51 protein-coding genes (2 of these 51 cut by a window edge) are annotated in these 57671 nt (G+C 44.3%); 26 read left to right on the forward strand and 25 right to left on the reverse strand.

The features are described from left to right. The 5 genes from R7E51_RS02970 to cobT all read right to left on the reverse strand — a co-directional run. Positions 1-1481 carry the 5' portion of a M3 family oligoendopeptidase gene (locus R7E51_RS02970; RefSeq protein WP_206957318.1) on the reverse strand. 316 nt of this gene lie to the left of the window's left edge, so 1481 of the gene's 1797 nt are visible here — the first part of the coding sequence; its start codon is at positions 1479-1481; the stop codon falls past the left edge of the window. A 128-nt stretch (positions 1482-1609) separates the two neighbouring features. Continuing rightward, positions 1610-2224, reverse strand: a complete 615-nt coding sequence (gene cobC, locus R7E51_RS02975; protein WP_206957320.1) for an alpha-ribazole phosphatase — start codon at positions 2222-2224, stop codon at positions 1610-1612. An 11-nt stretch (positions 2225-2235) separates the two neighbouring features. Beyond that, positions 2236-2769, reverse strand: a complete 534-nt coding sequence (cobU, locus tag R7E51_RS02980; protein WP_206957323.1) for a bifunctional adenosylcobinamide kinase/adenosylcobinamide-phosphate guanylyltransferase — start codon at positions 2767-2769, stop codon at positions 2236-2238. Then, entirely contained in the window at positions 2766-3572 is an 807-nt protein-coding gene (locus tag R7E51_RS02985) for an adenosylcobinamide-GDP ribazoletransferase (protein WP_115385892.1), read from the reverse strand. Before R7E51_RS02985 ends, cobU begins: the two co-directional genes overlap by 4 nt. Continuing rightward, positions 3572-4615 (reverse strand): nicotinate-nucleotide--dimethylbenzimidazole phosphoribosyltransferase, encoded by a 1044-nt coding sequence (gene cobT, locus R7E51_RS02990; RefSeq protein ID WP_206957324.1) that lies wholly within the window; start codon positions 4613-4615, stop codon positions 3572-3574. Before cobT ends, R7E51_RS02985 begins: the two co-directional genes overlap by 1 nt. Positions 4616-4864: 249 nt before the next feature. Between cobT and R7E51_RS02995 the strand changes: the two genes are divergently transcribed. From R7E51_RS02995 to purT, 7 genes are all read left to right on the forward strand, one after another. Next, positions 4865-5554, forward strand: a complete 690-nt coding sequence (locus R7E51_RS02995) for an NAD(P)H-binding protein (RefSeq protein WP_053350419.1) — start codon at positions 4865-4867, stop codon at positions 5552-5554. A 200-nt stretch (positions 5555-5754) separates the two neighbouring features. Continuing rightward, the gene (locus R7E51_RS03000; protein WP_206957326.1) at positions 5755-7128 is read left to right on the forward strand and encodes an L-cystine transporter; all 1374 of its coding nucleotides are present in this window, start codon (positions 5755-5757) and stop codon (positions 7126-7128) included. A gap of 157 nt (positions 7129-7285) precedes the next feature. Beyond that, positions 7286-8707, forward strand: coding sequence for an exodeoxyribonuclease I (gene sbcB / locus R7E51_RS03005; protein ID WP_085569561.1), 1422 nt, complete (start codon positions 7286-7288; stop codon positions 8705-8707). 55 nt (positions 8708-8762) lie between these two features. Further along, entirely contained in the window at positions 8763-9137 is a 375-nt protein-coding gene (locus R7E51_RS03010; RefSeq protein ID WP_005377887.1) for a CidA/LrgA family protein, read from the forward strand. Position 9138: 1 nt separating this feature from the next. Beyond that, positions 9139-9816 carry an LrgB family protein gene (locus tag R7E51_RS03015; protein ID WP_005385454.1) on the forward strand — a complete coding sequence of 226 codons (678 nt, stop codon included), beginning with the start codon at positions 9139-9141 and terminating at the stop codon, positions 9814-9816. Between the two features lie 430 nt (positions 9817-10246). After that, positions 10247-11134, forward strand: coding sequence for a cytidine deaminase (gene cdd, locus R7E51_RS03020; protein WP_005377892.1), 888 nt, complete (start codon positions 10247-10249; stop codon positions 11132-11134). 143 nt (positions 11135-11277) lie between these two features. Further along, positions 11278-12453 carry a formate-dependent phosphoribosylglycinamide formyltransferase gene (purT, locus tag R7E51_RS03025; RefSeq protein WP_025766819.1) on the forward strand — a complete coding sequence of 392 codons (1176 nt, stop codon included), beginning with the start codon at positions 11278-11280 and terminating at the stop codon, positions 12451-12453. A gap of 72 nt (positions 12454-12525) precedes the next feature. On the opposite strand, the gene R7E51_RS03030 is transcribed toward purT, so the two are convergent. Then, the gene (locus R7E51_RS03030) at positions 12526-13176 is read right to left on the reverse strand and encodes a thiopurine S-methyltransferase (protein WP_021707633.1); all 651 of its coding nucleotides are present in this window, start codon (positions 13174-13176) and stop codon (positions 12526-12528) included. A gap of 315 nt (positions 13177-13491) precedes the next feature. Here R7E51_RS03030 and R7E51_RS03035 point away from each other — a divergent pair, with 315 nt between their 5' ends. After that, positions 13492-14271 carry a phosphoribosylglycinamide formyltransferase gene (locus tag R7E51_RS03035; RefSeq protein WP_017821825.1) on the forward strand — a complete coding sequence of 260 codons (780 nt, stop codon included), beginning with the start codon at positions 13492-13494 and terminating at the stop codon, positions 14269-14271. 121 nt (positions 14272-14392) lie between these two features. Here the strand turns inward: R7E51_RS03035 and ihfA are convergent, their stop codons facing one another. Then, entirely contained in the window at positions 14393-14689 is a 297-nt protein-coding gene (gene ihfA / locus R7E51_RS03040; RefSeq protein ID WP_005377899.1) for an integration host factor subunit alpha, read from the reverse strand. 534 nt (positions 14690-15223) lie between these two features. Between ihfA and R7E51_RS03045 the strand changes: the two genes are divergently transcribed. Then, the gene (locus R7E51_RS03045) at positions 15224-16105 is read left to right on the forward strand and encodes an AEC family transporter (protein ID WP_005377901.1); all 882 of its coding nucleotides are present in this window, start codon (positions 15224-15226) and stop codon (positions 16103-16105) included. 213 nt (positions 16106-16318) lie between these two features. On the opposite strand, the gene pheT is transcribed toward R7E51_RS03045, so the two are convergent. The 6 genes from pheT to R7E51_RS03075 all read right to left on the reverse strand — a co-directional run bounded on the left by pheT (position 16319) and on the right by R7E51_RS03075 (position 25330). Further along, the gene (pheT, locus tag R7E51_RS03050; protein WP_017821824.1) at positions 16319-18724 is read right to left on the reverse strand and encodes a phenylalanine--tRNA ligase subunit beta; all 2406 of its coding nucleotides are present in this window, start codon (positions 18722-18724) and stop codon (positions 16319-16321) included. Between the two features lie 18 nt (positions 18725-18742). Continuing rightward, positions 18743-19726, reverse strand: a complete 984-nt coding sequence (pheS, locus tag R7E51_RS03055; protein ID WP_005385470.1) for a phenylalanine--tRNA ligase subunit alpha — start codon at positions 19724-19726, stop codon at positions 18743-18745. Between the two features lie 191 nt (positions 19727-19917). Beyond that, a complete protein-coding gene (locus R7E51_RS03060; RefSeq protein ID WP_017821823.1) occupies positions 19918-21093 on the reverse strand; it encodes a hypothetical protein in 1176 nt (391 codons plus the stop codon). Between the two features lie 10 nt (positions 21094-21103). Then, positions 21104-21895, reverse strand: coding sequence for an outer membrane lipoprotein-sorting protein (locus R7E51_RS03065; RefSeq protein ID WP_017821822.1), 792 nt, complete (start codon positions 21893-21895; stop codon positions 21104-21106). 18 nt (positions 21896-21913) lie between these two features. Next, the gene (locus R7E51_RS03070; RefSeq protein ID WP_017821821.1) at positions 21914-24292 is read right to left on the reverse strand and encodes an efflux RND transporter permease subunit; all 2379 of its coding nucleotides are present in this window, start codon (positions 24290-24292) and stop codon (positions 21914-21916) included. Positions 24293-24541: 249 nt separating this feature from the next. Continuing rightward, positions 24542-25330: a TetR/AcrR family transcriptional regulator gene (locus R7E51_RS03075; RefSeq protein WP_005377913.1), complete on the reverse strand. Its 789-nt coding sequence runs from the start codon at positions 25328-25330 to the stop codon at positions 24542-24544. Between the two features lie 270 nt (positions 25331-25600). Between R7E51_RS03075 and R7E51_RS03080 the strand changes: the two genes are divergently transcribed. After that, positions 25601-25786: a hypothetical protein gene (locus R7E51_RS03080; protein ID WP_017821820.1), complete on the forward strand. Its 186-nt coding sequence runs from the start codon at positions 25601-25603 to the stop codon at positions 25784-25786. Here the strand turns inward: R7E51_RS03080 and R7E51_RS03085 are convergent. The 6 genes from R7E51_RS03085 to thrS form a co-directional block, all read right to left on the reverse strand. Continuing rightward, a complete protein-coding gene (locus R7E51_RS03085) occupies positions 25779-26588 on the reverse strand; it encodes a helix-turn-helix domain-containing protein (RefSeq protein WP_005377917.1) in 810 nt (269 codons plus the stop codon). The two genes, R7E51_RS03080 and R7E51_RS03085, sit on opposite strands and share 8 nt — an antisense overlap. Positions 26589-26954: 366 nt before the next feature. Continuing rightward, the gene (locus tag R7E51_RS03090) at positions 26955-27272 is read right to left on the reverse strand and encodes a heavy metal-binding domain-containing protein (RefSeq protein ID WP_005377919.1); all 318 of its coding nucleotides are present in this window, start codon (positions 27270-27272) and stop codon (positions 26955-26957) included. Between the two features lie 189 nt (positions 27273-27461). Further along, complete coding sequence (gene rplT, locus R7E51_RS03095; protein ID WP_004727974.1) at positions 27462-27815, reverse strand: 50S ribosomal protein L20; 354 nt, start codon at positions 27813-27815, stop codon at positions 27462-27464. Between the two features lie 40 nt (positions 27816-27855). After that, positions 27856-28050 carry a 50S ribosomal protein L35 gene (rpmI, locus tag R7E51_RS03100; protein ID WP_005377932.1) on the reverse strand — a complete coding sequence of 65 codons (195 nt, stop codon included), beginning with the start codon at positions 28048-28050 and terminating at the stop codon, positions 27856-27858. A gap of 121 nt (positions 28051-28171) precedes the next feature. Further along, complete coding sequence (gene infC, locus R7E51_RS03105; protein WP_080276913.1) at positions 28172-28723, reverse strand: translation initiation factor IF-3; 552 nt, start codon at positions 28721-28723, stop codon at positions 28172-28174. A 3-nt stretch (positions 28724-28726) separates the two neighbouring features. Then, a complete protein-coding gene (thrS, locus tag R7E51_RS03110) occupies positions 28727-30655 on the reverse strand; it encodes a threonine--tRNA ligase (protein WP_005395892.1) in 1929 nt (642 codons plus the stop codon). Between the two features lie 403 nt (positions 30656-31058). On the opposite strand from thrS, the gene R7E51_RS03115 reads away from it, so the two are divergent. Then, on the forward strand, positions 31059-32036 hold the full coding sequence (locus R7E51_RS03115) for a DUF3187 family protein (protein ID WP_054576442.1): 978 nt from the start codon (positions 31059-31061) through the stop codon (positions 32034-32036). A gap of 6 nt (positions 32037-32042) precedes the next feature. On the opposite strand, the gene R7E51_RS03120 is transcribed toward R7E51_RS03115, so the two are convergent. Continuing rightward, positions 32043-32786 (reverse strand): sporulation protein, encoded by a 744-nt coding sequence (locus tag R7E51_RS03120; RefSeq protein WP_206957328.1) that lies wholly within the window; start codon positions 32784-32786, stop codon positions 32043-32045. A 248-nt stretch (positions 32787-33034) separates the two neighbouring features. Between R7E51_RS03120 and hutC the strand changes: the two genes are divergently transcribed. From hutC to R7E51_RS03150, 6 genes are all read left to right on the forward strand, one after another. Next, positions 33035-33742, forward strand: coding sequence for a histidine utilization repressor (gene hutC, locus R7E51_RS03125; RefSeq protein WP_017634851.1), 708 nt, complete (start codon positions 33035-33037; stop codon positions 33740-33742). 129 nt (positions 33743-33871) lie between these two features. Further along, positions 33872-35122, forward strand: coding sequence for an imidazolonepropionase (gene hutI / locus R7E51_RS03130; RefSeq protein ID WP_054577915.1), 1251 nt, complete (start codon positions 33872-33874; stop codon positions 35120-35122). A gap of 1 nt (position 35123) precedes the next feature. Continuing rightward, positions 35124-36134, forward strand: a complete 1011-nt coding sequence (gene hutG, locus R7E51_RS03135; RefSeq protein ID WP_206957330.1) for a formimidoylglutamase — start codon at positions 35124-35126, stop codon at positions 36132-36134. Positions 36135-36207: 73 nt separating this feature from the next. After that, the gene (hutU, locus tag R7E51_RS03140; protein ID WP_025998636.1) at positions 36208-37905 is read left to right on the forward strand and encodes a urocanate hydratase; all 1698 of its coding nucleotides are present in this window, start codon (positions 36208-36210) and stop codon (positions 37903-37905) included. Positions 37906-37916: 11 nt separating this feature from the next. Then, positions 37917-39452 (forward strand): histidine ammonia-lyase, encoded by a 1536-nt coding sequence (gene hutH / locus R7E51_RS03145; RefSeq protein ID WP_017634855.1) that lies wholly within the window; start codon positions 37917-37919, stop codon positions 39450-39452. 335 nt (positions 39453-39787) lie between these two features. Further along, positions 39788-40513 carry a DUF3581 domain-containing protein gene (locus R7E51_RS03150; RefSeq protein ID WP_017821813.1) on the forward strand — a complete coding sequence of 242 codons (726 nt, stop codon included), beginning with the start codon at positions 39788-39790 and terminating at the stop codon, positions 40511-40513. Between the two features lie 111 nt (positions 40514-40624). On the opposite strand, the gene R7E51_RS03155 is transcribed toward R7E51_RS03150, so the two are convergent. Continuing rightward, entirely contained in the window at positions 40625-41086 is a 462-nt protein-coding gene (locus R7E51_RS03155) for a methyltransferase family protein (RefSeq protein WP_206957332.1), read from the reverse strand. 73 nt (positions 41087-41159) lie between these two features. After that, on the reverse strand, positions 41160-44195 hold the full coding sequence (gene ydiJ, locus R7E51_RS03160; RefSeq protein ID WP_017634858.1) for a D-2-hydroxyglutarate dehydrogenase YdiJ: 3036 nt from the start codon (positions 44193-44195) through the stop codon (positions 41160-41162). Positions 44196-44457: 262 nt separating this feature from the next. Between ydiJ and R7E51_RS03165 the strand changes: the two genes are divergently transcribed. The 7 genes from R7E51_RS03165 (at position 44458) to R7E51_RS03195 (ending at position 50444) form a co-directional block, all read left to right on the forward strand. Further along, positions 44458-45138, forward strand: a complete 681-nt coding sequence (locus R7E51_RS03165) for a DUF3334 family protein (protein WP_005388843.1) — start codon at positions 44458-44460, stop codon at positions 45136-45138. A gap of 208 nt (positions 45139-45346) precedes the next feature. After that, positions 45347-46042: a DUF2786 domain-containing protein gene (locus tag R7E51_RS03170; protein ID WP_005377954.1), complete on the forward strand. Its 696-nt coding sequence runs from the start codon at positions 45347-45349 to the stop codon at positions 46040-46042. A 217-nt stretch (positions 46043-46259) separates the two neighbouring features. After that, positions 46260-46919 (forward strand): OmpA family protein, encoded by a 660-nt coding sequence (locus tag R7E51_RS03175; RefSeq protein ID WP_172462919.1) that lies wholly within the window; start codon positions 46260-46262, stop codon positions 46917-46919. 76 nt (positions 46920-46995) lie between these two features. Then, a complete protein-coding gene (locus R7E51_RS03180; protein ID WP_017820827.1) occupies positions 46996-47970 on the forward strand; it encodes a J domain-containing protein in 975 nt (324 codons plus the stop codon). A gap of 177 nt (positions 47971-48147) precedes the next feature. After that, positions 48148-48330: a hypothetical protein gene (locus tag R7E51_RS03185; RefSeq protein WP_005377960.1), complete on the forward strand. Its 183-nt coding sequence runs from the start codon at positions 48148-48150 to the stop codon at positions 48328-48330. A 412-nt stretch (positions 48331-48742) separates the two neighbouring features. Beyond that, on the forward strand, positions 48743-49135 hold the full coding sequence (locus R7E51_RS03190; protein WP_017820828.1) for a SulA-like leucine-rich domain-containing protein: 393 nt from the start codon (positions 48743-48745) through the stop codon (positions 49133-49135). Between the two features lie 205 nt (positions 49136-49340). Further along, positions 49341-50444, forward strand: a complete 1104-nt coding sequence (locus R7E51_RS03195) for a phosphoribosylaminoimidazolesuccinocarboxamide synthase (RefSeq protein WP_005377963.1) — start codon at positions 49341-49343, stop codon at positions 50442-50444. 78 nt (positions 50445-50522) lie between these two features. On the opposite strand, the gene R7E51_RS03200 is transcribed toward R7E51_RS03195, so the two are convergent. The 3 genes from R7E51_RS03200 to R7E51_RS03210 form a co-directional block, all read right to left on the reverse strand. Continuing rightward, complete coding sequence (locus tag R7E51_RS03200; protein WP_206957334.1) at positions 50523-52196, reverse strand: alkaline phosphatase D family protein; 1674 nt, start codon at positions 52194-52196, stop codon at positions 50523-50525. Positions 52197-52526: 330 nt separating this feature from the next. Beyond that, positions 52527-52904 carry a hypothetical protein gene (locus tag R7E51_RS03205; RefSeq protein WP_005377965.1) on the reverse strand — a complete coding sequence of 126 codons (378 nt, stop codon included), beginning with the start codon at positions 52902-52904 and terminating at the stop codon, positions 52527-52529. A 288-nt stretch (positions 52905-53192) separates the two neighbouring features. Beyond that, positions 53193-55547, reverse strand: coding sequence for a helicase-related protein (locus tag R7E51_RS03210; RefSeq protein WP_206957406.1), 2355 nt, complete (start codon positions 55545-55547; stop codon positions 53193-53195). Between the two features lie 213 nt (positions 55548-55760). On the opposite strand from R7E51_RS03210, the gene R7E51_RS03215 reads away from it, so the two are divergent. Continuing rightward, on the forward strand, positions 55761-57449 hold the full coding sequence (locus R7E51_RS03215; RefSeq protein ID WP_005377977.1) for an NAD-dependent malic enzyme: 1689 nt from the start codon (positions 55761-55763) through the stop codon (positions 57447-57449). A gap of 154 nt (positions 57450-57603) precedes the next feature. After that, positions 57604-57671, forward strand: the beginning of a protein-coding gene (locus R7E51_RS03220; protein WP_005388862.1) for a SanA/YdcF family protein. It continues 667 nt past the right edge of the window; the window shows 68 of its 735 coding nt (coding positions 1-68); it begins with the start codon at positions 57604-57606; its stop codon lies beyond the right edge, outside the window.

The raw sequence follows: 57671 nt of genomic DNA on the forward strand, positions 1-57671 counted from the left end.
ACGTCGCCATACCATTCTTTCCAAGTTTCTGACATCAACTCACAGAATTCATCTGCGGTTAACTCTCCATCCTGGCGGCGTTCATAAAACGATTTTTCAAACTCGTAGCGAACCGGAATGTTGATCATTAAAGCTAGCGCAGATGACAACTCTTCCCACAACATCTCGAGCTTTTCATCAACGCTCTCAGCTTTCGAAATCAAATGATCACGAACGATGTTTTCTGCAAAGATAGAGGCGGTTTCTGCTAACGTCATTGGGTAGTAAGTTTGGCAAAGTGGCAAATCACGAATAACCCAGTTATGGAACGCATGGCCAAGTTCATGTGCCAGAGTCATAAGGTCTGACCGGCTGCCACTCCAAGTCATAAACACAAGTGGTGTTCGCGTTGCTGGCAGTTTGGTGCAGTATGCGCCAAGACGCTTGTTAGCATTTGGCGCGGCATCAATCCAACCATTTTGTACCATCAAACGGACAAATTCCGACATCTCAGGGTTTACTGTTTCAAATGCTTCACAAATAACCTCAATCGCTTCATCAAAGTCGTAAACCTTCGCTTCACCGCTCAAAGCAGGCATAGCCGCCAGATGATTCCAAGGTTTCATCTCATCCAGACCATGTACTTGCGCCATCAATAAACCTGCTTTCTGACCAATAGCTCGACTGTCTTTGGCTACGGTCATCATCGCATTTAAAGTTTCAGCTTGGATTCGGCTACCATGCAAACTCGGCTCTAGGAAGTGAACTTCACGCTTCGTAGAACGCTTTTTGTTTTCAGTTAAGCGCCATCCTGCTAACGCATTCAAAATCGCAGCGAATGATTCTTGGTGCGTTTGCATTGCATCTTGTACGCCTCGCCACGCGGCTTCTTGACGCTCGAATTCAGAACCATAAAGAATGCTTGCCGCTTGAGAAAACCCAAGCTCTTCACTATTACCATCTGTGTACTCAAGCTTCACTTTCAATGAGCCAGTCAGGTTATCGTATAGGTTACCCCAAGCCGATTTGCCATCCACACTCATCGCAGCCAGTAACTGTTCTTCTGCGTTGCTAAGACGAGTATCCGCCAACTTTCTAGAATTCAAGATAGAAAAAGCTTGCCCACTGATATCAGGATTCTCATGGTCTAACACGCGCAAGATAAACTCTTCGTCGGCATGAGTTAATTTCAAATCAAAGGGACTGAACGCTTGGGAAAGCTCCGAAAAGATGCGGGTCATTTTACCAAGTAACGATTTCGCTTCGGCGTTTGTTGCATCAACAGAAGCATAACAACTCGCAAAATTTGCAACTGTGCCCGCTAAACGACTCGCAGCTTCATTGGTCAAAATCGCATTTTGCATGATCTCTACGTTGCCACAATCTGCTGATTGTTTATTCAAAAGATCAATACATTGTTCTACAAGAGCAATATCGTCTTGAATTCGTGGGTCAGAAAGGTCGTTATAAACGATGGACAAATCCCAACTCGGCGTTGTCATTTCTATATTTCCTTTTTATGTAACTGAGTCAATTTTCGCTTCCTGCACCTAGCAGATGGGCTTCCACTGACATCTTCCGTGACTATGCCCGTAAGCAATATCGTTCTGGGCATTTTAATATTTATAAATTAACGAGTTAAAAGAGGTACGCCAATCGAACGCACCGAGGCGTAAATTTGCTCATCTATGGTAATTGTTAAATGCGTGACAGAAGCGTTTCCTATCGACAACGTCGAATACCACTTTGGGTTACGCCAATCTAACTCCAATACATGAGCAAGAATCATACGAATGACGCCACCATGCGTGACGATAAGTAGATTGTCATTGATATCGTTGATGATTTGAGACCAAACGCGACATATGCGCTCAGAAAATGTGCTTAAGCTCTCAGCATTCGGCAACGTATGTTGTGCTGGCGATTGCCAAAAAGCATCTAGCTTTTTCCACTGCTCAGTGAGCATATCAAAAGGCATACCATCAAAATCACCAAATGCCATCTCTTGTAAAGACTCATCCGTCATTACTGGTAATAATTGCTGTTCAGCAATGATGTTTGCCAGTTCTTGACAGCGTGAAAGCGGAGAAGAAATTATTCCACCCACACCTCGTCCACTCTCGGCCCAAGCCCGAGCAATACTCTCTTGATCAGCAGGCGTAACTTTTACATCTGTTTGGCCATGGAGTCCTGGTGGAGCGTCTACTTTTCCATGACGCACAAGATAGATATTGAGTGTTTTCATTTTGTTCCATCCTACTCTTTAAGAACCAACGGCAAACCAGCAGCAACAAAGGTAACGCGATGGCAAACACTGGCTAGTTTTTGATTCATCCGTCCTGCATTATCCACAAAATAACGACTAACCGCCCCCAAAGGTACAATGCCCATTCCAACCTCGTTAGAGACGAATATTAACGTCGCATCTGAGCCACGTACCACCTGTATAAGCTTTTCAATTTCTGCTTCTAGCTTCTCATTGGAACATTCATCACCTAACTCAAATATCCAATTGTTGAGCCACAAGGTTAAACAGTCGATCAATACAACATCGGTGATAGCGAAATTTGTCAGTAACTCAGATAAATGAAGGGGGCATTCATGCTCTTGCCACTCGCCCCCGCGTTGCTTTTGATGATGCGCTATTCGCTCTCGCATTTCTTGGTCAAATGGCAGCGCGGTTGCAACATAGTGTAATGCTCGCAGAGAAGCGACCGATAATTGCTTAGCTGTTTTTTCTGCCAAATGCGACTTCCCAGAGCGCGCGCCACCGAGTATCAATTGCTTCATGAGGAGTGATACAACCCAATCATAGTGAGATAAATAAGCAGTTCCGACAACTGTTGCGCTGCGCCAAGGCAATCCCCCGTAAAGCCGCCAATTCTCTTGGTTAACCAACGTTTGAACATCAAACGAAATACCACGAGAACAAGCGATATCAAGATCGCATCCGCGAAACCAAGCACAAGCAATGTTACGCCACCAGTAAACAACAAAATGGAGACTTCTAGAGAAGACTGGCGACTTGCTAGCGGTTTACTTTTCGACGTATCACTGTCACTGACATAAGGCATGTCATAAATAAGCGTCGCTGCTAGTGCTCGGCTTGCGGTGTAAGCGACGACAATGACCAACCAAAAGTGCGGCAAGTTAGCCAGTTCACTCCAAAAAACATACTTAGCCAATAACGCCATAATGAGAGTGGCGGCACCATAAGTGCCAATACGACTGTCTTTCATAATAGAGAGGCGTCGCTCTACGGTCATGCCACCGCCAATGCCATCCGCCATATCGGTCAAGCCGTCTTCGTGAAAAGCCCCAGTTAACAATAAGCTAAACACCATCGTTAATACTATGGCAACCGACTCTGGGAAAAAAATTGAGGTGAGCGAGAATACCAAAGCGCAAAGTGCTCCAAGCACGAGACCAACTAACGCGAAGTAACGGCCTGCCTGATTCATGCGTTCTTCACTGTAAGGCAACGCTTGGGGCACGGGTAAGCGGCTAAAAAAACTGGTAGCTAATAGAAATAACTCCCACTGGTATCTTAACGATGACGGCGTGACTTTCTCAGAATTATCAGGGACTGACACTATACTGTAACTCCTGCACTCTCGAAGCTCGCCATTTTGTTGTAAAACTGAGCGGCAGCTTTTAACAAGGGTAAGGCAAGAGCGGCTCCTGTTCCCTCCCCTAGCCGTAAACCAAGGTCGAGCAGAGGTTCTGCTTTAAGATGTTCCAATACAAATTTATGTCCATTTTCTTCAGAGCGATGGGCAAACAACATGTATTCACGCGTTTCTTCGTCTAACAACGTCGCAATATAAGCCGCTACCGATACGATAAACCCATCCACTAAAACTGGAGTTTTAAGCCGCTTGGCTTCTAAAAAAGCGCCCACCATTTGTACGATTTCAAAGCCCCCAACCTGTGCGAGAATCGCTTTGGTATCAAGACCTCGACATCGGTTTACCCCCTGTGCTACCAGTTTATATTTGCGGCTCAACTGCTGTTGATTGATTCCGGTGCCAACGCCAACACAATAATCAATATCTAATGAGCTCAGCGCCGATAACAGTGCTGAGGCCGAACTGGTATTACCGATGCCCATCTCGCCGAACATTAAGAGGTTTGAACCATGCAAAATGGTATGCTCAGCAATCTTCGCACCATATTTTAAACCTAACGCCACTTGTTCTGGGGACATCGCGGATTGTTTAGAAAAATTAGCCGTGCCGTTACCCAACCGTTGTTCAACCAAGTTGGGATGGGATTTAAATTCTGGAACCAGCACATCAATAGGAGCCAACATGCCGCAATCTATTACTTTGAGTTGAATGCCATTAATGTCGCAAAAACAGTTGATGGCTGCGCCGCCAGCGAGAAAGTTAGCCACCATTTGCTGAGTGACTTCGCTTGGCGCAATGCTCACACCCTCCTCTGCAACGCCGTGATCTCCAGCAAATACCAGCATGCTCGGTTTGCAGATAGCGATGGAATCAACTGGCTGAGGTTTATCCTGACTTTGAATAAGAGCTAACTGCAGTGCCACCTTTTCCAATAAGCCTAAAGAACCGACGGGTTTGGTTTTGTTATCTATGCGTGCTTGTATCTCCGCAGCAAAAGAGTCATCCATTTTTTACGTTCCTTTGATGTTGTCTGGGTGAGAGATGTTCTGTTGTTCAAGAGGTCTTGTTCAGCGACAGTTTTTGCGCGCCCCACTATTGTATACACTTGCATCCAATTGGGGCAGCGCTAATCAAGTTTATCTCAGGATAGTCTGCCGAGTTCGCAGAGCGTCTCACCTTTCTTGCACGAGATTATAAGTAACTCGTTGAAATCCGCTACAATAGCTTAGACTATGTTCCCATATAGGAGAAAAGATATGGATAACAACACCTGCGCAATCATCGCCGGTGCAACTGGCTTAGTAGGCTCAAAAGTCATTGCAAACCTCATAAATCAATCAGGTGTTGGAACATTATATTATCTTTCTCGCCGCCCACTCGATGGCGTCCTAGATGTGGACAACAAGCTTATTCCTCTCATTGATGCAGACCTTTCTATCCACCAATGGGATGAGAACCAACCAACACCAACCATCGGCTTTATCTGTTTAGGCACGACCCTTAAGCAAGCAGGCAGTAAGGATAATTTGCGTAGAGTAGATGTTGATCTGGTGTGCAAAGTCGCCCAACAAATGAAAACAATCGGAGTCAAACGCCTTGCGGTTGTTTCTAGCCTCGGTGCAAATAGTAAATCGCCATCCCATTACTTAGCTTGTAAAGGACAAATGGAACAACGAATCGAAGCTATGGATTTTGAGGAAATCGTATTTGTTCGCCCAGGCCCGCTTGTTGGTCAACGTCAAAACCCAAGAATGGACGAGAAGTTAGTACAAACTCTGTTTAAGGTAATTCGCCCACTTATGCTTGGCAAACTGTCCAACTTTTTACCGATTCGAGCAGAAGATGTCGCCAAAGCGATGATTTATCAACTTTTCAGTTATCAAGAAGACTCGGTGGTTTACTTACAAAGGAAAGAAATGCGTGACTTACTGCATCACTACGAATAACCATTTTGTACAATTAACGTGCTAATTCACGCTCTCACGCGACTTAGATCTCGTTTTTATATTCATTTTAGATCTAGCTAATACCCGTTTGTCATTTTTAAAGTTATATCACGAGCGTTATCTTACGCTCCATAAATAAATCCGTATAAAACCCCGTATAAAAAACAACCGCCACTTAGGTTGGTTGATAAGGTCAAATTATGAATTTTGCAGTGATAGCCTCTCTAGCCGTCTTTGTTGGAATATTGTTCTTTCTATTTAATCAACAACAAAAGAAACACACTCTTTCACGTCTCGTTTTGATCGGTCTTGTTACCGGTTCTCTTTTTGGTCTTGCTTTGCAGCTCATTCACGGTGAAGGTAACAGCGCAATTGCTCAAACACTTGAATGGGTAGGCATTGTAGGCAGTGGCTACGTTGGTCTACTGAAAATGGTCATCATGCCACTGGTGTTGGTATCGATGATCTCTGCAGTTGTTAAATTGGAGAAAGGTGGATCATTAGGTAAAATTTCTGGCCTGACCATCTCTGTTCTTCTAGTAACGACTGCAATTGCTGCACTTATCGGTATTTTGGTGACAACGACATTTGGCCTGTCAGCAGAAGGGTTAACTGAAGGTGCGCGTGAAACCGCTCGTATCGCCGTTTTAGAAAGCCGTGCCGGTACAGTAAGTGACTTAACTATTCCTCAAATGCTAGTTAGCTTCATTCCAACCAACCCATTTGCTGATCTAACAGGTGCTCGCTCGACATCAATTATCGCTGTTGTGATTTTCGGCGTGTTAACTGGTATCGCCGCTCGTAAAGTGATGATGGAAAAAGCAGAGTTGGAATCACCGATTCGTACTTTCGTAGAAGCTGCTCAATCTATCGTTATGCGACTAGTGAAGATGATCATGGCCCTAACGCCATACGGCATCGCAGCACTGATGGCAAAAGTGGTAGCGACATCAAGCGCAGGCGACATCCTAAACCTACTTGGCTTTATTGTGGCGTCTTATGTTGCTATCGCACTGATGTTTATTGTTCATGGCGTATTAGTCTCTTTTGTCGGCGTTAGCCCTGCGGAATACTTTAAGAAAATCTGGCCTGTACTGACCTTCGCGTTTACATCTCGTAGCTCAGCAGCAACGATCCCACTAAACGTAGAAGCGCAAATCACCAAGCTTAACGTTCCACCAGCGATTGCAAACCTATCAGCATCGTTTGGTGCCACTATCGGCCAAAACGGCTGTGCGGGTATCTATCCTGCAATGCTGGCAGTGATGGTAGCTCCGACAATGGGTATCAACCCTCTGGATCTTCACTTTATCCTGTCATTGATTGCGATTATCACCATCAGCTCATTTGGTATTGCAGGTGTCGGCGGCGGTGCGACGTTTGCAGCCTTGATTGTTCTTCCTGCAATGGGCTTACCTGTGACCATCGCGGCGCTGCTTATCTCTATTGAACCATTGATTGACATGGCACGTACCGCACTAAACGTTTCAGGTTCAATGACTGCGGGTACAATTGCTAGCCGAGTGCTGAAGTCACCAGAAAGTGAAGCAACATTGGAAGAAACACGAGCATAGAACTCAAATTCCTTCCAAAGCGATAAAACGTAAAATATCAAGCCGATGGTTCGCCATCGGCTTTTTTCATTTTCAAAAATTCAACTTGCATCTTTCGTTGCTAGTCAAGGCGTTGAATGGTCTAATACTGTCATCGGTTTTGTAAACGGTAAGCAGAATGCACCAAGATAATCAGCCCACTTTTTTCTTCTTTGATTATGAGACATGGGGAACCAACCCCGCGAAAGATCGCCCAAGCCAGTTCGCTGGTGTTCGTACAGATGAAAACTTTAATATCATCGGCGAGCCTTTAGTCATGTACTGCCAGCCACCTGCTGATTACCTTCCGTCTCCTGAAGCTGCACTTATTACTGGTATTACTCCGCAAAAAACGGTTCAAGAAGGCCTTTCTGAGCCAGAGTTTATCGCTAAGATTCACGCTGAACTCGCGAAACCAAATACTACCAGTTTAGGCTACAACAGCATTCGCTTTGATGACGAAGTGACCCGTTATACTTGTTATCGCAACTTTATCGATCCATACGCATGGAGTTGGCAAAACGGTAACTCACGTTGGGATTTACTCGATGTACTACGCGCGTGCCATGCCCTTCGCCCAGAAGGCGTAGAATGGCCAGAAAACGAAGATGGCTTCACTAGCTTTAAATTAGAACACTTGTCTGTGGCTAACGGCATAGAACATAGTAACGCGCACGATGCCATGGCAGATGTGGTTGCGACTATCGAAATGGCAAAGAAAGTAAAAGCAGCGCAACCAAAATTGTTTGATTACTTTTTTTCTATGCGCCAAAAGCGCAAGCTCAATGATTTAGTCGACATCGTCAACATGACACCGTTGATGCACGTTTCAGGCATGCTAGGGCGCGAATGTCAGTACACTAGCTGGATTGTGCCTGTTGCTTGGCATCCAACCAATAATAACGCCGTTATCACCATCGATTTAGCGAAAGACCCTCAACCTATTCTTGAGCTATCCGCAGAAGAGCTGCACGAAAGACTCTACACGAAGCGCGAAGATCTTGGTGAATTGCTACCAGTGCCAGTTAAACTAGTTCATTTGAACAAATGCCCTATTCTCGCCCCTGCAAAAACGTTAACGGCTGAAAATGCAGAGTCTATTGGCATTGATCGCCAACAATGTCTCGCCAATCTCGCTTTGTTGCGCCAACATCCTGAAATTAGAGAAAAGCTGATTAGCCTCTTTTCCGTCGAGCGTAAATTCGATAAAAGTGATGACGTCGATACACAGCTTTACGACGGGTTCTTTTCTCCGGCTGATCGCGCAGCTATGGATATCATTCGAGAAACCGACCCGAATAATCTTGCTGCATTAGACATTGAATTTGATGACAAGCGTATTAAACCTCTATTGTTCCGCTATCGTGCGCGTAACTTCCCAGGCACATTAGACGAGCAAGAACAAAGACGCTGGGCACTACACTGTCGAGAAGTGTTTGAAAGCCAAATTGAAGAGTACATGCTGAATTTAGAAAACTTAGTTCACGAACATGAAAGTGACGAAAAGAAGATTGCGATATTAAAATCCGTGTACCGTTATGTAGAGAGCTTAGCTTCCTAACTCCTCCTAATACAAGCGCACCTTATGGTGTGCTTGTTGTTTATATACTGTCAAAATGATTAAAGAACGATTCTTACAACTGATCCAACTGCTCATTTCAATCTTCCTCATCATGGGAGCACTTGGCATCGGAATTACCATTCAAAAGTTCACTGGCGTTTCCGTTCCAGGAAGTGTCATCGGTATGCTCGTACTGTTTTTCTCCATGACTCTTGGGCTTGTAAAAGTCGACTGGGTCAAACCGGGCGCCACGCTATTTATCCGCTATATGATCTTATTGTTCGTTCCTATCAGCGTCGGATTAATGCAGCATTTCGACCTACTACTCGCCAATGCGCTCCCTATCATCGCTAGCGCGGTTGGCGGTTCACTCATTGTACTGGTCAGCCTCGCTTGGCTGCTAGATTACTTGCTACAGGAGAAACACTGATATGTGGTTAGTTGTTACCATTGCGGTTTTTCTTATCGCTCGTCAAATCGCAATCAAAGTGAACAATCCTCTAGCAAACCCTTTGCTGATCAGTATCGCAGTGCTCATTCCTTTGCTTACTTACTTAAATGTGCCATTTGAAACGTATTATGCGGATAACGAAGGAATTAGCTTTTTGCTTCAACCTGCTGTAGTTGCTCTGGCTTATCCACTATATGAACAACTACCACAAATTAAAGCAAACTGGCGAATCATCACTTTCGCTTGCACAGTAGGCAGTGTGATGTCGATGATGACAACCACCTTGATCGCAGTCGCTTTCAAAGCGGATATCAGTTTAATCGCAAGTCTAGTGGGTAAATCCGTCACTACGCCAATAGCAATGGAAATTTCGAGTCACCTCGGTGGTGAAGCTGCCGTTGCGGCGATCTTGGTTCTGATTGTTGGTTTATTGGGCGCGATTTTGGCATACCCAATTTACAACTTAATTGGAATTAAACACCCGATTGCACGTGGCCTAACAATGGGTACCGTGTCTCATGCCTTAGGCACCGCGACATGTGCAGAGAAACAGCCCATTGATGCCGCGTTCTCATCACTCGCATTGGTTTTATGTGGGATCATAACTTCTATTTTGGCTCCAAGTTTTTTTGCTTTGGCGGTCTGGCTATATCAATAGTTAAGCGCTCTCGGTCTGCCCTCCTTCCGGCAGGCCGTAGCCTTTCCGCTTCTTCCTTACCCTTTTCAAAACCCTATCTTATCTATCAACCTCACCCAGTAATATCGTGAAGGGACTTGATCGAGATATACATTCATAGCGTTAGCATTCTAGCTGCTACCACTCGCTCTAGATTACGTAGGTATAAAGTAGCATAGCGGTAAAAGTCGCGTTGGTAACATACTCCTGCTCCTTGGTCATATGAATATATACTGATATGGTTAATTGTGAGACGGAGATAACGCTTCACACCTGTGCAATCGAATACATGTGTGAGCTCACTCTAATTATGTAACAGAATTATCAATTGCATTATTTATCGTGATCTAACGCACGGAACATTTCTATCTTTCACATAGAATAACTGTCCATGCAATAACAAGGATTCAACATGAAAAGTCGCATTGAACAGGCGCTAGCAGGCGCTCCAGAAGCACTTTCCAAACAACTTGCTCCTATCATCCAAGCTGATGATTTTGATGCTACGCTTTCAGTTCAACAATTTGAGCAGTTGCTTTCAGCTACCGGTCTATCAGACAAAGAGCTTCGTGTTGCGCTACTTCCTTTTGCCGCAGCGTACTCCTATGCTCCCCTTTCTGACTTTTATGTCGGCGCTATCGTTCGTGGTCTTTCAGGTCGCCTTTACTTCGGTGCCAACATGGAATTCTTTGGTGTACAGTTGGGTCAAACGGTTCACGCAGAGCAGTCTGCGATTAGCCATGCTTGGATGAAAGGCGAACGTGGTGTTAAGGATATCACTATCAACTTCAGCCCATGTGGTCACTGCCGCCAGTTCATGAATGAGTTATCTACCGCAAACGAGCTTAAAATCCAGCTCCCAGAACGCGAAGAAAAGTCACTTCATGAATACCTGCCTGAAGCCTTTGGACCAAACGATCTCGGTATCGAGTCCGGCTTAATGGCAGAAGTTAAACACCAGTTCTCATGTGATGATGAAGACGCACTCATCCAAAGTGCAGTTGAAGCGATGAACATGAGCCACTCTCCATACACCAACAACTTGAGTGGTTTAGCATTAGAGATGACTAGCGGCCGTGTATTCCAAGGTGCTTATGCAGAAAATGCAGCGTTTAATCCTAGCTTGCCACCGCTACAAGTTGCGCTAATCCAAGTTTTACTTGCGGGTGAAACCTTTGACAGCATCAAAGCCGCTGCATTGGTAGAAAACTCTGAAGGTAAGATCAGTCACTTAGCCGATACGCAATCAACGTTGGAAGCGTTGAATCCAGATATTCCGCTTAGTTTTGTCAACGTATAAACGACAAATTCAACAAAAAGCTCTACAACATGTAGAGCTTTTTTATTACCTAAAAACCAAAAGCAAACGTTTGCTTTGTCATAAAACTTCAGTATGATCTCCTGCAATTTCTGTCTCATCACTCTATTTTGTAAGGGAACACTATGTTTGGCACTGCAACTAGCGCAAATACTACCCGTGTATTACTTTTAGGCTCTGGCGAACTCGGTAAAGAAGTCGCCATTGAATGCCAGAGACTTGGTTTAGAAGTGATTGCTTGTGATCGCTATGCCAATGCTCCAGCGATGCAAGTCGCTCACCGTAGTTATGTTATCGACATGTTAGATGGGAACGCCTTAGAAGAAGTTATTACGAAGGAACAACCTACTTACGTCGTACCAGAAATTGAAGCCATCGCAACCGGCAAACTGGTAGAGCTTGAAGAGAAAGGACTGAATGTTGTTCCAACCGCTAAGGCAACCAGGCTAACAATGAATCGTGAAGGTATCCGACGTTTGGCAGCAGAAGAACTGGAATTGACGACTTCACCTTATCGTTTTGCAGATAACTTTGAAGACTTCAAAGCCGCGGTTGAACATGTGGGTATTCCGTGCGTGGTGAAGCCAGTGATGAGCTCTTCCGGTAAAGGGCAAAGTGTTATCAAGACCGAAGACGACGTTACAAAAGCATGGGATTACGCTCAGGAAGGCGGACGTACGGGTGCAGGTCGCGTTATCGTGGAAGGTTTTATCGACTTCGATTACGAAATCACTTTATTGACCATCAGAGCCGTTGACGGTGTGCATTTCTGTGCTCCAATTGGTCATCGTCAGGAAGATGGCGACTACCGCGAATCATGGCAACCGCAAGCTATGTCAGAAAACGCAGTAAAAGCAGCTGAATACACGGCTGAGAAAGTGGTAAACGCGCTCGGTGGCTACGGCATCTTTGGTGTAGAGCTGTTTGTCAAAGGCGATAAAGTCATTTTCAATGAGGTCTCTCCTCGCCCTCACGATACGGGTATGGTTACAATGATTTCGCAGGAAATGTCTGAGTTTGCTCTCCACGTGCGCGCGTTTACCGGAATGCCAATTAATAATATTGTGCAATATGGCCCATCTGCGTCTGCTGTTATTCTTGGACAAGGGACTTCCACAAACATTCGCTTTGAAAACCTAAGCAAAGCTTTAGCTCAACCTCAAACACAAGTTCGTCTATTCGGTAAGCCAGAAATCGATGGTCGCCGCCGTTTAGGTGTTGTCCTTACGCGACGAAAAACCACCGAAGAAGCCGTTCAAGATGCTGTTGAAAGTGCTTCAAAAGTGAATATCATTTATTAAATACGAACCACTCATACAAAAATAGCGCAGCTCAAATTGCTGCGCTATTTCGTGTTCCAAACCGAAGAGAGCCTATTCACTCTCGATTAAGTACACTTCTTCAGAGAAGCGACTTAAGCCTTTTTTCGCAATTTTAGGATGATTCTCGTCAGCTTCATCTACGTTCAAACAAGTAACTTTGTAACCTGAAAATAACTGCTCAATCTCTTCGACCGGCACGCTAAATGGAGGCCCCGCCATCTCTTCTTGAGGATAGTTGAGTGTAACAAGCAAAATACGACCGCCTGGGTTCAAAAGTTGCTTGAGACGCTCTACATACTCCTCTCGCATATCTTGCGGTAAAGCAACCAACGCGGCACGATCATAAATGATATCGGCTTGAGATACTGGTGCAGTGAAAAAGTCCCCAGTATAAATAGAGAGCTCATCAAATTGATAAAGCTCGTGCATGCCATTAAGAGGCGTTACCGTTGGCGTGTAAAAATGTTCAGCAAAAAAGGCACGCACAGCAATATGGCTTAGCTCAACGCCTTCAACCGAATCATGCTTCATCGCTAGCCAAATCAAGTCTTCTGACTTTCCACATAAAGGAACTAACACTTTATCTTCACGCTTTGGATTAGTGTGTTTCCAATATACTGGTAATAGCGGGTTTACATCTTCCAAGTGAAATCCGATTTGATTGCTGGCCCATTTGTTATGCCAAAATTCTTGGTCTCTCATTTTACTTTCTACTTGTCGGCTGTTTTCATTTTGAGAGGTAAGACTAACGTTTTTTTTCAATTTGTCTATGCCGTTCATCTTTGGTTAATACTGCGGTGATAGGATGTAATCGGTCTCATAGGAGACGCGCCTTTATCTGATAATCAGAATAAAGAAAAGAGAAATGGTGATCTAACGCACGATTCTACTTCAAGATAAAACTGAAACCTTGGAATCTTTCGTAATGGCCCCATTTATAAGTTAGTACCTGATTTGCCGAACTTAGCGACCTTTATGTTCCCTATTTTCTAAGTACAAGCAAGTTAAGGAGAGTGAATGAGCTTATTTCTTCGTACTACAGCATTGATGCTTTTGGTACTTAGCCGTGCACCGGCATTTGCCGCACTTCCAATTACCCCTGCACCTAGTGGCGAACAAAATCGTTCAACCAGCCAAAACGAAGTTTGTTCGAAACTTTTTAAACACAGCCTTAGCGGTTTATACGGCATTCAGTCAATCGACACCACGCCAACTCAGCCATATTCTGACTTCGACATTCTTTACAGCAAAGCACACCAAGCACAATTTGAACTTGAAACTATCTGTAAAAGTACCGCACTTCTTAATGACGCTCAGCCATACTTCGCAGGTGTAAAATCCAAACAACGAGCAGAAGAAAAGATAGCTTTAGAATTAGGTGGGAAAGTTGAACGTATTACTGACCTAGCACGTGCAACGATTGTAGCTGAAGACGTCGCCAGCTTAGTCTCCATTTATGAAACGTTAGAGCGTGAAACAACGATTGTGAAAGTAAAAAATCGATTCAAAAAACCTGGCCCTTCAGGATATAGAGACTTGAACTTGCTCGTTCGTTTACCAAAAACAAACCTAGTAGCCGAAGTTCAACTGCACTTGAAAGCAATCGCAGATGTAAAAAGCGGTCCCGAACACGACCTATACGAAAAAATCCAGAAACTAGAACGTCAAGCGATGTTGGAAAAACGTGAGCTAAGCGAAATAGAGCTTGCCTCTATTCGCAACATGCGTACACAGTCTAAGAACTTGTACCAACAAGCATGGCAACCATACTTAACAACGCATCTAGAAGCGGCGTAACCGATATCATTAAGCGTCTCTCATAAACAGAAAAACCACCGCATTGCGGTGGTTTTCATTTGTATGCACACGAATTTTACGCAAAAAAAGACCACGCCTTAGCGTGATCCATTTATTCGGCTTACTGTACTTTCTTCAGGTTTTCTACACGAGCTTTTAACTTCTGACCCGGGCGAAAAGTCACTACACGTCGAGCAGTAATTGGAATATCTTCACCAGTTTTCGGGTTACGACCAGGTCGTTCATTCTTGTCACGAAGATCAAAGTTACCAAAACCTGACAGTTTTACCTGTTCGCCACTTTCCAGTGCCTTACGAATCTCTTCAAAGAACACTTCCACCGTTTCCTTGGCGTCCCGCTTACTAAATCCTAATTTATCAAACAGGTTTTCTGCCAGTTCGGCTTTTGTGAGCGCCATAAAACTTTCCTCAAAGCTATGTTAAACAATGCTACGTTAGTGTAGCGCCAGAGCAGTTTTACCCTACCAATTCAACAACATATCGGGGTTACATCAGGAAGTGTATGACAAGCTTATGATTTTCGCCAACTTTTTTCTTGGCGAACAAAAGGAATAGCACTACGTAAATTATTGTTAAACGCCAGAAATTTGATATTTTTGTTTTTGTTTCATCTTTATCAGGAAAAACATCCAGATTATAAAACTAAAAGTAGTTTAAATATCAACATTAAACACTATTTAATAAAAATATCAGATATTGGTTATTTAACAGACACTTGACATAGAACTTGTCGTAAATTCAGTGATTTGTATGTAACTCGATACGTAACAATTAGATTAAAAGGTATGACCACCTGTACTTTGCAACTGTGCTTAGAAAGCTTGATTAAACCCACGCTTCTCGCTGTTTAACGATGACGCCATATATAAAGATTGATAATGTGGAAGTTCGTGTATTTCCTCATTAGCTTCTTACACTGCTTCTAGGCGACCATGATTAATCAAATCATAAATATTCTTTTCCCTGTTTTTGCTCTTGTCGGAGTTGGCTATTTGGTCGGTCGTTACATCAAGCCTGACTTTCGCCCAATAAACCGCATTAATATTGAGGTATTTACGCCAGCACTGGTATTTTCGTCACTCGTTAGCATGCCGCTCGATTCAAATCAGGGGCCGCTTCTTTTGGCGGCAATTGTCGCGGTTTTAATTCCCGCACTACTCATGATCCCGGTATGTCGATGGACGTCACTCTCGTTTAAAACCTGGGCGCCACCACATATGTTTCGCAATAGCGGAAATCTAGCTATTCCTTTGTTTACCTATACGTTTGGAGAAATTGCGCTGTCGTCAGCAGTGCTTTTATTTGTCGTGTCAGCATGCTTGCATATCAGCTTAGGCGTAATGTTGCTTAGTCATGGCAACCCTTTTAAGCAAATAGTCAAGATGCCAATCTTTTTAGCAGCGTCGTTGGCTCTGTTTCTCAACGTGTCAAATGTGGGTGCATGGGCGCCTTTATACGAAGCCACGGCTCTACTTGGGCAAGCGGCCGTACCCGTGATGCTTTTATCTCTGGGGGCACAAATGTGTCATTTAAGGTTGGACGGTTTAAAGATTGGTGTGTTGTGTACCGTGCAGTCACTGGCAACTGGTGCTGTCGCTTTTGCACTTATTTATTGGTTAATTCCCCTTCCAACGATGCAATTGCAAATGATGGTGCTCTTCACAATGCTGCCGCCAGCCGTCATGAATTACCTATTTGCGGAAAGGCTGAATATAGAACCCATGAAAGTGGCGTCAATGGTACTATTTGGCAACTTTTTCAGCATTCTTACGCTACCTCTTCTGCTTAGCTATACCCTCTCACTCGCTGCCTAACCGCCAACAAGCTATCGTTAGCGTGTATTAGCTGAAAAACAATACGTTCCTAATCTCGGGTAAGGGCCATCCCTAGTTTGGTCTAGTATTTTAAAGTAATGAGGGATGGTGCGAGCAGTAAGGAACTTGAACAACGATAAGGTAATCCTAAAAATAAAAAACCCTGCCAAACTGGCAGGGTTTTCATTTCTTAAGAAGATACGTTACGCGAGATTAGTCACGCAGAGACGCACCAAACTTCTCAGAAACGTGAGCAACGATAGCGTCAACCGCACCAGCGATATCTGCATCTTCAAGCGTACGCTCAAGTGACTGTAGAGTCAGAGCGATTGCTAGGCTCTTCTTACCATCTTCAACGCCTTTACCTACGTAAACGTCGAACAGTTTCGCATCTTTAAGGAACTCGCCACCTTGCTCTAGACAAGCGTTAACAATGTCACCAGATGCAACAGCTTCATCCACTACTACCGCGATATCACGACGGTTTGAAGGGAATTTAGAAAGTGCTACCGCTTCTGGGATCACTTTGCTGTTAATTGCAGACCATTCGATTTCGAATACGATAGTACGACCATTTAGACCGAACTTACGCTCAAGCTCAGGGTGAACGGTACCGATCACGCCCACTTCTTTGCCATCTACGATGATTGCCGCAGATTGACCTGGGTGAAGTGCTGGGTTAGCTTTTTTGCTTTCAGGTGACAGTGCAGCGAAAGAGTACGCTTTTTCGTTCGCAGATAGCTCTAGAATCGCTTCTAGATCGCCCTTAAGGTCGAAGAAATCAACCGTGTTAGTTTCGATATCCCAATGTTCTTCACCGCGAGTACCAGCAATAACACCTGCAAGCATAGGCTCTTGGCGCATGCCGTTTTCTGCAGTTTCACATGGGATGAAACGTAGGCCGTATTCGAATAGACGAACGCGTGGCTGTTGACGCTTCTGGTTGTGAACAACCGTGTTCAGCAGACCTTGGATAAGACCAAGACGCATTGCTGACATGTCTGCAGAAATTGGGTTTGGAAGCACTAGAGGCTCAACACCAGGTACAACTAGCTTTTGTTGCTCAGGCTCAACGAAGCTGTATGTAATTGCTTCGTGGTAACCACGGTCAACAAGAAGATCACGAACGCGTTTCAGTGGAAGATCCGCTTCAACGTGGTTGTGCATCTTAAGTGCTGCTGCTGGGTGTTGGTTAGGAATGTTGTCATAACCGTAGATACGGCCAACTTCTTCAATCAGGTCTTGCTCGATAGCGATATCGAAACGCCATGTTGGCGCTACTGCCATCCAACCTTCTTCTGAAGCTTCAACAGTCAAACCTAGACGCTCTAGGATTTCTACTACGTCGCTATCTGCAATGTGGTGACCTAGCAGGTTGTCTAGCTTAGTACGACGTAGAGCAACTTTGTTTGGCTTAGGTAGGTCTGCTTCAGACTCTACTGCAACAACAGGTGCTACTTCACCGCCACAAATTTCAACAAGAAGCTGTGTTGCACGCTCCATTGCGCTCACTTGTAGTGCGTAATCCACACCACGCTCGAAACGCATTGAAGAGTCAGTGTGCAGACCGTAGCTGCGTGCGCGACCACGGATGTGGTCAGGTGCAAAGAATGCACACTCTAGTAGAACGTCTTTAGTCTCAGTTGTTACACCAGACTCTTCACCACCAAAGATACCTGCGATTGCAAGTGCTTTGTTGTGGTCAGCAACTACTAGTGTATCTGCGTTTAGTTCTGCTTCGTTGCCGTCAAGAAGCGTTAGCTTCTCACCTTGCTCTGCCATACGAACTACGATGCCACCTTCGATCTTCGCTAGATCGAATGCGTGCATTGGTTGGCCTTGCTCTAGAAGAACGTAGTTAGTGATGTCTACTACAGGGTCGATAGAGCGAATACCACAACGACGCAGTTTCTCTTGCATCCATAGTGGCGTTTCAGCTTGAACGTTTACGTTCTTAATAACACGACCTAGGTAACGAGGACACGCAGCTGGCGCTTTCACTTCGATAGACACTTTATCGTCGATTGAAGGGGCAACTGCTTCTACTGATGGCTCAGTCACGTCAGCACGGTTTAGTACGCCAACTTCACGAGCTAGACCACGAATGCTGAAACAGTCAGCGCGGTTTGCTGTTAGATCTACGTCTACTGTTACGTCGTCTAGACCTAGGAATTCACGGAAATCAGTACCGATTACAGCGTCTTCTGCTAGTTCCATGATGCCGTCTGACTCAACGTCGATACCTAGTTCAGTGAACGAACAAAGCATGCCGTGAGATGGCTGGCCACGTAGTTTCGCTTTTTTGATTTTGAAATCACCTGGAAGAACAGCACCAACTGTTGCGACTGCTACTTTCAGACCTTGGCGACAGTTAGGTGCGCCACAAACAATGTCTAGAAGCTCTTCTTCACCCACGTCAACTTTAGTTACGCGCAGTTTGTCTGCATCTGGGTGTTGGCCACATTCAACAACGTGACCGACTTTAACGCCAGTAAAAGAACCAGCAACAGGAAGAACCTCGTCTACCTCTAGGCCGGCCATTGTAATTTGGTGAGTTAGCTCGTCAGTAGTAACCGCAGGGTTTACCCACTCACGAAGCCATGATTCGCTGAATTTCATGTTGATGAACCCTCTGGATTACTTGAACTGTTTTAGGAAACGAAGATCGTTCTCGAAGAACGCACGTAGGTCGTTCACGCCGTAACGAAGCATTGTTAGACGCTCAACACCCATACCGAATGCGAAACCAGAGTATTTTTCAGGATCGATACCTACGCTACGTAGCACGTTCGGGTGAACCATACCGCAGCCTAGTACTTCTAACCATTTACCGTTTTTGCCTTTCACGTCTACTTCAGCTGAAGGCTCAGTGAATGGGAAGTAAGATGGACGGAAACGTACTTCTACTTCTTCTTCGAAGAAGTTACATAGGAAATCGTGCAGGATGCCTTTCAGCTGAGCAAAGTTTACGTTCTCATCAACCAGCATGCCTTCCACTTGGTGGAACATTGGCGTGTGCGTTTGGTCGTAGTCGTTACGGTATACACGGCCTGGTGCAATGAAACGGAATGGTGGTTTACCATTTTCCATCGTACGGATCTGTACGCCTGACGTATGAGTACGAAGCATCAAGTCTGGGTTGAAGAAGAAAGTATCGTGGTCAGTACGCGCTGGGTGATCAGCTGCGATGTTTAGCGCATCGAAGTTGTGGAATGCATCTTCGATCTCTGGGCCAGCCTCGGTGTTAAAACCAAGTTCGCCAAAGAACTTCTCAATACGCTCTACAGTACGAGTTACTGGGTGTAAACCACCGTTTTCAATACGACGACCTGGTAGTGTTACGTCGATTGTTTCTGCTGCTAGTTTCGCTTCAAGCTCAGCACGTTGTAGTGCATCTTTACGAGCTGCGATAGCTTGCTGAACTACGCCTTTCGCTTTGTTGATCTCTTGACCAGCTTCACGGCGTTCTTCTGGTGGTAGTTTGCCTAGGCTTTGAAGTTGAGCAGTTAGCTCACCTTTTTTACCCAGATACTGAACACGCACTTCATCAAGTGCGACTAGCGATTCGGCAGCTTCAATTGCAGTGCTCGCGCTAGCAATGATCTCTTCTAGATGTTGCATCGTTTCCTCATCTACCTGTAGGTAGTGTCCATAAGGGAGTGATTGGTTTTTTGATAGCTGTACATAGTAGCCAAACCGGGCACCAATGCCAAATTGAATTACGAAAAGAAGAGGTTATTGAATAAAAAGAGCACAAAAACGTCAAAAATGTCATCTTTAGTTAATCTGCCGTTTAGTTGTGCCCTTTTGTTTTAGAAATAGTATTGAATAGATAGCTCGATAAAATCGTCATCTCTAGCGAAGTAGAGCAAATCATTTGGTGTTTCATTTTTAAACAACCAAGCATCAATTTGCCACTTAACGTGATTCGATATTCGGCTCGACGCCTCTAACTTAGCATTGTAAACATCAGCATTATCTAAATCCTTCGTGATTCCCGTCAATACTTCCGTTCCGTCCTCATCATTGAGCGCCCAACGAATACCTGCAAACACATCATTTTGACCGATAGTTTGTGCGTTGTTTCCACGACTGTCATAGAGGTACTCACCAATAACCCCCACATCCCAAACCGTGTCAAATGCACCGACGAAGGTATACTCAAAACCCGTCACAAGACCGACATGATTATCAGCGCTATCTCGATAAACACTTTCTAGTTTCCATAACCAATCGCCAACAATTCCTTGCACATCGAGACCGACATGACTCATCAGAGCGTAGTAAGGCTTTAATTCTCCGTACTCTAAACGAAAGTAAGGATCCCGGTTTGTTCCATATAAATAGCTTAGGCCTACGTCCCAATCGCCAAGCATTTTCGAATATCGAAAAGCCACATCTACGTGCTTCTCTTCTCTGCTTGATTCATAGATAGCATCATCAGAGACAACGGGGTCGGTTCTCAAGCGGCCATCTGTACCCGCAAACGTTCGTTCCCTAAAGTAAGGTAACAACATTGCGTGGACGGTGCCCCAGTCTTTGAAAGAGGTAAAATGTAACATCGGCTGACCGAGTTTATCTTCACCATCGACGGCTTCAATGGCATCTGTTTGGTTTACTACATCAACTAAATGGGCTGATTCAGTCACTCCCCAAAAGACCTTACTAATCCCAACTCGAAGCTCATAATCATCCCAATAAGTCAGATAAAGTGCCTCTCGTATGTCACCATGACTTCGCTCATCGTCTAGACCATCCAGACGATAGAAAGGTGTGAAAGTAAAGTTTGCATCACCATTTTGCATCTCCCAGTAAAATTCTGGCTGCAAAACCAATGACGTTTGCGCTTTGCTCTGACCCTGAGAGCCCGTTTCAAAAAACTGACGATGCTCAATATTGACTTGTCCTGCGAGCTCGACGGCAGTCAGAGGCATCGAGTAAAAAAAAGCTGCTGCACTAAACAACAACCCAACATTTAATCGCTTCATTTTTCCTCCACTACCTCACTCGCTTCAACACATTCTTATGAAAGTCATTGTCTTGTAATCCAGTGTTAAAACGCATTTCGCTAGTCGTTAGCTCAGTACTTTTTCCTGTTTGATGGTTTGTCATCGCCATAGTGTGCGCGCGCCAATATTGGTTGAGATATTGCTTGTAATCGGAAAAAGAAAGCGTTTTTAACAAAGAGCCTTTGCGGTCGTAAAACTCAACTTTAAGTGGACGATAATGCGCTTTACCTAACCACACCGTTTGCTTGGTATAACCTGAGTTCTTATCGGTCGGAATTTGCTCTACGACGAAAACATCTTGCCCGTTTATGCTGTCATCTTTTAGGTAGTTGAAACGGTATTTTTCAATCTCAAAGGAACTGAGATCCTCATACGCGAATTCACTGCCCATAAAAGGACCTGATTTGTTACGCGAGGAAATACGTTTCACACGTTTCAGTGCAGGAAGGTAAAGCCATTGGTCATCGGCACCCACCGTATGAGAATGGTTAAGAAACGCCGTGCCTTTTACATCTCTCGGTTCATCAAATATCGTGAGCCCTTTGTCACCATCGCCATCAACTTCGAGTGATTGTAAGCGCATTAAACGTGTGCTGCTTTCTCCTTGCGCGTTTCGAAGAATCATTTGCATCGTAGCAACAGAATCCCCCCACCCTTCATCACGGGCTTTGCGCTCTTGGGCAATTTCTAGTCCTTTGGCTTCATCCGCCAACACCGCATGACTCATAATAAGCGAGACAGAAAGTACTGATACTTTTAAGGCATTTTTTACTAAATTCATGTTCGATCCTTTAATTCGTTATGACTGAGTAACAGTCTTGGTTTGAGAGTCAGTTGATTTAAGCTTATTTCGGCGCTCCACCTCGTCGTAAACGCCTTTGTCAAACAACATCAGTAGAGTCGGTAGGAGGATGAAATCCACAACAAGGGCAATAAAGATGACAATGGCACTCAGCTGTCCCATATCGGCATTTAAGCGGAAGCTCGACATCGCCAGAACAGAGAAACCAGCAACAAGCACGACCGTCGTAATCCAAAGTGCGCGCCCCACGGTACGAAAGGCGTAGCGAACCGCTTGCTCCGCACTGTGGCCATCTTTACGAGCGTGTTGATATTTAGAAAGAAAGTGAACGGCGTCATCAACAACAACACCAAGCGTTAATGTCACAACGACAGACAATCCCAAGTTAATCTCGCCAGAAACCAGCGCCCAAATACCAAAACCAATAAGCGCAGGAGCAATATTCGGGACAAGACTAATTAAGCCAAGCTTGAACGAACGCAAGGCAAAGATCAGTAATGCAGAGATTAAGACAAGAGTAATGGGCAAGGTTGACAGCATGCTAGCCATATTCGTTTCACCAATATGCGCAAACATCAGTGAAGGACTAGACGCAACAACATCATATTGAGGCGCGTTTTCGTTAAACCATTGGTAAATACGATTTTCCAAATCAACAAGCTCGACGCTGCCCAAGTTCTCCACGGTGAGAACCATCTTGATCGACGACTTATCTACATTGATTTGGTTGTTCAAATCTAAACCATACGGTAGTGACATTTCGTAAAGCAGCAGATATTGAGCCGCTAATTCTCTGTCTTGAGGGAGCGAGTAATAAGCCTGATCATCTCCATGCATGTTCTTGTTTAGGCGCTTATAAACATCGCTCAAGGTCGCAACATGGTCCGTTTCTGGCTGCAACCTTAGCCAGTCAGTAAATTTACCCACGGAATTGAGAAAATTAGGATCGGCAATGCCCTGCGATTCGTTAGTTTTTATCGCGATACTGATGTTCGCCATGCCACTGATTCGCTCTTCCATAAAATCAGCCGCTCGGCGAAATTCATTGCTATGGCCAAAGTACTCGACGGATTCATCATTGACTTTGTTCAGCGGAATCAAGCTCGCACTCGCGACAATAACAAGCACCGACAACGGCAATAACGCATGTCGCTTTGACACCACGAAATCTCCTAAATGATCCATAAAGTGCTTTCTTTCATCAGAAGTATCCAACTTCACCGTAATCGGAAGGATATTAAGCAAGGCGGGAAGTAACGTGATGGAAAGGAAACAAGCAACCATGACGCCAAGGGCTGATAGGTTGCCGAAATCTCTCAGGATTGGAGAATCCGACATATTCATCATTAAAAAGCCGATCGCGGTGGTAATGGAGGTAATCAAGATAGGCATGAAATTGAGCGCAATACTTCGCTCAATAGAGTGGGCTTTACTAAAGCCGTTTTGCATAGACTGACGCATTGTCGCGATGATGTGTACACAGTCTGCGACGGCAAGCGTCATCACCAAGGTAGGCACATTAACGGTCGCCGTGCTTAAGAACATACCAGCCCATCCTGACAAGCCCATTGTAACCATAACCGAGCCGATAATAACGATGAGCGTCGCGATGACGCTAAGCAATGAGCGCAACATGATGGTCAGAAACACCAATATCACTAGTAACATAGTTGGCACTAATGTTGCGCTATCATCTTGGGCTGCGGTCATAAACGCGTAGTTCATTGCAATAATACCAGCCTTGTGGAATTCCGTGTCTGGGTACACTTGCTGATAACGCTCAATCATTCCGTTTATGTAAGCAACCACCTCTTGTACTTCAGCAGTTTTATCTATTTCAGGGAGTTGGACCGTAACGTTTACGACCGTGACATCTCCTTTTTCAGAAATCAGTGAACTTTTCAAAACCGGCTCACTCAACGCAATACTTTTGACTTTCTCTATTCGTTGAGGTGTCAATTCATATTCGCTATACAGTAAATCTTCGACAAGAAGATCATCTTCAAACGCTTCGGTATGCTGGTAGTTGGCGAGGGAATCAACGCGGGTGGAGTATGGAACTTGCCACGCCTCGTCAGTGATCTGCTGAATAAGAGATAATGTGCTAGGAGTAAAAACAGTGCCGCTCTTTGGCGCTATAACCAAAGCAAGACTGTCAGATTTTGCAAAGGTGGTTTGAATTTCATCAAACGCAAGTAACTGCTCATTTGTTCCATCAAAGAAGATGTCGTAATCTCCTCTAAAGTAAAGATTTTTTCCTCCAATAGTTGCTATGACAATCAATAAAACGGTAGCAAGCATCACCAATACACTGTAATTCGTTGGTAGCTTACCCCACCCTGAACGGGCGTATTGTTGAACGTTGTGATGTGGCATCACACTCTCCTTTTGTGACGTTTCGTCAAATTTAAAAACTAAAAAAACAGCAAATGCTGTAAATAACCAGACAAACTCGACATGCAAACTTTAGATCGAATGAATTTGGCTACATAAGTTAGTTTTTAGTAACTTCCTATGCTTCTCGTGATCATTGGCTGAACGCCAACCTTCGAGATTTAATGACGATTCGTCACAATAGTGCGATAAAAAAGCCAACCATAACGTCAGATTGGCCTTTCCAGTTTATTAGCGATTCACTGACTCTAAATAAGCAAGCTCTTCACTAAATAACTCCTGCTCCACTCGACGCCAGGTTTTACGGTAGTCCCATTCTGTAGATAAAGGCGACCAACCTAAACCATCAAGTAACATATTCGCGTTGTGCAGTACTGAGAATGGGTCTTGAATTCGCTGAATACATCGACTGTTCGATGCATTTTGCGCCAAAGCGTTTGAACCGAATGCAATAGACCAGTTGGCGAATACAATAGCATCAGAACCTATTGCGGGAGAAAACTTAAGATCACCACATTCTACCGCATTGTTCACTAGCGCATCAGCACCATCTATTACTTGTTCTTCCAAGTTATTCAGTTCATTCACACGTTTAGGCGAAGCCTTCTCTAGAACCCAAGGCGTCTTTGCAACAATCGCACAGGTTGATAGTACTGGCTCCATACGAGCGTAAATACGATAACCTACATGCATCGCAATGATTTTTTCTCTGGTATTGCCATTAAATTTGGCGGTACGTTCGAAAAATATTGCTTCGCTTTTCAGCGAATGAATACAAAGCGCAAGAATCACATCTTCTTTGCTGCAAAAATGATTGTAGATCGTCCCTTTAGAATAAGGGCTTGACGCTGTAAGCTTGTCCATCGTTAAGTTGGCAAAGCCTTGCTCTTGAACTAAAGACTTAGCCAATTGAATAAGCTCTATCTCACGATCAGCAATCGCCTGTTGCTTTTTTGTTAGCCCTGAAGACACGCGACATCCGTCTTGCTTGCTATATTTTTTACAGCGAAAGTTAAACATAATCCTTTGATCCGTATACCAACACACTCCCAATAATTGTAACACGATTCTTTAATACAGGAACGCAACTAAAGTTGACGAACCGTCATGAATGACACTTCGTCATAATAGATCAAAAAACAAACATTTCAAGTATGAATTTATAATTAGAAGATAAATAGCTACCAATTATGCATACCCAAGTAGCTACAGGATGCTTGGTTCAACGAGAATGGTTTCTTTGTAGAGGAAGCGAGAGTGGCTTTGGGAGGAACAACGAAGGAAATCAGCATGTTAAAAATGACGAAAGTAGATACTGAACAGGTATTATTCGAAATAAGCCCAAAACACTTTAAGTCTGAATTAAGAGCAAACACCGCTGAATGCCCTACTTACAAAGTATTTGCTGTCTTAGGCTTTTTCTTTTGCAACGCCCTTTCAGAAACTCTCTTCAAAAAAGGCTCAAAATCTATATAGATAGGCTTGGCTTATCACCTGCAGATGCGATGGCATAACGAATATCATCAATAAATCGCCCCTCTGTCTCAATAATGCCGTCAGAGAATGTGACTGGCTGATGTGGCCCAGCAAGTAGAACAATATTAGTAAAATCAGAGACATTAAAGTTCTCTGCTACAACATTTTTGGAATGAAAATCGATGACGGTCTTTGCGACTTGATCTTCCAGTAACAAAAGCTGTTCTTCGGTAATTTTCATACGCGCCAAAGCAACGCGAACACACTTATCGTGGGTAGTCGTCTGCTCTTTTATGATTTCGGTATATTTGTCGTTGAGCTTGGAGTTCTCTGCATAGCTATAATATAAAGGTCCGTGCAGCGTTATATTTTTATCTTCATCAACGTAAACGAGATCCAACAACTCTAATGCTTTTAAGTAATCGGACATGCTCTGCTCAGACAAGTCATACTTTTTCTTTAAAATAGAATAGCCGTCTTTACCTCGTAACATTCTCAATTCACGATAAAAGTCGTAAAGGTGAGGGAATTGAAAGAATACTTCATCCTGTGTGCGACTAAAGTAATCCTCGTCTTCACCTTGCAATTGATTTGCGAGCTTTTGTAGTTCATCTAACGTGCAATCAACCGCTCTACAATATTCCAGCAACTTATCTAAAGCGAGATTCGTGCTTGTAAGATGTCTCTTAAAAGTAGATAGTGGCATACCCATTTTCTCAGATAGCTCTCGATATGTTAGCCCTTTTGTTTTAATCGCTTGGCGTAATGCGGCTAGCAAGTATTCGGGAGTCAGATCTCTCATCTACAATTCCTTTTGGCAATGTTACAGCTGTATAGTATTTGTAACAATTTAGAACCGCTTGGCAAGGTATAAGTTCATATTTTTATAAGAAAAACATGAATTAATATACTGAAAGGAGAATTCACACAACAAATGAAAAATTCAATATGAATTCAATTTCATTATAGGTATAAAATAATATGCAAAACAAAAGTAAAGCAATCACTCTAAATTATCGTGATTAATTTTAATAGTAACGTAAAGTTGAGAATATAAATCTATTCGCTCTGCAAAAATCTAGAATAATTAACCTAAAAGGAACAGAACGGTAAATGCATAATAATTCACCGCTCTCTATTAGCATTTTTGCAATGCTATTCAAGTAGACTAGTCCGCTAGTTTCACTGCAGTACCAAATGCCAAAATTTCCGAAGAACCATCTACGATTGAGCTTGTGGTAAATCGAATCCCTACAATTGCATCGGCACCTTTAGATTCAGCGTCCGCCACCATGCGCTGTATAGCAATATCACGCGCGTCGGTCATCATTTCCGTGTAACCACGAATTTCGCCGCCAACAATGCTCTTGATACCCGCCATGAGGTCACGGCCAATATGCTTTGATTGAACAACATTACCAGTTACAACCCCTCTGATTTCAGAGATCTGCTTGCCAGGAATGCTTTCGGTCGTTGTGTAAATCATTTTTAATCCCTTATAAACGTAAAAATTTATACCCAAGCTACCTTATAACTAACATAAGATGCTAACCAATAAATTGAGAAGACTGATAAACAATACTCTAAATAGCCAAGCTAAAAGTCATTTGGGTATAAATTTTAGCAATAAAAAAGGAGAGCTAATGCTCTCCTTCTCTTAATCCTAAACTGCTAATTAAAGAGCAGCTTTCGCTTTTTCAACTAGAACTGCAAATGCAGCTTTGTCGAATACTGCGATGTCCGCAAGGATCTTACGGTCGATCTCGATAGATGCTTTCTTAAGACCGTTGATGAAACGGCTGTAAGATAGACCATTTTGACGAGATGCCGCATTGATACGTGCAATCCATAGTTGACGGAATTGACGTTTCTTAGCGCGACGGTCACGGTAAGCGTATTGACCAGCTTTAGTAACTGCTTGGAAAGCTACGCGGTAAACACGTGAACGCGCACCGTAGTAACCTTTAGCTTGTTTTAGAACTTTCTTATGACGTGCACGAGCTTGTACACCACGTTTTACGCGAGGCATTATGCTTCTCCTAAACTAAACGATTGATAACTAAAAAGAATTAAGCGTATGGCAACATACGGATTACTGCAGCCACTTCACATTTTGGAAGGATTGCATTCGGACGTAGTTGACGCTTGTTCTTAGTAGTACGCTTAGTCAGGATGTGACGTTTTGTAGCGTGCTTGTACTTAATACCACCAGCAGTTTTCTTAAAACGCTTAGCAGCACCTTTGTTGGTTTTCATCTTAGGCATGATGAATAACTCCGCATTGAGTAGGTTTAATAAACAACGTAATTAGGGCGAACAAAACCCAGCCGTTATGCCTTTATCGAAAGGAAAGCGGCTAGGTTTTAATTACTTGATGAGCCGTTAATTACTTCTTTTTAGGGGCTAGCACCATGATCATCTGGCGACCTTCAATCTTCTTAGGGAAAGATTCAACTACAGCAATTTCTGCAGTATCTTCCTTAAGACGATTTAGAACGTCAACACCGATGTCTTGGTGTGCCATCTCTCGGCCACGGAAGCGAATTGTTACTTTCACTTTGTTGCCTTCTTCAAGGAAACGCGTCAGGTTGCGTAGTTTTACCTGATAGTCTCCAATATCAGTTCCAGGACGGAATTTTACTTCCTTGATCTGGACCTGCTTTTGCTTCTTCTTCTGCTCTTTAGCAGTTTTGCTCTTCTCGAAGAGGAACTTACCATAGTCCATCACACGACAAACAGGTGGCTCGGCGTTAGGACTGATCTCAACGAGATCCATACCAGCTTCTTCAGCAGCTGCAATGGCTTCTTGAATCGATACAACACCAACTGATTCACCGTCAGCGCCTGTTAGTCGAACTTCACGAATACCACGAATTTCACCGTTGATACGGTGCGGGTTTTGTTTTACCGGCTGTTGGCCACGTCTTCCGCCTTTAATAGCTTATTCCTCCAGATTGAGCTTACGGCTAGAGATCTCGTCTTGGATGTATGCAATAAAATCATCCACTTTAAATTTACCAAGATCTTTACCTTTACGAGTACGCACTGCAATTTCGCCAGCTTCCATTTCTTGGTCACCAACAACAAGCATATACGGTACACGCTTCAAAGTATGTTCGCGGATTTTAAAGCCAATCTTCTCATTTCTCAAGTCCGCTTTAGCTCTAATTCCACTTTTTTGTAGTTTTTGTACTATTTCTTGAACATAACCTGACTGTTTATCAGTAATGTTCATAAGAACTGCTTGTTCTGGCGCCAACCAAGTTGGGAAGAAACCAGCATATTCTTCGATAAGGATACCGATGAAGCGCTCTAGTGAACCTAGAATCGCACGGTGAATCATTACCGGTACAAGACGTTCATTGTTTTCACCTACATAAGTTGCACCTAAGCGACCTGGTAGGTTGAAGTCTAGCTGGACAGTACCACACTGCCACGCACGGTCTAGACAATCGTATAGTGTGAATTCAATCTTAGGACCGTAGAACGCACCCTCGCCTTCTTGAATTTCGTATGGGATATCCATCGATTCAAGAGACTGCTTCAATGCTTCTTCAGATTGATCCCAGATTTCATCTGAACCTACACGTTTCTCTGGACGAGTAGACAGTTTCACTACGATGTTGTCGAAACCAAATGTTTGGTACGTATCGTACACCATCTTGATACAGTTTGTTACTTCTTCTTGAATTTGGCTCTCAGTACAGAAAATGTGAGCGTCATCCTGAGTAAAGCCACGTACACGCATAATACCGTGTAGTGCACCAGATGGTTCGTTACGGTGACATGAGCCAAACTCAGCCATACGTAGCGGTAGGTCGCGGTACGATTTTAGACCTTGGTTGAAGATCTGTACGTGACCTGGACAGTTCATTGGCTTAATCGCGTATTCACGGTTCTCAGAAGAAGTTGTGAACATTGCATCAGCGTATTTGTCCCAGTGCCCAGAGCGTTCCCAAAGAACACGGTCCATCATAAGTGGACCTTTCACTTCTTGGTAACCGTACTCATCTAGCTTAGCGCGGATGAATACTTCTAGATCACGGAAGATAGACCAACCATTGTGATGCCAGAACACCATACCCGGTGCTTCTTGCTGCATGTGGAATAGGTCTAGTTGCTTACCAATCTTACGGTGATCACGCTTCGCCGCTTCTTCTAGGCGAGTTAGGTGCGCTTTCAGTGCTTTCTTGTCGTGGAAAGCCGTACCGTAGATACGTTGAAGCATTTTGTTGTCGCTGTTACCACGCCAGTAAGCACCTGCAACATTCAGCAAAGTGAAGTGTTGACAGAAGCTCATGTTAGGAACGTGAGGACCACGACACATGTCGATGTATTCTTCATGGTGGTAAAGGCCTGGACGATCATCACGCGATACGTTTTCGTCTAGGATTTCCACTTTGTATGGTTCGCCACGTGATTCAAACGTATCACGCGCTTCCTGCCAGCTTACTTTTTTCTTAACCACTTCGTACTTGGTTTTCGCTAGCTCTTTCATACGCTTTTCAATCTTTTCAAGATCTTCTTGCGTTAGAGATTCGTCTAAGTCGATATCGTAGTAGAAGCCATTGTCGATGGTTGGACCGATCGCCATTTTAGCTTGAGGGTAAAGCTGCTTAAGAGCGTGACCAAGAAGGTGAGCACAAGAGTGACGAACGATTTCTAGGCCGTCTACTTCATCTTTAACAGTGATGATTTCAAGGCTTGCGTCTTCTTCAATTAGGTCACACGCATCAACGCGGTTACCGTTTACACGACCAGCGATAGTTGCTTTGGCAAGACCGGGACCGATCGATTGCGCAACTTCCATAGTAGATACTGGGTTGTCAAATTGACGCTGACTGCCGTCAGGAAGAGTAATAATAGGCATGCTATGTCCTTTACAGTGGTGTTGCACACCAAGCAACACATGTTATTCAAATTAGAAGCTATTTGTTGAAAATAGTTGAGAGTCAATAAAGGCCTCTCGGTAACACGAATACCGGACCGTTATCGAAAATGGGATTGTACCTAGCTCACATTTAGAATGCAAAGCGCGATTTTGTTTTGTCATAAGAACTTAACCGCAGACCCGTCACGACAATCTGATCATGCTTTTTTAAGAGACCGCATAACTTGTAAACGGAATTACCCCTCAATGAACTTACACAACAAATTACAATATTGCCTATTACGTGTGAACCGATACAAAGCTTAACACGCTTGGCGAGAGCTCAACGTGCGATTTAGGTATATAGTTGTTTTATAGAGTAGTTTGTATGTAGGTATTCATCATGGTCTATTTCAAATCGCGCTTTATGGTGCTTCTAAGCACCTCGATATGTTCTTTGCAAGCCTTCGCATCAAGTGACTTATATGGCCCGCTGCGTTCTTACGCACAATCCCCAATGCAAGTGGTTAGCCACACCAACATACTACGTTCAGGACACAGTCTGCCCTCTGGGTTTGTCGAAGCCTATGGTTCGGGAACCGTGGCAAGTGTTTGGGCTCATACTGATGAATACGCACTGGATTATTACCACAATCAAATCGAATTAGGCAGCAAATGGCAAGTCAGCAACCGTTGGCAGTGGGAGCTCAACTATCGATGGGTCTTTGCCGCTGACAACCATTTAGATGGACTGACGAAAAGCTTCCATAAACTTTTCGGTATCGGACAAAATGGGCGGGATAAAGTAGACAGAGATCGTTTTTACATTTCAATGCCGCAATATGATGTGCTTGAAGATGATTTCGAAGGACAAACACTGGCCAATAACCTATCTACTTACTTACAGTATCAAGTGTTCCAAAATGAACATCACGGCCTATCGATTGGCGGCAGTTTGTATTTTAACGATGTGGCTCACGGCACTTTTCAAGGTAGCAGTTTCGAGCAAGGCTTCCAATTAAACTACAGCTACTTAAGTGATGCTCATGCATTTTATTCGATGATTGGCATGACTTTTCGCTCGGATGACCGTGCCTTGCTCGATCTGCCCTATCGACATAATACGATTGCCATTGCGGGTGGGTACCGTTATGCCTTAGAAGATAACCATCACCTGATGTTGGAATATCATTGGTATCAAGGCTCAACAGAAGGGCCCACAGAGTTTGCTGATGCCTCTAATGAACTGGTATTAGGCTATCGATATCTAATGGAAAATTCAGCGCTTGAGTTTTTAGCCGTAGAGAACGCAAGAAATATGGATAACAGTACCGATATCGCTTTCACAATAGGATATCGGTACATATTTTCATCAAGTTGATGAGAGCTATAGATTTAGCGTTGGTGCAACTGCGGCAGCGACTTGAGCATCGGTTGCATTGATAGGCAACGTAAACGAGCGATATTGGTCACCAGCCAAGCTGAGCGAACGGTCAATCTCTGCCAAACAATGCATGGCCTGCCCTTCCAGAATAAAAGAGAGCTCAATTTCTTTTGATGAGATAAAGCCGCTGTTACGGAACTCTAGCTCTTGATAAATACCAGAGCGAGAGGCAAACGAGCCACCGCGCAAAAAGCCTTTTTCAACATCGGCTTTAACCATAGTGAAGCCAGCTTGCTCGATCGCTTGAATAACCCGAGATGCTACTGGTAGTGGTTTCACTTCAATATAGTCACGGTCACGCGGGTCAATCGCAAAATCAATATCTAACGTCGTCTCGACCCAAACATGACATTGATTCTTAAGTGCGCTAACCGCAGTAATTGGTGTTTCGTCATGCAGTTTTAGCTCAAACGGAACCTGCTTTTCTTCATTAGGTTGAATCACAAAAGGGTCAACTGCTTTCAATTGATCAATAGTGAAGGTTTGGTAACTTACGCTATCACCCACTTCGACTTTCATTTCCGTGTTCAATTTAATCGTAATAGCATCAATTTGTTGTTCGACGTCTCCGCCTTTGATATGAACCTGCCCTTTCAGCGTCGCTCCTTGAAACACGCTCATTTCGTCCAAAATGGTATCTACTTTTGCAGAGCCGATCCCCAGTGATGCTTTCAATTTTTTAAACATATTTTTCCTTTTTTAGCGACTTTTCTTCTAATAATCGTTTGTTTACACAATTGTTTTCTGCTGTGCAAGCAATAGACCACAAGAAAATGCTTGAATTCAATCATCAAGCCAAATAATGCTCAACAGCAAGAGTCATTCAGCCCTGCAATAGGATTGTTCGGTCACTAAGCGGTACATTCGTCGAGAAATGTTTGCAATTTGTACCTAAATTAAGCAGTATTTGTATAGTCAAATAAAGGAAAATGATTATGTCTGCACCACTCTACATTCAAATTAAACAATTTATCCTGGATAAAATTGAGGCTGGAGAGTGGGTAGTTGGTCATCGCATCGCCACCGAGATTGAGCTTACCGAGCAATTTGGTGTCAGTAGAATGACAGTGAACAAAGCAATTCGGGATTTAGTTAATGAGGGCCGATTACAACGTCGCCCACGCTTAGGCACGTTCGTGTGTGATCCTGGTGAAAAGTCAGAATCTCCCCTGCTAGACATTCGAAACATTGCCGAAGAAGTCAGCGATAGAGGGCGAAAGTATGGCAGTAAAGTGCTCAAACAGATTGCTATAAAAGCAGATGACAACATTGCGACAAAACTCGGCGTTATGTTAGGCACGACAGTGTTTTACAGTGAAATTATTCACTATGAAGACCAAACGCCGATTCAATTGGAGCTCCGCTGGGTGAATAGCCAATATGCCCCGAGTTATTTAAATCAAGACTTCACACAAATCACTCCAAATCAATACCTGTCAGATAATTGCCCACTCAGCGCGATAGAACATACTGTAGAGGCAATTGTGCCTGAAAGCCGTATTAAGCAAGACTTAAAAATGCAAGCCAATGAACCTTGCCTTCTCTTGAATCGCAGAACGTGGAGCCAAGATAAGTTAGTCAGTACCGCCCTACTTTATCACCCTGGTAACAAATATAAGCTGAGCTCAAAAGTGCTCATTTAAGGACAAGATTTGTCCTCTAGATCTACGTTTTGATCACATTTTAGCAACATCAATCTTGTCAGTGTTCTTATTTTGCTCTATTTATTTGTATATACATTTAATGATACAAATAAACACAGGGACACAAACATGGATTTGCTGATTGAAAACGCACGTCTAGTTACCATGCAATCGGGAGAATGCGGATACCTTCCAACGCCTCCAGCGCGCATTGGTATTCAATCTGGAAAAATCGTTGCGATCAGTACTTGTGCCATTGGTGAAGACGCACCGCAAACCGAGTCTCTGCTGTCTGCCCAACATTACCCTCAGAGTATCGACCTTCAAGGCAAGTTAGTTCTGCCAGGTTTGATCGACTGCCACACTCATCTTATTTACGCGGGCAATCGTGCCAACGAATTTGAAATGCGCTTAAACGGCGTGCCATATCAAGAAATTTCCAAACAAGGCGGTGGGATACTTTCAACGGTGCATGCGACGCGTTCAGCAACCGAAGCGCAATTAGTTGAGTTAGCGTTGCCACGTTTAGACGGGCTACTCGCGAGCGGCGTCACTTCTGTCGAAGTGAAATCAGGCTACGGATTGACACTGAATGATGAAGTAAAAATGCTCCGTGCAGCCAAAATGCTTGAACAAGAGCGCAAAGTTAAAATCACCACTACACTTCTCGCCGCTCACGCCATTCCGCCAGAGTTCCAAGGTCGTGCAGATGATTATATTGAGCACATTTGTCAGGACATAATCCCTGTTGTCGCAAAGGAAGAATTAGCTACGAGTGTCGATGTTTTTTGTGAATCGATTGGTTTCAATCTTGAACAAACAGAAAAAGTGTTTGTAGCTGCAAAACGTCACGGCTTAAAGGTTAAAGGGCATACTGAGCAGCTTTCTAATCTCGGTGGTACAGCCCTCACTGCGCAATACAACGGTCTGTCAGCGGATCACATCGAGTTTTTAGATGAGCAAGGTGTTAAAGCACTTGCTCGATCAAACACTGTCGCCACTCTATTGCCTGGCGCTTTTTATTTTCTAAGAGAAACTCAGTTACCACCGATTGAGTTGTTGAGAGAGCATAACGTGCCGATGGCAATTGCTACGGACGTCAACCCAGGTACATCACCATTTTCTGATCTCACACTCATGCTGAATATGGCGTGCACACTATTTCGCCTTACACCGCAAGAAGCACTGCGTGGTGTAACGCAACATGCAGCCAAAGCTCTGGGTTATCAAAACTCACGTGGCGAAATCAAAGTAGGGTTTGATGCGGACTTCTCTATCTGGGATATCGAAAGCCCTGCGGATTTAAGCTATCAAGTCGGAGCAAAACGTCTGGTAGGTCGTATAGTAAATGGTGAATACATTTCACACGGAGGCCAATAATATGTCTCAATTCGACCTACACTCTCCCCTATTTCATTGGCAAGGCCGTCATGATGCCGAGGACGGCAAGCTTGGTCAGCGAATTCATCACGTTGTTCAACGCCAAAAAGCAGATGAGTTGAGTGCCGTTGCGCATGGCGTCTCATTACTCGGTTTTGCTACCGACGCTGGCGTTGCGAGAAACAAAGGACGCATTGGCGCGAAAAAAGCGCCAGACTTAATCCGACGAGCACTCGCTAATTTAGCATGGCACCAAGACGCCCCACTATATGACTTAGGTACTGTGGTGTGTGAAGACGACTTACTGGAAGAGAGCCAAGCTCTATGTGCAGCAACCATTTCAAGCGCACTGCCCCATACGCCAGTCATCGTGCTGGGTGGTGGGCATGAGATTGCGTGGGCCTCGTTTTCCGGCTTAGCGGAATATTTTAAAGCGCACCATCCAGAGAAGAAGCCTAAAATCGGCATTATTAATTTCGATGCGCATTTCGATTTGCGCGCATTTGAGAGCAACCTCACCGACATAAGACCAAGCTCTGGCACCCCATTCAACCAAATTCATCATTTTTGCCAACGTAACGATTGGGACTTTCATTACGCTTGTATTGGTGTAAGCCGCAGTAGCAACACTAAAGCGCTATTTGAAAAAGCAGATGCGTTAAATGTTTGGTATGTAGAGGACCATCAGCTCTGCTACCTAAACCACAGTTATCACTTAACTCAGCTTCAGCATTTTATTGACGACTGTGACTACCTCTATTTGACCATTGATCTGGATGTATTTCCTGCCGCAACCGCACCTGGAGTCAGCGCACCAGCAGCTCGGGGAGTGAGTTACGACACTATTGCACCCTTTTTAGATCGAATTCTTCATTACAAAAATAAGTTAATGCTGGCTGATATCGCCGAATACAACCCAAATTATGACGTCGATAGTCAAACAGCACGATTAGCTGCCCGTTTGTGTTGGGATATCGCCAACGCGATGGCGGAAAAACAGCACAAACCATAATGCATCCCAGATGCCACTGATTGTTACGACCAAGCAAGTACTTGGTCATCACGAGAAACTAAAGGAGTCTGAAATGACACAGCGCCAGGGACAAGATCCACGACTTGATACAAGCAGAACAATTCGTGCACCTCACGGAGATAAACTGCGCGCAAAATCTTGGCTAACCGAAGCCCCTCTTCGTATGCTGATGAACAACCTTGATCCTGATGTTGCAGAACATCCACATTCACTGGTTGTATATGGCGGCATTGGCCGAGCAGCGCGAAACTGGGAATGTTACGACAAGATTGTTGAAGTACTTGAAAGACTCGAAGATGACCAAACGCTTTTAGTTCAATCAGGCAAGCCTGTTGGTGTTTTCCCTACTCATAAAAATGCCCCACGCGTGCTTATCGCAAACTCAAACCTTGTTCCGCATTGGGCAAACTGGGAACACTTCAACGAGCTAGATAAACAAGGCTTGATGATGTACGGCCAAATGACCGCTGGCAGCTGGATATACATTGGCTCGCAAGGTATCGTACAAGGCACATACGAAACGTTCGTATCTGTTGCAAAAAAACACTTTGACGGTGACGCAAATGGCCGTTGGATTCTAACGGGTGGTCTTGGTGGCATGGGTGGTGCTCAACCTCTCGCTGGTACAATGGCGGGCTTCTCCATGATTGCAGTAGAGTGTGATGAATCACGTATCGATTACCGCCTACGTACAGGCTATGTCGATAAGAAAGCGACTTCTTTAGATGAAGCGCTAGCTATCATTAAAGAGTCAGACACACCAGTATCGGTTGGTCTACTAGGTAATGCAGCAGACGTTTTCTCTGAGCTGGTAGAACGTAATATCACGCCTGATGTCGTAACAGACCAAACGTCTGCACACGACCCGCTCAATGGCTATTTACCACAAGGCTGGAGCATGTCTCACGCAGCAGAAATGCGTTTGCAAGATGAAGCAATGGTCGTAAAAGCAGCGAAAAAATCCATGGCTGTGCAAGTTCAAGCGATGTTAGAGCTGCAAAATCGCGGCGCCGCAACACTCGACTACGGTAACAACATCCGCCAGATGGCCTTGGAAGAAGGCGTAGAAAACGCATTCGATTTTCCTGGCTTCGTTCCAGCCTACATTCGTCCTCTATTCTGTGAAGGTATCGGTCCTTTCCGTTGGGCTGCTCTCTCTGGCGATCCTGAGGACATTTATAAAACCGACCAAAAAGTAAAAGAGCTAATTCCAGATAATCCGCACTTACATAACTGGCTAGATATGGCTCGCGAACGCATCCAGTTCCAAGGTTTACCTGCGCGTATTTGCTGGGTTGGTCTTAAAGATCGTGAGCGTCTTGGTCAAGCATTCAACGAAATGGTGAAAAATGGCGAACTTAAAGCGCCCGTTGTCATTGGTCGAGATCACTTAGACTCTGGCTCTGTAGCAAGCCCGAACCGTGAAACCGAAGGTATGATGGACGGTTCTGACGCCGTATCAGACTGGCCATTATTAAACGCGCTACTCAACACGGCGGGCGGCGCAACTTGGGTTTCACTACACCACGGTGGTGGCGTAGGTATGGGTTTCTCGCAACACTCAGGTATGGTTATCTGCTGTGACGGCAGTGAAGATGCCTCACAACGTATTGCCCGCGTGCTGCATAACGACCCAGCAACAGGCGTGATGCGTCATGCTGATGCGGGATACGATATCGCTAAACAATGTGCAGCAGAGCAAGGGCTAGATTTGCCAATGCTCAACGAAGAACTGAAGAAGCTCAAGTAAGGATGAAAGAGATGTTAAATTTAACGCTAAAGCCGGGCCATATTAGCTTAAACGAACTACGCCAAGTGAGCCGTTCACCAGTCAACCTTACTTTGGATCCTGAAGCCATTCCGGCCATTGAAGAAAGCACGCAAGTCGTAGACCGAGTCATCGCGGAAGATAGAACGGTTTACGGAATTAACACTGGTTTTGGGCTATTGGCTAACACACGAATAGCACCAGAAGATTTAGAAACACTGCAACGCAGTATCGTTCTTTCTCATGCGGCAGGTATCGGTGAGTTTATGTCAGATGAAACGGTTCGTCTGATGATGGTATTAAAAATCAATAGTCTGTCTCGTGGCTTTTCTGGGATTCGCCTAAAAGTCATTAATATGCTGACCGACCTAGTCAACGCACAAGTTTACCCTTGTGTACCTAAAAAGGGCTCTGTTGGCGCATCAGGTGACTTAGCTCCTCTAGCCCATATGAGCACAGTATTACTGGGAGAAGGGCAAGCTCGCCACAACGGTAATATCATTTCCGGGCAAGAAGCATTAAAAATCGCAGGTCTAGAGCCTATCACTCTGGCGCCAAAAGAAGGCTTAGCGCTACTAAATGGGACTCAGGCATCCACAGCGTTCGCATTGGAAGGCCTGTTTATCGCGGAAGACCTTTTCGCGTCAGCAACCGTTTGTGGTGCAATGTCTGTTGAAGCCGCTCTCGGCAGCCGACGTCCATTCGATCCGCGCATTCACCGTGTACGTGGTCATCGCAGCCAAATGGACGCAGCACTCGCATACCGTCATTTGTTAGACACATCGAGTGAAATAGGTGATTCGCACACTAACTGTGAAAAAGTACAAGACCCGTATTCTTTGCGCTGTCAGCCTCAAGTGATGGGTGCGTGTTTACAGCAAATCCGCAATGCGGCCGAAGTATTACAAGTAGAAGCGAATTCCGTATCAGATAATCCATTGGTGTTTGCTGAAGATGGTGACATCATCTCTGGCGGTAACTTCCACGCGGAGCCTGTTGCAATGGCAGCCGACAACCTAGCACTTGCGATTGCCGAGATCGGCAGCTTGTCTGAACGTCGTATGGCATTACTTATCGATAGCGCGCTATCAAAACTGCCACCGTTCTTAGTCGACAATGGTGGTGTGAACTCTGGTTTCATGATCGCTCAGGTGACCTCTGCTGCGTTAGCAAGTGAAAACAAAACGCTCGCTCACCCAGCGTCAGTAGACAGCTTGCCAACATCTGCAAACCAAGAAGATCACGTGTCAATGGCAACATTCGCGGCTCGCAGATTGAAAGAAATGGGCGAAAACACTCGCGGTATTCTGGCGGTAGAATACCTCTCAGCAGCACAAGGCCTAGACTTTAGAGCACCAAACAAGTCCTCTGAGCGTATTGAGATTGCGAAACAAATGTTGCGTGAAAAAGTATCGTTCTACGATAAAGATCGCTACTTTGCTCCAGACATTGAACAGGCAAATACTCTGCTTAAGCTGGCTATCCACAACACGCTCATGCCAGAGAGCTTGTTACCAAGTGTTCAATAACCAAGCATAACTGGCATTTCATCGAATAAACAGATAATGACTTGAAGGCTCTACGTTCAGCGTGGAGCCTTTTTACATACGATTAAACATGTTGATGGCACTATTTATGAACGCCTGTCTACTTTGATGGCTATACTTTAAAAGATAGGCGAGCGAAAAGGTCGTTGTTTATTGTTTTCACAAATAAAAGCGTTGCTAAAGTATGCGTTTTTAACGGTTTATCCGCCGAAATAGTGTCTTATTGTTAGGATACGGTGAAGTTTTCACTGGATGGACCATTGCTACGCAGATATTCGCATATAATCCCACACAGTTTTGGTTACTACGTAAAAATTATGTTTCTAACACCTTATTTTTCAAACACTAATCACCAGTTTCAGTTCACTCGCGAACAAGCAAGCCACTTTGCAAAACGTGTCGCAGGTGACTACAACCCAATTCATGATGAAGACAACAAACGCTTTTGTGTCCCTGGAGATTTACTTTTCGCTGTGCTTCTTAGTAAAGAAGGCGTTAGCCAAAAGATGCGTTTTAACTTCTCTGGCATGGTAAACGATGGTGTAGCACTTCATATTGAAAATAAGTGTGACAAAGAAAGCGCTGTTGTTGACGAGGCAGGTAAAGAATACTTACACATGTCCCGTGAAGGTGAAACTAACCACGATCCGGCATTTATTGAGCATGTCGTGACAAATTACGTGCAATTTTCTGGTATGAACTTCCCTCACATCATGGTTCCTCTTATGGAAGAGAAGCAAATGATGATTAACTGCCAGCGTCCATTAGTTATTTATGAAAGCATGGAAGTCGAATTTTCACGCTTAGACCTTACGCATCCAGAGGTGGATTTCACTGGCGCAACATTCGACGTAGAAGGAAAACGAGGTGTAGTCACCTTAAACTTTGCGTTCAAAGAAGACGGTGAAGTCGTTGGTAAAGGTATTAAGCGCATGGTTGCAAGTGGCTTGAAGCCATATGACCAAGAAGCGGTTGACGACCTTGTACGCCGCTTTAATGAACGTAAGGATGCATTCCTAGCAAAGTTCGTTAAGGCAGCCTAGTCGACTGCCCTATCAGAAGCGCACAAAAAACGTGTTTACTAAAAGAAAGCCCAACGTCTACCGTTGGGCTTTTCTTTTTATGTCTCATCCAAACAAAACTAAATGCAATGCTTAGAACCAGCGACGAACATGATTTTTATAATCCACATACTCTTCACCAAACAATCGCTCTAAAACGCGTTCCTCAGGCTTGATTTGAAACCGATTCATATAACTGACAAATATCACGCCACAAAGCACCACACTCAAGTGCTGCCACCACAAACCAGTTGCTATGATTAGAAGCAATAATGCCGTGTACATAGGGTTGCGTGAAAAGGCAAACACACCAGTTCTTACAACAGAAGATGCCGCTTCAGGTTTTACTGGGTTTACTGTGGTTTTTACTTTGCGAAATTCATACACGCCAGCAATGCCCATGTAGCCAGACAACAAAGTTAATACACCTACTACAAATTCAACAAAGGGTACTCGAATGTTCATGCTCGGCGTCAAAACTTTAAGTCCGTACATCAAAAGTATGACTAGCAAAAACACCACAACAGGTGGGACTTTGAGTTCAAGTTTTTTCAAGATTCATATCCTTTGAAAGGGTCTAAATACGGTTTCTAAAAAGCCCAGTAAAACTGGGCTTGATTTAGTCCGATTACAACAAAGTTAACAATGCCTGAACGGGATGCTTGGGCTTCGTTCCTTCAAAGCGTTTAACTTGGCTGCGGCAAGAATAGCCTGTAATCAAACATCTCTCGTTATCCAACTTATCTAAGCTTGGCTTCCAGCTTAAATTGTAAATATCTTTCGACATCGACAACTTATCAACCTCATGACCAAACGTACCCGCCATACCACAACAACCAACAGGTACCGTATTCAAAACTGCACCAAAGTGAGCAAAAATAGCGCCCCACTCTTTTTCCGCATTTGGCATTTTGGTTTTTTCAGTACAGTGCGCAAACAGATACCAAGGTTCCTGCGCCTTATGCTCTCCGCTTTCAAACGCTTCTAGTCTTGGGTAAAGCCATTCGTGGGCTGTTAGTACATCGAAATTACCTCGCTTACTGCCAAGCACTTCAGCGTATTCATCTCGATAACACAGCACCAAAGCAGGATCGACGCCAACTAATGGGATATCCAAATCCGCTACCATCGCCAAGAACTTCGCTGTGTCGGCTGCTGTGTCCTTAAACTGACGTAAAAACCCTTTAATGTGTTGTGCTTTACCATTCGGCTTAAACGGCAGAAGCACCGGATTCATACCCAGTTTTTTCAATAACTTAACGAAGTCTTCAACGACATCAGCGTCGTAGTAGCTAGTGAATGGGTCTTGAACAATTAAAACATGCTTGCTCTTTTCAGACGAAGACAAACCACTGAGCGCTTGCAGATCATAAGGCGTTGTCAGCGACTCTACTCGTTGTTTCAAGGTGGGTACTGATAACAACGGCGCATCGACATACCCGACCGTAGATGCCGTTAAACTTTTCACCCACGACTGCTTCAAAACACCATTTACGACACCTGGCGCTTTCGCCATCATCGGCAGCATAGTCTCAATGTTCGCAACCAGATAGTCTTTTGCAGGACGTTGATAACGAGAGTGATAGATGTTTAAAAAGCGTGAGCGAAAACTCGGAACATCGACTTTAATCGGACACTGGCTCGCACATGCTTTACACGCCAAACAACCATTCATCGCTTCATACACTTCGTGGGAGAAATCGTATTCGTGACGACGATTGATAGAATGACGTACACGGTCAATCATGGTTTTGATTGATGTTCTGTTTTCTAGCGTTTGCTTTTCTAAGTCAAGGATATCAATGCCTTGTTCAGTGAGCTGACGCAACCACTCGCGAACCAAACCCGCACGACCTTTCGGTGAATGACGACGATCGGCTGTTACTTTCATCGATGGACACATTGGCGAGCTAGTATCGTAGTTAAAACACAAACCGTTACCGTTACATTCCATCGCTTGTTTAAAGCTGTCACGTACTTGAACGTCAATCTGACGGTCATAGTAACCACGTTTGGTATCGGTAACTTTGACAAGCTCTGCATCACTATCCAGCGGTGTACAGATTTTGCCCGGGTTCATTTTGTTGTGTGGATCGAATGCCGCTTTCACACGTCTCAGTTCAGTAAACAACTCGTCGCCGAAAAACTCAGGGCCATATTCTGAACGGAAACCTTTGCCGTGTTCACCCCACATCAAACCGCCGTATTTCGCCACCAGCTTGACCACTTCATCAGACACTTCGTGCATCAATGCTTCTTGGTGCGGGTCACACAAATCCAACGCAGGACGTACGTGAAGCACCCCAGCATCGACGTGACCAAACATGCCGTAATTCAGAGACTTGCTGTCTAACAGTTCTCGAAACTCTACAATAAAGTCCGCCAGGTTTTCTGGTGGCACACAGGTATCTTCAGCGAATGCGACCGGTTTAGCACGACCTTTTGCTGCGCCTAACAAACCCACCGCTTTTTTACGCATGTTGTAAATACGCCCAATGCTCGCTACATCGTTACAAACTTGGTAGCCGATAATGCCCGCTTCTTCTGTTTCCAACATGGTATCGAGCTTGGCGGTCAATGCTGCAACCTGAGCAGCAACTTCCTCTTCGTCCTGACCTGCGTATTCCACCATATTGATGCCAAGCATCTCTTTATTTGGAACATCGGTAAGTAAATCGCTCACGGTGTGCCAAACGATATCTTGCTTCGCGAGATTAAGCACTTTTGAGTCAACGGTTTCTACAGACAGCGCCTTCGCTTCTACCATAAACGGTGCATTACGCAGTGCAGAATCAAAGCTGTTGTATTTAACGTTAACCAAAGTACGCGCTTTCGGAATTGGCGTCAGGTTAAGCTTCGCTTCGGTAATGAATGCCAATGAACCTTCAGCGCCGCACAGTACTCGTGTGATATCGAAACGGTCACCGTCTTCATTCAAGGCATTTTTTAAATCGTAGCCCGTTAAAAATCGGTTAAGAGGAGGAAACTTATCTACGATCTGCTGGCGTTTTTCACGACATACGGATTCCGTTACACGTAGCGCCTTGGCAGCAAACTCGCCTTCTTTTGGGTAACCATGAGACAAGTCCGACTCTAAAATTGAACCATCAGCAAACACCGCTTGTAGCGACAAAACATGATCGGATGTTTTTCCGTATTTCAGAGAACCTTGACCAGAAGCATCGGTGTTGACCATGCCTCCAATCGTTGCACGGTTACTGGTAGATAAGTCTGGAGAGAAGAAGTAGCCATAAGGGCGAACTGCGTCATTTAACTGGTCTTTCACTACACCAGTTTGTACACGAACCCAGCCTTCTTTCTCATTAATCTCAAGCACTTTGTTCATGTGGCGAGACATATCCACCACAATACCTTTGGTTAGCGACTGACCATTGGTCCCTGTGCCGCCACCACGAGGTGAAAAGGTAATTCGTTCGTACTTTTCTTTATTGCTCAGTTTCCCGAGGAGAGAAACATCTTCTGTCGTTTTGGGATGAACGACAGACTGAGGAAGTTGCTGGTAAACACTGTTGTCAGTGGCAACCGCTAGTCGGCTTGAATATTGGCTTTCGATATCACCAGTGAATCCGGCGTGCTCAAGCTCTTTCAGAAAACTAAGAACAAGAGGATCGACATCAGTTTGCGAGTGTAATCTTGGTAACATTTGCTTCCTGCCCCTACGACGCTGATCCGATCAGCTGCGGGTTGTGTAATTATTTGCTCACTTCTCATACAAATTGGCGCTAAGCGAAAAAAACACCACAAAAGAGTTAGTGAAGTAATATTCTTTGAATTTCGTCACTTTACAACATTTAAAAAGACGAGCAAATCAGAATCTCGATACAATAATTAAACTTATGCTTTATTTTTTCACGCTTGATGCCTTACATTGGGGAACGAATCGCGTTTCTAGATGAGTTTTCAGAATGAAAAAAAATAAAATTGTGACCACTGAAGATATCCTTCTCAAACTTTGCCAGTCTGTTTCTGGCGTACTTACTTCGGCGACATCTTCTCAAGTAAATTATTCAGCAATGGTGCAAAAAATCCACAAGACTAGCCTCAAACCAGATTTTGGCTGTTTTGTTCTGTTTGATGGCGGATTTACCGGGCTAGTTGTGATTAATTTTACGGCAAAAGCCGCACTGGAGATCTACACCAACTACATGCGTAATATGGGCATGCCAGAAGAAGAACTGGCAATATCTCATACTTCTGACGAGGTAGGCGATGTTCTGGGTGAACTCATGAATCAACTGGTCGGAGACTTCACTAATAAAATTCGTAAAGACCTGCAAACGAACATCACACAAAACCAACCAAAAATGCTGGCGCTGAATAAGCAAGTTATCTTACAAGTTGATACCAACCTTGACCGCCCTCAAGCGCGCAGAGTGACGTTCTCCACCGAAAACAACAATATTTTCTATCTCGAACTAGCAATGGATAAAACTGAGTTCATCCAACTGGAAGAGTTTGAAGTTGCTGAAGACGAAAACCCAGACGACATTTTAGAGGCAACACGTAAACAGTTGGCTGAGAAAGAATCTAAATCGTCGGGATCAAACGATGATGCCGATGACTTGCTCAACCAGCTCGGGTTGTAATTCTAACGAATCTTAATGAAGAATGGCTTCTTAGACACAAGTACGGCTTCATACTGATTACGACGAACTAAAACGCCAGCCTCGCTTAATGCGAGGCTTCTTTTTATGTGCAGAAATTATCTTCAGTCCCACCTTGTATTTCGTTTTTATGTCAAAAAAGGTAATATGTCTGACTTCATAAATTTTCTGCTTTCGTTACTGGTTGTCGATGGATAAACAAAAAGCTCTGAAAAAAATCGCCAAGTGCTTAGAACTGGGCAATTCCGCTAATGTTAATGAGGCTGCCAATGCTATCAAAATGGCACATCGCCTCATGCTTAAATATGGTCTCGATAAAGACGATATTGAGTTCATCAGAATGGGAAAAACACAATCTTCTCATCTGCTACCAGCGAACATCAGTTCTACCATATTGCGAGTGATTCGCGGCATTAACACAAAATTCGGTGTCGAAGCAGTATTGTTGAATCACAAAGGGCTCAAACGTGTCGAATTTATCGGTGAAGCAGATCGCGCTATTTTTGCTGCATTTGCTTTCGATATTGTTTATCGCGAGATGAACGAAAGTACCGGACAATTCCGAAACAGCTTTGCTGGCACCGGCACCTCTTCTCAGGAAGTGACTCGCCGTGTGAACTCATTTGTATCTGGCTGGGTGGAAGGCGCGATTGAAAAATTGCCAATTATTTCTCCAGATGAAGAGTCGGCCAATAAAATTAATGACTATATTGATAAAGAATTCCAAAACATTGACCGCGAAACGTTCAAGAAGCAATTGAAAGAAGCGATGAAAAACCTAACTGAAGACTACGAAGTGGGCTTAAAGAAAGGTAGAAAGGTTTCAGTTAACCGTGGAGTGGGCGGCGAACAAGCACGCAAAATGTTGGGCGATTCATCGAAATAGCCAGAATAGTAAAGGATTCACATAAGCAGCAATGACTTCGATGTCGATGGGGCTTACTTTGAGAGCTTTAGCAGTATTGATAGGAATTTTCTTACAGAAACTCTTATCAATCTTACTTTCTCATAACAAATATCAATGCTTGTTTATTCATAATTCGCATCCCATTATGAGGCATGGTTTCGCCTCAGTTTTATACGGAGATTTTCCCTTGAAAAAGATGCCTATTGCACTAGCTCTAGTGCTAGCTCTTACTGGCTGTCAAGCCACTCAACGCCAAAATGCAACAACGGGTGAATACGAAACTAACTCCACCACGCAAGGCGCGCTTATTGGTGCGATCGCTGGCGCAGCAATCGGCCTAGCAACGGGTGATGATGCTAAAGAACGTCGTCAGCATGCACTCATTGGTGCAGCCGCAGGCGGAGCGACTGGCGCTGGCGTTGGTTACTACTTTGACCAACAAGAAGCGGAATTACGTCGCGCTTTGCTAAACTCTGGCGTACAAGTTCAGCGTGTTGGTGAAAATCAGCTTTTACTGCGTATGGAAAACGGTATCGGCTTCTCTTCAAGCTCTTACCAGCTTGATGCTAGTATCCATAATACTCTACGCGGTGTTGCTCGCATCCTAGTTGAGTACCCAGATACCAGTCTCGTTATTGACGGTTACACGGATAGCACAGGTAGTGAGTCATACAACCAAAAGTTGTCAGAGCGCCGTGCAGAGTCCGTACGTCAATTCCTAGTATCTCAAAACGTTGCACCTGGTCGTGCAATTGCACGCGGCTACGGCGAACGTAACCCAATTTGCTCAAACCAAACTTCTGAAGGTCGTGCGTGCAACCGTCGTGTTGAAATCCAGATCTTGCCACTGAAGTAATTTGGTTGCACCATAACGGTAATAATAAAAAATTACCGGAGCAGGCCTAACCATTATCGTTAGGCCTGACATATTAATGTCTGTCAAAACGTCTGCCCTACTCTGCTTATTTAGCCTCAGTTTTTCTGGCTACTCACTTGCCTCTCAAGCTCCAAATGACCCCGTCGAACAATACGAGTACGCACAACAATTATTGGCATCAAACGAAGCTGAAGCCTCACCAGAAACGCGCTACTGGCTAGAGCAATCCGCCAACCAAGGTTACCTCCCTGCACAAAAACAGCTCGCGAACGACTTTGCTAAAGGGATAAATGGCGAAAAAAATGAAACACAAGCGTTATATTGGCTAACCTCTATCGCACTCAATGACCCAACCGATCGTGGCTTTCTTCTCGCCGATTTTATTCAGCGCAATCCAGATAAGGTCACAACTTCTCAATTGACTGAAGCCTTGTATCAAATGGCTTCTCAGCATAATCCAGCAGCAGAACAAGCTTATAATCAACTGTTAGAGCAGCGCTTCAACCAACTGCGAGCTAAACAAGTCTCGCAAATAAAGTCGCTCGATAAAAAGGCTGAGCAAGCACAGGAAGAGAAAAGCACAGTTGCAAACCCCAAAGTAGAACACTCGCCGTTTTTATGGCTGATCTGGCTAGCGGCGATACTCATCATCAGCGGCTTAAGTTTTCTCGTAATCAAGAAACTCAAGCAGAATAGAAAAGCGCGTGAAGCCAAAGAGGAAAGCCAAAATCAACGAATGGCGAAAAAAATAAAAGAGCTAGAGTTTACGAACAAGCAACTGAAGCGTCAGTTAGAGAAAGTATTCAGAGAGTTTAAGAAATCCAAAACTCAGGCAGAAAACCATAAGCTAAGCGTCGCATGCGCCATGCTTGGCTACACACCACAAACCATCCCTGATTTACAGGCAATCAAGCTACGCTATAGACAGTTATCAAAGCTTTATCATCCTGACACAAGGGGCAGTGAAGAAGAAATGAAGCGACTCAATCATGCCTTTAAGCTCGTCTCACAAAATGTTACAAAACAGTAAAAATAGGTCAGGATACTTTGGCTGCCATGCTTTTATTCCCATATAATCAAGCACCGCAATCGATCTCCCTCTCAAAGAAATTAACAGACATTTAACTTAAGTCGCGCTTTTATGCCATAATGCCCGGCGCAAAATAACACCTAACGACTCAAATTAATCTAGGTGGGGAGAAAATCAATGTTCACTGAAGAAGGCACCTGTGATTGGTGTAAAAAACCTAGTCTTGTAACTCGTCACGATTATTTAGATGGCAAGCACCACTACTCATGTAAAGCTTGTTACGATATGGCGAAAATCGACGTGCGCCTATTTAACCAAGGCGAATTGCAAATGCGTGAACGTTTGCAACGAGCGAGCTAAGCAAGACGGAATCAATGGAACTGATTTTCAAAAGCGCCTTTTATAAGGCGCTTTTTTGATCGCCCAAGCCTATTTCCAATCTCTATCTCGTATTCCCTCCTATCCTACATAGCATGTCGCATCGGTTATCAGCCCTCTTCCACTGTATACAAACCACTGTCCGTGAAAAACACCTGTATATACAGTAGTAAACCCCTGTATGTCTCTCGTCCAACTTTCTACTCACCTCACATTTTTAAATTGATGTTAGACATATCAGAAATGAAAAATAAACAAATGAATTCAATTACTTAAAGTAAAATCCTTTTATTTCCTTCTCAAAAAACCGCAAATAACTTTTGAGAAACTTGTTGATCAGGTCGCCAAAACAAACTACTGTATACACATACAGCATGTATAAAGGAACAGTAAGATGCAGTTACAAAGTCAATCTCATACATACTCTCGCTACAACGTATTGGCACAAGCAACTAAGCCCATGGCCGTTTCGGATCAGCTTCTATCTAAGCTGGCTGTTTTATCGCAGCAGAAACAATGGATTTTGTTTACAGCAGACTGCCCTCGTCCAGACTTTGAACAACTCACTGCTTCTAATATTTGCTGTAAAAACGTTATTCAAATGAAGCCCTCTCAACAGCTTTCAGAAGTCGAGATCGTGATAAAAGCCATCCGATCAGGTAATGCCAGTGCTGTTGTCGCATCCAATAAAATTGCACTTATGAATCAATCTATGTTGCGCGACGTGGCGCAGCGCTATCAGTGTGAAGTCTTTTTCGTCGAAGGCAGAGTTAATAAGTACCACTAATAAGTTCGACGTTATCTATCCTGCATCTCGCCTCCTTTTTAAGGGGGCATTTTTTTGTATTAAAGAAAACAGGCAAACGTTTGCTTTTTTCTCTGGCGAGTTAAAATAGTTCTGGTATGATGCCCACATTCGATTTATTCAGCGCCCACATTTTGCTGAATATCTTCTCTTTCTGACGTTTGATTAAGATGATAGGAATGTCGCAATGAGCCTTGCTAATCAAGTACTTGCCGTCAATGACGACCTGCCAATTCGCACCCATAAACCCGTTCATAGTGGAAAAGTTCGTTCAGTTTACTGGTTAACTGAAGAAGACAGCGCCCGACTGATCAAAGAAAAAGGATACAATGTCGCTCCAGATGCGCCTTTGGCTATCATGGTGATTAGCGACCGAATCTCTGCATTCGATTGTATTTGGCATGCTGAAGGTGGTCTTAATGGTGTCCCGGGTAAAGGGGCTGCGCTTAATGCGATTTCTAATCACTGGTTCAAACTGTTCAAAGAAAATGGCTTAGCAGATAGCCATATTCTAGACATTCCTCACCCTTTTGTTTGGATTGTACAAAAAGCCAAACCGGTAAAAATCGAAGCCATCTGCCGCAAATACATCACGGGTTCGATGTGGCGCGCTTACGCAAATGGCGAGCGCGAGTTTTGTGGAATCCAACTTCCTGAAGGGTTAGGAAAAGACAAAGCACTGCCAGAGTTGCTAATGACCCCATCCACAAAAGGCATTCTAAAAGGCATTCCCGGTGTGCCAGAAGCGGATGACGTAAATATTACTCGTCAAAACATCGTAGACAACTACGAAGCATTTAACTTCTCAAGCGCTGACGATATCGCACTCTACGAAAAATTGCTGAAAGAAGGCTTTAACGTTATCAGCCAAGCGTTAGAAGAAATCGACCAAATCTTTGTCGATACCAAATTCGAATTTGGTTATGTTCATGATGCTGCTGGCAATGAAAAGCTGATTTACATGGATGAAGTGGGTACACCAGACTCGTCTCGTATATGGGATGCTAAAGAGTACCAAGCAGGTCACATCGTAGAGAACTCAAAAGAAGGTTTCCGCCAGTTCCTACTTAACCACTTCCCTGACCCAGATATCTTGCTAAACAAAGAACGTATGCCTGAGCGCGAAGCTCTCGCTCGTGATAATGCTTTACCCGTCGAATCTTTGATGGCGATTTCGAGCACTTACATTGGTATTGCCGAGAAGATTACAGGCAAGCCGATTCATTTGAGTGAGAATCCGAAAGCGGAAATCATCGAGGTTCTGAGCAAAGAATACGGATTGATTGACTAGCACTGTCGCTAGATTGCTAAACGCTTTCCAATAAAAAGTCCGCACTAGCCTGCGGACTTTTTTCGTATTAGGCTCACCTTAGCCGATATTTAACGTAGTGCCATCTGTTGTAGAGGCTGACTTGGTCGTCACCTGATATGTTTTGTCTTTAATCGTTGATACAAAATACCAGGTCGACTCTGCCTTGTCGGGCGTAAAAGTAACGCGCATAAAGCCACGCTGTTTGATGTCTGCCCACTGTAATTCTGACACTAAGTGCGGCAGCGTGTATTCCATTTGAGCGATCGCGACAGGGTCTAACGCGAGGTAGGCCTCTAACCCAGGGGAACTCACAGAGCTAGTCGCAAACTCTACCCCGATAGGATGCTTAGATATGTCTTTAAGCTCACTTGCCCATGCGTTGTGCGTATCTCCTGCCAAGCAGACAAAGTTACCACTGCTGGCTTTGGCCAGTTGATAAACTTTCTCTCGCTCAACGTAGTAACCATCCCATGCATCTAGGTTATATGGCAAAGCAATGGTATCTAAACTTGGGTCAGAGAGATAACCCGTAATCGCAGAGTTTACCGCTAATAACGCCTCTGTTTTTTGTTCTTCAGTGACAGTAAACAATTGAAACATCGCGGTCATAACCGAACTTGGCAACTCCATACGAGACATTAACACTTGTTGCCCTAGCACATTCCAAGTTGCGTCGTGCGTACTGAACGCATCCATCAGCCAAGCGAGTTGGTCAGCGCCTAACAGCTCTCGGTCTTGACTGCGCGACTGAGCAACTAAACAGCCAATAGCTTCCATCGTTGGTGAGCTGAGCGAGAAATAATCCAACGGTTTATCACGCCCCACAAGTCGCGTGTCGAGCATCATCAAATTGACTAAACTTCCAAACGAAAACTGACGGTAAATCAGCATGTTTGAGAAAGTGTTTTCACGAACGGGCAACCATTCTGTCCACGCGGCAGCCGCAGCTGCACGACGATCATTAAAGCTGCCTTCCTCTTCTTGATGGTTTTCCGCACCATTTTTCCAAGTATCATTTGCAAGCTCATGGTCATCCCAGACAGCAATCATTGGTAGGCTCGCATGTAACGCTTGCAGATCAGCATCTTGGCGATATTGCGCATACCGTTTTCGGTAATCATCTAAGGTAATGCATTCAGTGCCTTTGCTTGGCTCTCGCCCTAGTGCCTCAGCATCTTCATTAGCGTAGCCACCAGCACCATACTCATATATGTAATCACCGAGATGAAGCACCACATCAAACGGGTCTTGCTCATGTTGATTTAAAATCTCTCGGTACACATGGAAATAGCCAGCAGGATAGTTTGCACAAGAAACAACCGCCATGGATGCCTTTTCTACACCATCCTCTGGTAATGTTTGAGTTTGCCCGACTTCGCTAGTGACATCTCCAACCATGAATCGATAGTAGTAACGAGAATTTGCGTTGAGATTTTGAACATCGACTTTTACCGTGAAATCTCGGCTCGTGTCCGTGGCAAAAGTGCCACTTTGTACGATATCAGTAAAATTTTCGTTAGATGAAACTTGCCAGCTTACATCTGCGTAGCTCGCTGAGGTTGTAACACGAGTCCAAATGATTACTTGTGTTTGAGTAGGATCTCCACTCGCCACTCCGTGCTCAAAGGTAACCGCAACAGATTCACTAGCATCGCTACCACAGCCCACCAGCCCGGTAACAATCGCCGTTGAAGAGGCAGCTTTCATAAAGTCTCGACGAGACAAAGACATATTGACTTCCTTTCTTATTGTGTTTGTTTTTATGCCCAAATGACGTGGTGACTCGATCATCCTTGTATGCCAATAAGGGACGTTAATTCGAACTTACAGTACCAACCACTTAGTCGATAATTTGTCCTAAAAACACAAAGTTAGAAGCTAGTTATGACAATTGCATTTCCAAACGTTACATTTTTGTTAATTTAAGTGCAAATACTCTATATTCATCACACTTCCTAAGACCTGTGACAAAAACCTCAAAATAAAAAAGCGACCTACTTTGAGGTCGCTTTTCATTGCACTATTGTTAAGTGGTACATCGATGAAGTGGAAATGCTCAGCCTAAAACTTGATGTTAAGGACATCTTGTTCTGACGTATCCACCTTCAACTGACTGCGAGATTCTATGTACTCGATTTGCTGAACATCGAGCGAATATGGCATAACGACTCGCAATTCATTGATCCCTTCATGTTTAGCTAGCTGGGTTAAGCGGACCAAATTGGATTCATCACTTTTACGAGAAGACATCGATTTTAATGCGGCATCCCACAACCGATCTTCAGGCTTGCTCAATTCCGCAATGTTCTGTTTCCACATCAAACCGAAAATAGGCGCGATGGTGGCAAATGCCTCTAAAAAGGTCCATTTTTTACTACCTGTCGCTCCTAAAAAGCTAGTGTAGTCGAATTCAATGCACGTCTTTCCTTGTTGATCCATTCTATGCCCCCGACACTCGAAAATGAGATATACCAAATATCGTTCAACTGTTTTGATATAGCAATGGGATATAAAACATTCGTCTTTTATGCCCTAATTTACATACAAAAGGAAATATTAAAACCAGCTTTGTAACAACTGATGTACAGCTTCGCCATATATAAGCATTCAATTGATTAATATTTCAATTAAGAAACTAAAAACAACACGCAAGTAACGCTATCAATATGAAATCATTATAGATTCACCAAGAAAATATCAATTCTTGTCACAACGTCATCCGCCGACCTACTTTACATCAATCACTCGACTGGCCTTTTTATACTGTATCTTCCAACCAGCCCAACGTGGCAGCTCCCAACGCTTCGGGTCCCCCTTACGGTTTCCCTCTCGATAAACGACCTGTACCAGCTTGCGAGACGCGTAATACTCGACATCTAGTTGGAGTTCTGGCAGCGAAAGTTCTAAAGGGTACTGCTCCGTGAAATCGTCGTATTCCCATTCTGGAACACCGTTAAATGTTAAGTCTTCTGGTTCAAACAACGCCATATCATCGATGTTTTCAACGCCTAATGTTTCCAACTGATCCTTTAACCAGCTAGAAAATGTCAAGGAGGCCAAGTCGTTAACCTCTTCTCCTTCGGCATTAAGGCCCAATGCGTTGTAGAGTTTCCAGTGTTGGATTTGCTGTTTTCTTTGAGAAGCAAAACCTGGTAACAGTGTCTCGTCTTCTATCATTTCGACAATAGACTGAACAGCAACATCACCTTTTAACGCTTGATGTTCAGTACAGATTGTTCGCCCGGCGTAGACCAGGTGCATTGTTGCTCTTGGGGTCTCCTCTTCATAATTCGTCTCACCTTGTTGCCACTCCCCAAATTCAAGTTCGCGTAATAATGTCAGCGGGATAGGCATCATAACCGATGCGAGGTTCAGTGTTTGCTTAACGCCTCGTCCTGGCACGCTATGGCTATCTAGCACGATGGCCGCTTCTTCTTTATCAGGAAAGCGGCTGTTACGCCCAACCAGCATCTCGACTACGCCATTTCCTAGAGCATCCCTTCGACGAGCTCGTCGGACAAACACAAGCTCAGGGTGCAATGAGGCGATGGAGAAAAAGAGCGCTTCACGTTTATATCGAGAGGCAACGTCAAGTTCCGGCAATTCAAACACTTCTCGCATTTGTTTCGCTAAACCTTGTGCCTCTTCGAGCGCGCTAGCATCAATGATAATGCCTGAGAGTTGCTCCCCCCGAACCAAACGGATCAGTAAAGAGGCATCACATCCGTATGGCTCATCTTGAGATAGAAGCTCAGCGACTTCACCACTTTGTCGCTGATAGAGCTGCGCAGGCACAGATAAGGCGGCAGCCAAATCAATCATTGCTTCCTTCTCTGGCTTCGCTTGAATTCTGGTAACGAGATCGGCAAACAGTGCATCAATAGGTAGTGGATATACTTTTCTCCCGTGCTGCGTGACATTGCCATCCTCATCAATCGCTTGCATAGATAACAATGTCGAATGAGATGCCTCTAGCGACTTTGGGGGAATTGAGTCGAGAAAATCGAGTGTTGAGAGACGGTACCCACAACAAGCCGCTGCCAGCATGGGCTCGACGAGCTCTTCTCTGTGTAATTCTGGAGGTGTCACCAACTCTAAAGGCGCGTGCTCACCATATAGACGAATACAAGCCCCTTCGGTAACGCGACCTGCTCGCCCCATTCGCTGCGCGGCACTGGCCTTAGAAATGTTGGTTAATGTCAGTGCTGTACGTCCATTTCGTTGTACAGTTCTGCGCTCTAAACCACTATCGATTACCACACGGATATTAGGAATGGTCAGAGAGGTTTCCGCGACGTTGGTTGCCAATACGACTTTCCGTTGCTTTTGTACCGTCAGCGCACGATGTCGTTCTTCATCACTGACCGAGGCATGAAGTTTAACCACCATGACAACACTGCTGCTTTGTAGCATCTGCGCGCATTGGGCGATCTCTTTACGTCCTGGGAGAAAAACAAGAATATCGCCATCTTCATCTTCCAGTGCTTCTTTTACCGCTCCGACAACCTCCTGTTCACATCCCTTTTTGTTCGGTAAATAGCGGCTGTCTGTAGAACGATGTGTCACCGTGACTGGAAAGCAACGTCCCTCCGAACTCAGGCGCTTAGCATTCAGGTAACGAGCAAGCTTTTCGCCTTCTAAGGTAGCGGAAGTGACGATCAATCGATGTTGATTTTCTTGCTTCAAAATGGCGGTTAATAGATCAATATCCCAGCGTCGCTCGTGAAATTCGTCCACTATCACGACATCAAAGTCTGCTAGCTTGTTTTCCGAAAACCAACGCAGTGCAACCCCCGGAGTCACAAATACAACTTCGGTTTTTTCATCAAAGTAGGCATGAAGCTTGATCGCGTAACCGACTTTGCGACCTATTGGCTCTCCAGATTGCTCCGCAAGAAATTCAGCCAGCGAGGTACAAGCAATTCGACGTGGTTCAATAACCAGAACGCGTCCGTGTTTTGCCGCCCACATGGGCAAGCGGGTAGATTTACCCGACCCGGTTTCGGCTTCCACCACAAGATGGTTAAGGCTTACATGATGGTCAAACTCGGCTTTCAGGCTGTCGATAGGTAGTTGAAACATAGAAATTGGATTTGATTTGATGATGCAAAACATTATACCCAAGTAAAAAAATCCTGCTTTAGGTATCTCTAAACAACCAATATTGCCGATATTTTCGTCGGTATCTGAATTTTTTTGCGACATTACATTGATGTGCATCAACGCATGTTTACAACTAAATAGTGAACCCGTTAAAATTTGGTGCGCATCCTTCAACCCTACATAAGGCACCCAATGAACAACGATAAACGCCCACTATATATTCCATATGCGGGTCCGGCTCTTTTAGCAACCCCTCTTTTGAACAAAGGCAGTGCATTCTCTGCTGAAGAACGTAGTTCATTCAACTTAGAAGGTCTGCTTCCAGAGTCGACCGAAACTATCCAAGAGCAGGTGGAACGTGCCTACCAGCAATACAAAAGTTTCGAAAGCGATATGGATAAGCACATTTATCTGCGTAATATCCAAGACACCAACGAAACATTGTATTACCGCCTAGTGCAAAATCACATTTCTGAGATGATGCCTATCATCTACACACCGACTGTTGGCGCAGCATGTGAAAACTTCTCTAACATTTACCGTCGTGGTCGTGGTCTGTTCATTTCATACCCAAACCGTGACCGTATTGACGACTTGCTGAACAACGCAGCAAACCACAACGTTAAAGTGATTGTTGTGACAGATGGCGAACGTATCCTTGGCTTGGGTGACCAAGGTATCGGCGGCATGGGTATTCCTATCGGTAAACTGTCACTATATACCGCGTGTGGTGGTATCAGCCCTGCTTACACGCTACCAATCGTGCTTGATGTGGGTACCAATAACCCGCAACGCTTAGCTGATCCGATGTACATGGGTTGGCGTCATCCTCGTATTACGGGTGCAGAATACGATGCATTTGTAGAAGAGTTTATCCAAGCGGTACAGCGCCGTTGGCCTGATGCTTTGATCCAGTTCGAAGACTTTGCTCAGAAAAATGCGATGCCTCTTCTAGAGCGTTACAAAGACCGCGTGTGTTGCTTCAATGATGATATTCAGGGTACTGCAGCTGTTACTGTTGGCTCTCTACTTGCCGCCTGTAAAGCAGCAGGAACTCAGCTTTCTAAACAACGTATTACCTTCCTAGGCGCAGGGTCTGCTGGTTGTGGTATCGCAGAAGCGATCATCGCACAAATGGTATCGGAAGGAATTTCTGACGAGCAAGCTCGCTCACAAGTTTACATGGTTGACCGTTGGGGTCTGTTACAAGAAGGCATGCCTAACCTTCTTGATTTCCAACAACGCTTGGTGCAAAAGCATACCAATACGAAAGAGTGGGAAAATGAAGGAAATGGCTTCTCACTACTCGATGTTATGCGTAACGCCAAGCCAACGGTACTAATTGGTGTTTCTGGTGCGCCTGGCCTATTTAGCCAAGAAGTCATCGAAGAAATGCATAAACACTGTAAGCGTCCGATTGTCTTCCCTCTGTCGAACCCAACAAGCCGCGTGGAAGCGACACCGAACGACATCATTCGTTGGACAAATGGTGAAGCACTGGTTGCAACAGGTAGCCCATTTGAGCCAGTGGTTCATGAAGGTCGCACTTACCCTATTGCACAATGTAACAACAGCTACATCTTCCCAGGCATTGGCCTTGGTGTACTTGCTGTCAATGCAAAACGTGTCACTGACGAGATGCTAATGGAATCAAGTCGCGCGCTAGCAACATGTTCTCCTCTAGCAATCAATGGTCGTGGTGCACTACTTCCACCACTGGAAGAGATCCACTTAGTGTCGAAAAAAATCGCATTTGCCGTTGGTAAAAAGGCAATTGAACAAGGTGTCGCATTAGAAATTACTGATGAAGCATTGAACGTGGCAATTGAACAGTCGTTCTGGCAACCTGTTTACCGCCGCTACAAACGCACTGCGTTCTAAGCTTGAGACAATTCGTTTAATAATTAGCCCCTACCATGTAGGGGCTTTTATTTTTTTATCATCCTAACCAGATTTTGGCATAAATGGGCTTCTCTCTTTTTGTTTCTATCAGATATGATGAGAACTACATTTTTAGTTAAGGATATAAAACGTTTTGTTGTTTTCTCGCATAAGATCAAAGTGGAAGCTGAAATTTTCCTGGAAGCGATTTGCTTTGATTTT

Source organism: Vibrio sp. Vb1166, from assembly GCF_033338695.1.
GTDB lineage: Bacteria > Pseudomonadota > Gammaproteobacteria > Enterobacterales > Vibrionaceae > Vibrio > Vibrio alginolyticus.

What these genes read in the sequence shown, in the direction of transcription:
- cobC (WP_206957320.1), bottom strand. Translation starts at nt 2,224, where the DNA reads ATGAAAACACTCAATATCTATCTTGTGCGTCATGGAAAAGTAGACGCT.
- cobU (WP_206957323.1), bottom strand. Translation starts at nt 2,769, where the DNA reads ATGAAGCAATTGATACTCGGTGGCGCGCGCTCTGGGAAGTCGCATTTG.
- cobT (WP_206957324.1), bottom strand. Translation starts at nt 4,615, where the DNA reads ATGGATGACTCTTTTGCTGCGGAGATACAAGCACGCATAGATAACAAA.
- R7E51_RS02995 (WP_053350419.1), top strand. Translation starts at nt 4,865, where the DNA reads ATGGATAACAACACCTGCGCAATCATCGCCGGTGCAACTGGCTTAGTA.
- R7E51_RS03000 (WP_206957326.1), top strand. Translation starts at nt 5,755, where the DNA reads ATGAATTTTGCAGTGATAGCCTCTCTAGCCGTCTTTGTTGGAATATTG.
- sbcB (WP_085569561.1), top strand. Translation starts at nt 7,286, where the DNA reads ATGCACCAAGATAATCAGCCCACTTTTTTCTTCTTTGATTATGAGACA.
- R7E51_RS03010 (WP_005377887.1), top strand. Translation starts at nt 8,763, where the DNA reads ATGATTAAAGAACGATTCTTACAACTGATCCAACTGCTCATTTCAATC.
- R7E51_RS03015 (WP_005385454.1), top strand. Translation starts at nt 9,139, where the DNA reads ATGTGGTTAGTTGTTACCATTGCGGTTTTTCTTATCGCTCGTCAAATC.
- cdd (WP_005377892.1), top strand. Translation starts at nt 10,247, where the DNA reads ATGAAAAGTCGCATTGAACAGGCGCTAGCAGGCGCTCCAGAAGCACTT.
- purT (WP_025766819.1), top strand. Translation starts at nt 11,278, where the DNA reads ATGTTTGGCACTGCAACTAGCGCAAATACTACCCGTGTATTACTTTTA.
- R7E51_RS03030 (WP_021707633.1), bottom strand. Translation starts at nt 13,176, where the DNA reads ATGAGAGACCAAGAATTTTGGCATAACAAATGGGCCAGCAATCAAATC.
- R7E51_RS03035 (WP_017821825.1), top strand. Translation starts at nt 13,492, where the DNA reads ATGAGCTTATTTCTTCGTACTACAGCATTGATGCTTTTGGTACTTAGC.
- ihfA (WP_005377899.1), bottom strand. Translation starts at nt 14,689, where the DNA reads ATGGCGCTCACAAAAGCCGAACTGGCAGAAAACCTGTTTGATAAATTA.
- R7E51_RS03045 (WP_005377901.1), top strand. Translation starts at nt 15,224, where the DNA reads ATGATTAATCAAATCATAAATATTCTTTTCCCTGTTTTTGCTCTTGTC.
- pheT (WP_017821824.1), bottom strand. Translation starts at nt 18,724, where the DNA reads ATGAAATTCAGCGAATCATGGCTTCGTGAGTGGGTAAACCCTGCGGTT.
- pheS (WP_005385470.1), bottom strand. Translation starts at nt 19,726, where the DNA reads ATGCAACATCTAGAAGAGATCATTGCTAGCGCGAGCACTGCAATTGAA.
- R7E51_RS03060 (WP_017821823.1), bottom strand. Translation starts at nt 21,093, where the DNA reads ATGAAGCGATTAAATGTTGGGTTGTTGTTTAGTGCAGCAGCTTTTTTT.
- R7E51_RS03065 (WP_017821822.1), bottom strand. Translation starts at nt 21,895, where the DNA reads ATGAATTTAGTAAAAAATGCCTTAAAAGTATCAGTACTTTCTGTCTCG.
- R7E51_RS03070 (WP_017821821.1), bottom strand. Translation starts at nt 24,292, where the DNA reads ATGCCACATCACAACGTTCAACAATACGCCCGTTCAGGGTGGGGTAAG.
- R7E51_RS03075 (WP_005377913.1), bottom strand. Translation starts at nt 25,330, where the DNA reads ATGTTTAACTTTCGCTGTAAAAAATATAGCAAGCAAGACGGATGTCGC.
- R7E51_RS03080 (WP_017821820.1), top strand. Translation starts at nt 25,601, where the DNA reads ATGTTAAAAATGACGAAAGTAGATACTGAACAGGTATTATTCGAAATA.
- R7E51_RS03085 (WP_005377917.1), bottom strand. Translation starts at nt 26,588, where the DNA reads ATGAGAGATCTGACTCCCGAATACTTGCTAGCCGCATTACGCCAAGCG.
- R7E51_RS03090 (WP_005377919.1), bottom strand. Translation starts at nt 27,272, where the DNA reads ATGATTTACACAACGACCGAAAGCATTCCTGGCAAGCAGATCTCTGAA.
- rplT (WP_004727974.1), bottom strand. Translation starts at nt 27,815, where the DNA reads ATGCCTCGCGTAAAACGTGGTGTACAAGCTCGTGCACGTCATAAGAAA.
- rpmI (WP_005377932.1), bottom strand. Translation starts at nt 28,050, where the DNA reads ATGCCTAAGATGAAAACCAACAAAGGTGCTGCTAAGCGTTTTAAGAAA.
- thrS (WP_005395892.1), bottom strand. Translation starts at nt 30,655, where the DNA reads ATGCCTATTATTACTCTTCCTGACGGCAGTCAGCGTCAATTTGACAAC.
- R7E51_RS03115 (WP_054576442.1), top strand. Translation starts at nt 31,059, where the DNA reads ATGGTCTATTTCAAATCGCGCTTTATGGTGCTTCTAAGCACCTCGATA.
- R7E51_RS03120 (WP_206957328.1), bottom strand. Translation starts at nt 32,786, where the DNA reads ATGTTTAAAAAATTGAAAGCATCACTGGGGATCGGCTCTGCAAAAGTA.
- hutC (WP_017634851.1), top strand. Translation starts at nt 33,035, where the DNA reads ATGTCTGCACCACTCTACATTCAAATTAAACAATTTATCCTGGATAAA.
- hutI (WP_054577915.1), top strand. Translation starts at nt 33,872, where the DNA reads ATGGATTTGCTGATTGAAAACGCACGTCTAGTTACCATGCAATCGGGA.
- hutG (WP_206957330.1), top strand. Translation starts at nt 35,124, where the DNA reads ATGTCTCAATTCGACCTACACTCTCCCCTATTTCATTGGCAAGGCCGT.
- hutU (WP_025998636.1), top strand. Translation starts at nt 36,208, where the DNA reads ATGACACAGCGCCAGGGACAAGATCCACGACTTGATACAAGCAGAACA.
- hutH (WP_017634855.1), top strand. Translation starts at nt 37,917, where the DNA reads ATGTTAAATTTAACGCTAAAGCCGGGCCATATTAGCTTAAACGAACTA.
- R7E51_RS03150 (WP_017821813.1), top strand. Translation starts at nt 39,788, where the DNA reads ATGTTTCTAACACCTTATTTTTCAAACACTAATCACCAGTTTCAGTTC.
- ydiJ (WP_017634858.1), bottom strand. Translation starts at nt 44,195, where the DNA reads ATGTTACCAAGATTACACTCGCAAACTGATGTCGATCCTCTTGTTCTT.
- R7E51_RS03165 (WP_005388843.1), top strand. Translation starts at nt 44,458, where the DNA reads ATGAAAAAAAATAAAATTGTGACCACTGAAGATATCCTTCTCAAACTT.
- R7E51_RS03170 (WP_005377954.1), top strand. Translation starts at nt 45,347, where the DNA reads ATGGATAAACAAAAAGCTCTGAAAAAAATCGCCAAGTGCTTAGAACTG.
- R7E51_RS03175 (WP_172462919.1), top strand. Translation starts at nt 46,260, where the DNA reads ATGCCTATTGCACTAGCTCTAGTGCTAGCTCTTACTGGCTGTCAAGCC.
- R7E51_RS03180 (WP_017820827.1), top strand. Translation starts at nt 46,996, where the DNA reads ATGTCTGTCAAAACGTCTGCCCTACTCTGCTTATTTAGCCTCAGTTTT.
- R7E51_RS03185 (WP_005377960.1), top strand. Translation starts at nt 48,148, where the DNA reads ATGTTCACTGAAGAAGGCACCTGTGATTGGTGTAAAAAACCTAGTCTT.
- R7E51_RS03190 (WP_017820828.1), top strand. Translation starts at nt 48,743, where the DNA reads ATGCAGTTACAAAGTCAATCTCATACATACTCTCGCTACAACGTATTG.
- R7E51_RS03195 (WP_005377963.1), top strand. Translation starts at nt 49,341, where the DNA reads ATGAGCCTTGCTAATCAAGTACTTGCCGTCAATGACGACCTGCCAATT.
- R7E51_RS03200 (WP_206957334.1), bottom strand. Translation starts at nt 52,196, where the DNA reads ATGTCTTTGTCTCGTCGAGACTTTATGAAAGCTGCCTCTTCAACGGCG.
- R7E51_RS03205 (WP_005377965.1), bottom strand. Translation starts at nt 52,904, where the DNA reads ATGGATCAACAAGGAAAGACGTGCATTGAATTCGACTACACTAGCTTT.
- R7E51_RS03210 (WP_206957406.1), bottom strand. Translation starts at nt 55,547, where the DNA reads ATGTTTCAACTACCTATCGACAGCCTGAAAGCCGAGTTTGACCATCAT.
- R7E51_RS03215 (WP_005377977.1), top strand. Translation starts at nt 55,761, where the DNA reads ATGAACAACGATAAACGCCCACTATATATTCCATATGCGGGTCCGGCT.